At 34.9% G+C, this 57,671-nt stretch carries 56 protein-coding genes, 1 tRNA gene and 1 pseudogene (2 of these 58 only partly in view); 34 read left to right on the top strand and 24 right to left on the bottom strand.

Annotated elements, in window-relative coordinates:
- Positions 1-1,032, top strand: partial view of an aminomethyl-transferring glycine dehydrogenase gene (gene gcvP / locus ACKTTZ_RS23330; protein WP_034697059.1) — the 3' portion only. It extends 1,827 nt beyond the left edge of the window; 1,032 of the gene's 2,859 nt are visible here — the last part of the coding sequence; its start codon lies off the left edge, out of view; its stop codon occupies positions 1,030-1,032.
- Between the two features lie 95 nt (positions 1,033-1,127).
- Here gcvP and ACKTTZ_RS23325 read toward each other — a convergent pair whose 3' ends face one another.
- The 7 genes and pseudogenes from ACKTTZ_RS23325 to ACKTTZ_RS23295 form a co-directional block, all read right to left on the bottom strand.
- Positions 1,128-1,367, bottom strand: a complete 240-nt coding sequence (locus ACKTTZ_RS23325; protein WP_034697060.1) for a hexameric tyrosine-coordinated heme protein — start codon at positions 1,365-1,367, stop codon at positions 1,128-1,130.
- 81 nt (positions 1,368-1,448) lie between these two features.
- Positions 1,449-2,087, bottom strand: a complete 639-nt coding sequence (locus ACKTTZ_RS23320) for a Crp/Fnr family transcriptional regulator (protein WP_051934423.1) — start codon at positions 2,085-2,087, stop codon at positions 1,449-1,451.
- Positions 2,088-2,220: 133 nt separating this feature from the next.
- Complete coding sequence (locus tag ACKTTZ_RS23315; protein WP_034697061.1) at positions 2,221-2,478, bottom strand: hypothetical protein; 258 nt, start codon at positions 2,476-2,478, stop codon at positions 2,221-2,223.
- A 199-nt stretch (positions 2,479-2,677) separates the two neighbouring features.
- A complete protein-coding gene (locus ACKTTZ_RS23310) occupies positions 2,678-3,289 on the bottom strand; it encodes an REP-associated tyrosine transposase (RefSeq protein ID WP_034697062.1) in 612 nt (203 codons plus the stop codon).
- Between the two features lie 585 nt (positions 3,290-3,874).
- The gene (locus tag ACKTTZ_RS23305; protein ID WP_407846746.1) at positions 3,875-4,297 is read right to left on the bottom strand and encodes a hypothetical protein; all 423 of its coding nucleotides are present in this window, start codon (positions 4,295-4,297) and stop codon (positions 3,875-3,877) included.
- A 6-nt stretch (positions 4,298-4,303) separates the two neighbouring features.
- A pseudogene (locus ACKTTZ_RS23300) lies at positions 4,304-4,996 on the bottom strand (YggS family pyridoxal phosphate-dependent enzyme); the annotation flags it as partial.
- A 19-nt stretch (positions 4,997-5,015) separates the two neighbouring features.
- Complete coding sequence (locus ACKTTZ_RS23295; RefSeq protein WP_407846745.1) at positions 5,016-5,735, bottom strand: AAA family ATPase; 720 nt, start codon at positions 5,733-5,735, stop codon at positions 5,016-5,018.
- Positions 5,736-6,940: 1,205 nt separating this feature from the next.
- Between ACKTTZ_RS23295 and ACKTTZ_RS23290 the strand changes: the two genes are divergently transcribed.
- Positions 6,941-7,276 (top strand): multidrug efflux SMR transporter, encoded by a 336-nt coding sequence (locus ACKTTZ_RS23290; protein WP_034697067.1) that lies wholly within the window; start codon positions 6,941-6,943, stop codon positions 7,274-7,276.
- On the opposite strand, the gene ACKTTZ_RS23285 is transcribed toward ACKTTZ_RS23290, so the two are convergent.
- From ACKTTZ_RS23285 to ACKTTZ_RS23275, 3 genes are all read right to left on the bottom strand, one after another.
- The gene (locus tag ACKTTZ_RS23285) at positions 7,273-7,929 is read right to left on the bottom strand and encodes a glycosyltransferase (RefSeq protein ID WP_034697068.1); all 657 of its coding nucleotides are present in this window, start codon (positions 7,927-7,929) and stop codon (positions 7,273-7,275) included. The genes ACKTTZ_RS23290 and ACKTTZ_RS23285 overlap by 4 nt on opposite strands.
- Positions 7,930-8,182: 253 nt before the next feature.
- On the bottom strand, positions 8,183-9,154 hold the full coding sequence (locus tag ACKTTZ_RS23280) for a hypothetical protein (protein ID WP_253316790.1): 972 nt from the start codon (positions 9,152-9,154) through the stop codon (positions 8,183-8,185).
- A 7-nt stretch (positions 9,155-9,161) separates the two neighbouring features.
- Positions 9,162-9,590 carry a hypothetical protein gene (locus ACKTTZ_RS23275; protein WP_034697072.1) on the bottom strand — a complete coding sequence of 143 codons (429 nt, stop codon included), beginning with the start codon at positions 9,588-9,590 and terminating at the stop codon, positions 9,162-9,164.
- A gap of 191 nt (positions 9,591-9,781) precedes the next feature.
- Between ACKTTZ_RS23275 and ACKTTZ_RS23270 the strand changes: the two genes are divergently transcribed.
- Both ACKTTZ_RS23270 and ACKTTZ_RS23265 read left to right on the top strand, forming a co-directional pair.
- On the top strand, positions 9,782-10,858 hold the full coding sequence (locus ACKTTZ_RS23270; protein ID WP_051934426.1) for a sensor histidine kinase: 1,077 nt from the start codon (positions 9,782-9,784) through the stop codon (positions 10,856-10,858).
- Positions 10,858-11,580 (top strand): LytTR family DNA-binding domain-containing protein, encoded by a 723-nt coding sequence (locus tag ACKTTZ_RS23265; protein ID WP_034697073.1) that lies wholly within the window; start codon positions 10,858-10,860, stop codon positions 11,578-11,580. The genes ACKTTZ_RS23270 and ACKTTZ_RS23265 overlap by 1 nt, the downstream gene beginning before the upstream one ends.
- 169 nt (positions 11,581-11,749) lie before the next feature.
- On the opposite strand, the gene ACKTTZ_RS23260 is transcribed toward ACKTTZ_RS23265, so the two are convergent.
- Positions 11,750-12,379, bottom strand: a complete 630-nt coding sequence (locus ACKTTZ_RS23260; RefSeq protein ID WP_407846744.1) for a class I SAM-dependent methyltransferase — start codon at positions 12,377-12,379, stop codon at positions 11,750-11,752.
- Positions 12,380-12,577: 198 nt separating this feature from the next.
- Between ACKTTZ_RS23260 and ACKTTZ_RS23255 the strand changes: the two genes are divergently transcribed.
- Positions 12,578-13,933: a deoxyguanosinetriphosphate triphosphohydrolase gene (locus tag ACKTTZ_RS23255; protein ID WP_034697114.1), complete on the top strand. Its 1,356-nt coding sequence runs from the start codon at positions 12,578-12,580 to the stop codon at positions 13,931-13,933.
- 7 nt (positions 13,934-13,940) lie between these two features.
- Here ACKTTZ_RS23255 and ACKTTZ_RS23250 read toward each other — a convergent pair whose 3' ends face one another.
- The 6 genes from ACKTTZ_RS23250 to ACKTTZ_RS23225 form a co-directional block, all read right to left on the bottom strand.
- Positions 13,941-15,014, bottom strand: a complete 1,074-nt coding sequence (locus tag ACKTTZ_RS23250) for a nitronate monooxygenase family protein (protein ID WP_253316788.1) — start codon at positions 15,012-15,014, stop codon at positions 13,941-13,943.
- A 30-nt stretch (positions 15,015-15,044) separates the two neighbouring features.
- Entirely contained in the window at positions 15,045-15,497 is a 453-nt protein-coding gene (locus ACKTTZ_RS23245; RefSeq protein WP_034697077.1) for a nuclear transport factor 2 family protein, read from the bottom strand.
- A complete protein-coding gene (locus ACKTTZ_RS23240; RefSeq protein ID WP_034697078.1) occupies positions 15,494-16,228 on the bottom strand; it encodes an SDR family oxidoreductase in 735 nt (244 codons plus the stop codon). Before ACKTTZ_RS23240 ends, ACKTTZ_RS23245 begins: the two co-directional genes overlap by 4 nt.
- Complete coding sequence (locus tag ACKTTZ_RS23235; RefSeq protein WP_034697079.1) at positions 16,228-16,455, bottom strand: 4-oxalocrotonate tautomerase family protein; 228 nt, start codon at positions 16,453-16,455, stop codon at positions 16,228-16,230. Before ACKTTZ_RS23235 ends, ACKTTZ_RS23240 begins: the two co-directional genes overlap by 1 nt.
- A gap of 27 nt (positions 16,456-16,482) precedes the next feature.
- Entirely contained in the window at positions 16,483-17,016 is a 534-nt protein-coding gene (locus ACKTTZ_RS23230; protein ID WP_253316786.1) for a YceI family protein, read from the bottom strand.
- Positions 17,017-17,124: 108 nt separating this feature from the next.
- Positions 17,125-17,697, bottom strand: a complete 573-nt coding sequence (locus tag ACKTTZ_RS23225; RefSeq protein ID WP_253316785.1) for a Crp/Fnr family transcriptional regulator — start codon at positions 17,695-17,697, stop codon at positions 17,125-17,127.
- A 196-nt stretch (positions 17,698-17,893) separates the two neighbouring features.
- Between ACKTTZ_RS23225 and ACKTTZ_RS23220 the strand changes: the two genes are divergently transcribed.
- Complete coding sequence (locus tag ACKTTZ_RS23220; protein ID WP_034697083.1) at positions 17,894-18,832, top strand: SPFH domain-containing protein; 939 nt, start codon at positions 17,894-17,896, stop codon at positions 18,830-18,832.
- A 112-nt stretch (positions 18,833-18,944) separates the two neighbouring features.
- Here ACKTTZ_RS23220 and ACKTTZ_RS23215 read toward each other — a convergent pair whose 3' ends face one another.
- Both ACKTTZ_RS23215 and ACKTTZ_RS23210 read right to left on the bottom strand, forming a co-directional pair.
- Positions 18,945-20,147 (bottom strand): IS256 family transposase, encoded by a 1,203-nt coding sequence (locus ACKTTZ_RS23215; protein ID WP_253318248.1) that lies wholly within the window; start codon positions 20,145-20,147, stop codon positions 18,945-18,947.
- Positions 20,148-20,332: 185 nt separating this feature from the next.
- On the bottom strand, positions 20,333-20,947 hold the full coding sequence (locus ACKTTZ_RS23210; RefSeq protein WP_253316784.1) for a DUF4377 domain-containing protein: 615 nt from the start codon (positions 20,945-20,947) through the stop codon (positions 20,333-20,335).
- 147 nt (positions 20,948-21,094) lie between these two features.
- Here ACKTTZ_RS23210 and ACKTTZ_RS23205 point away from each other — a divergent pair, with 147 nt between their 5' ends.
- From ACKTTZ_RS23205 to ACKTTZ_RS23195, 3 genes are all read left to right on the top strand, one after another.
- Entirely contained in the window at positions 21,095-23,116 is a 2,022-nt protein-coding gene (locus ACKTTZ_RS23205; protein ID WP_407846743.1) for a hypothetical protein, read from the top strand.
- A gap of 129 nt (positions 23,117-23,245) precedes the next feature.
- Positions 23,246-23,704, top strand: coding sequence for a lipocalin family protein (locus ACKTTZ_RS23200; protein WP_407846742.1), 459 nt, complete (start codon positions 23,246-23,248; stop codon positions 23,702-23,704).
- Positions 23,705-23,729: 25 nt separating this feature from the next.
- Complete coding sequence (locus ACKTTZ_RS23195; protein WP_407846741.1) at positions 23,730-24,194, top strand: hypothetical protein; 465 nt, start codon at positions 23,730-23,732, stop codon at positions 24,192-24,194.
- Positions 24,195-24,559: 365 nt separating this feature from the next.
- On the opposite strand, the gene ACKTTZ_RS23190 is transcribed toward ACKTTZ_RS23195, so the two are convergent.
- The 3 genes from ACKTTZ_RS23190 to ACKTTZ_RS23180 all read right to left on the bottom strand — a co-directional run bounded on the left by ACKTTZ_RS23190 (position 24,560) and on the right by ACKTTZ_RS23180 (position 29,083).
- The gene (locus ACKTTZ_RS23190) at positions 24,560-24,898 is read right to left on the bottom strand and encodes an Mpo1-like protein (RefSeq protein ID WP_407846740.1); all 339 of its coding nucleotides are present in this window, start codon (positions 24,896-24,898) and stop codon (positions 24,560-24,562) included.
- Positions 24,899-25,055: 157 nt separating this feature from the next.
- Positions 25,056-26,738: an APC family permease gene (locus ACKTTZ_RS23185; protein ID WP_034697088.1), complete on the bottom strand. Its 1,683-nt coding sequence runs from the start codon at positions 26,736-26,738 to the stop codon at positions 25,056-25,058.
- Between the two features lie 104 nt (positions 26,739-26,842).
- The gene (locus tag ACKTTZ_RS23180; protein ID WP_407846739.1) at positions 26,843-29,083 is read right to left on the bottom strand and encodes a CocE/NonD family hydrolase; all 2,241 of its coding nucleotides are present in this window, start codon (positions 29,081-29,083) and stop codon (positions 26,843-26,845) included.
- 257 nt (positions 29,084-29,340) lie between these two features.
- On the opposite strand from ACKTTZ_RS23180, the gene ACKTTZ_RS23175 reads away from it, so the two are divergent.
- The 16 genes from ACKTTZ_RS23175 (at position 29,341) to ACKTTZ_RS23100 (ending at position 45,716) form a co-directional block, all read left to right on the top strand.
- Positions 29,341-32,304: a tetratricopeptide repeat protein gene (locus ACKTTZ_RS23175; protein WP_253316779.1), complete on the top strand. Its 2,964-nt coding sequence runs from the start codon at positions 29,341-29,343 to the stop codon at positions 32,302-32,304.
- A 3-nt stretch (positions 32,305-32,307) separates the two neighbouring features.
- A complete protein-coding gene (locus ACKTTZ_RS23170) occupies positions 32,308-32,799 on the top strand; it encodes a hypothetical protein (RefSeq protein WP_407846738.1) in 492 nt (163 codons plus the stop codon).
- A 35-nt stretch (positions 32,800-32,834) separates the two neighbouring features.
- Positions 32,835-34,598 (top strand): TonB-dependent receptor, encoded by a 1,764-nt coding sequence (locus ACKTTZ_RS23165; RefSeq protein WP_407846737.1) that lies wholly within the window; start codon positions 32,835-32,837, stop codon positions 34,596-34,598.
- Positions 34,599-34,671: 73 nt separating this feature from the next.
- Positions 34,672-34,743: transfer RNA gene (locus ACKTTZ_RS23160), tRNA-Arg, on the top strand.
- Positions 34,744-35,306: 563 nt separating this feature from the next.
- Positions 35,307-35,687 (top strand): hypothetical protein, encoded by a 381-nt coding sequence (locus tag ACKTTZ_RS23155; RefSeq protein WP_407846736.1) that lies wholly within the window; start codon positions 35,307-35,309, stop codon positions 35,685-35,687.
- Positions 35,688-36,077: 390 nt separating this feature from the next.
- Positions 36,078-37,355, top strand: a complete 1,278-nt coding sequence (locus ACKTTZ_RS23150; RefSeq protein WP_253316775.1) for a hypothetical protein — start codon at positions 36,078-36,080, stop codon at positions 37,353-37,355.
- Positions 37,356-37,480: 125 nt separating this feature from the next.
- Entirely contained in the window at positions 37,481-37,918 is a 438-nt protein-coding gene (locus ACKTTZ_RS23145; protein ID WP_034697095.1) for a transposase, read from the top strand.
- 13 nt (positions 37,919-37,931) lie between these two features.
- On the top strand, positions 37,932-38,258 hold the full coding sequence (locus tag ACKTTZ_RS23140) for a hypothetical protein (RefSeq protein WP_034697096.1): 327 nt from the start codon (positions 37,932-37,934) through the stop codon (positions 38,256-38,258).
- 210 nt (positions 38,259-38,468) lie between these two features.
- A complete protein-coding gene (locus ACKTTZ_RS23135) occupies positions 38,469-39,413 on the top strand; it encodes a helix-turn-helix transcriptional regulator (RefSeq protein ID WP_407846735.1) in 945 nt (314 codons plus the stop codon).
- A gap of 390 nt (positions 39,414-39,803) precedes the next feature.
- The gene (locus tag ACKTTZ_RS23130) at positions 39,804-40,823 is read left to right on the top strand and encodes a T9SS type A sorting domain-containing protein (protein WP_253316774.1); all 1,020 of its coding nucleotides are present in this window, start codon (positions 39,804-39,806) and stop codon (positions 40,821-40,823) included.
- A gap of 48 nt (positions 40,824-40,871) precedes the next feature.
- Positions 40,872-41,507, top strand: a complete 636-nt coding sequence (locus ACKTTZ_RS23125; protein WP_034697098.1) for a peroxiredoxin — start codon at positions 40,872-40,874, stop codon at positions 41,505-41,507.
- A gap of 55 nt (positions 41,508-41,562) precedes the next feature.
- Complete coding sequence (locus ACKTTZ_RS23120) at positions 41,563-42,282, top strand: carbonic anhydrase family protein (RefSeq protein ID WP_034697100.1); 720 nt, start codon at positions 41,563-41,565, stop codon at positions 42,280-42,282.
- 974 nt (positions 42,283-43,256) lie between these two features.
- Positions 43,257-43,571 carry a hypothetical protein gene (locus tag ACKTTZ_RS23115; protein ID WP_407846734.1) on the top strand — a complete coding sequence of 105 codons (315 nt, stop codon included), beginning with the start codon at positions 43,257-43,259 and terminating at the stop codon, positions 43,569-43,571.
- A 77-nt stretch (positions 43,572-43,648) separates the two neighbouring features.
- Positions 43,649-44,485, top strand: a complete 837-nt coding sequence (locus tag ACKTTZ_RS23110; protein ID WP_253316772.1) for a DUF692 domain-containing protein — start codon at positions 43,649-43,651, stop codon at positions 44,483-44,485.
- Positions 44,475-45,218 carry a DUF2063 domain-containing protein gene (locus tag ACKTTZ_RS23105; RefSeq protein WP_407846733.1) on the top strand — a complete coding sequence of 248 codons (744 nt, stop codon included), beginning with the start codon at positions 44,475-44,477 and terminating at the stop codon, positions 45,216-45,218. Before ACKTTZ_RS23110 ends, ACKTTZ_RS23105 begins: the two co-directional genes overlap by 11 nt.
- A 60-nt stretch (positions 45,219-45,278) precedes the next feature.
- The gene (locus ACKTTZ_RS23100) at positions 45,279-45,716 is read left to right on the top strand and encodes a DoxX family protein (protein ID WP_407846732.1); all 438 of its coding nucleotides are present in this window, start codon (positions 45,279-45,281) and stop codon (positions 45,714-45,716) included.
- A 62-nt stretch (positions 45,717-45,778) separates the two neighbouring features.
- On the opposite strand, the gene ACKTTZ_RS23095 is transcribed toward ACKTTZ_RS23100, so the two are convergent.
- Positions 45,779-45,913 (bottom strand): winged helix-turn-helix domain-containing protein, encoded by a 135-nt coding sequence (locus ACKTTZ_RS23095; protein ID WP_407849200.1) that lies wholly within the window; start codon positions 45,911-45,913, stop codon positions 45,779-45,781.
- Positions 45,914-46,168: 255 nt separating this feature from the next.
- On the opposite strand from ACKTTZ_RS23095, the gene ACKTTZ_RS23090 reads away from it, so the two are divergent.
- Positions 46,169-46,987, top strand: a complete 819-nt coding sequence (locus tag ACKTTZ_RS23090) for a redoxin domain-containing protein (RefSeq protein ID WP_407846731.1) — start codon at positions 46,169-46,171, stop codon at positions 46,985-46,987.
- 770 nt (positions 46,988-47,757) lie between these two features.
- Here the strand turns inward: ACKTTZ_RS23090 and ACKTTZ_RS23085 are convergent.
- Positions 47,758-50,736, bottom strand: a complete 2,979-nt coding sequence (locus ACKTTZ_RS23085; RefSeq protein ID WP_407846730.1) for a reprolysin-like metallopeptidase — start codon at positions 50,734-50,736, stop codon at positions 47,758-47,760.
- Between the two features lie 345 nt (positions 50,737-51,081).
- Here ACKTTZ_RS23085 and ACKTTZ_RS23080 point away from each other — a divergent pair, with 345 nt between their 5' ends.
- The 8 genes from ACKTTZ_RS23080 to ACKTTZ_RS23045 all read left to right on the top strand — a co-directional run.
- Entirely contained in the window at positions 51,082-52,653 is a 1,572-nt protein-coding gene (locus ACKTTZ_RS23080; protein ID WP_407846729.1) for an RICIN domain-containing protein, read from the top strand.
- A gap of 496 nt (positions 52,654-53,149) precedes the next feature.
- On the top strand, positions 53,150-54,511 hold the full coding sequence (locus ACKTTZ_RS23075; protein ID WP_407846728.1) for a T9SS type A sorting domain-containing protein: 1,362 nt from the start codon (positions 53,150-53,152) through the stop codon (positions 54,509-54,511).
- Between the two features lie 602 nt (positions 54,512-55,113).
- Positions 55,114-55,623: a hypothetical protein gene (locus ACKTTZ_RS23070; protein WP_407846727.1), complete on the top strand. Its 510-nt coding sequence runs from the start codon at positions 55,114-55,116 to the stop codon at positions 55,621-55,623.
- Complete coding sequence (locus ACKTTZ_RS23065; RefSeq protein ID WP_407846726.1) at positions 55,595-56,104, top strand: hypothetical protein; 510 nt, start codon at positions 55,595-55,597, stop codon at positions 56,102-56,104. Before ACKTTZ_RS23070 ends, ACKTTZ_RS23065 begins: the two co-directional genes overlap by 29 nt.
- Positions 56,105-56,281: 177 nt before the next feature.
- Positions 56,282-56,590: a hypothetical protein gene (locus ACKTTZ_RS23060; RefSeq protein WP_407846725.1), complete on the top strand. Its 309-nt coding sequence runs from the start codon at positions 56,282-56,284 to the stop codon at positions 56,588-56,590.
- A gap of 215 nt (positions 56,591-56,805) precedes the next feature.
- A complete protein-coding gene (locus ACKTTZ_RS23055) occupies positions 56,806-57,105 on the top strand; it encodes a hypothetical protein (RefSeq protein ID WP_407846724.1) in 300 nt (99 codons plus the stop codon).
- A 222-nt stretch (positions 57,106-57,327) separates the two neighbouring features.
- Positions 57,328-57,564 carry a hypothetical protein gene (locus ACKTTZ_RS23050; RefSeq protein ID WP_156106618.1) on the top strand — a complete coding sequence of 79 codons (237 nt, stop codon included), beginning with the start codon at positions 57,328-57,330 and terminating at the stop codon, positions 57,562-57,564.
- 42 nt (positions 57,565-57,606) lie between these two features.
- On the top strand, positions 57,607-57,671 hold the start of the coding sequence (locus ACKTTZ_RS23045) for a hypothetical protein (RefSeq protein WP_309521386.1). Its footprint extends 622 nt past the window's final position; only the first 65 of its 687 coding nucleotides appear in the window; it begins with the start codon at positions 57,607-57,609; its stop codon lies off the right edge, out of view.

The following is a 57,671-nucleotide window of genomic DNA, read 5'->3' as shown; positions in this document are numbered from 1 at the left end:
GGAATGAAAATCGTAGTGGTGAAAAACCTTGAAAATGGTGAAATCGACTTCGAAGATCTTAAAGCTAAAACAGAACTTCATTCAGAGAACTTGTCTGCTGTAATGATCACTTATCCTTCTACTTACGGATTCTTTGATGCTAACATTAAAGAAATTACCAACCTTATCCATGAGCATGGAGGACAAGTATATATGGATGGTGCGAACATGAACGCTCAGGTAGGATTTACAAGTCCTGGAAACATCGGGGCTGACGTTTGTCACCTTAATCTTCACAAAACTTTCGCAATTCCTCACGGAGGTGGAGGTCCTGGAGTAGGTCCAATCTGTGTTGCTAAACACTTAGTACCTTTCCTTCCTTCTAACGCGAACATCAGAATCGGGTCTAAAGAAGCTATCGAAGGTATTTCTGCTGCACCGTACGGTTCAGGATTGATCCTTAACATTTCTTATTCTTATATTAAAATGTTAGGAACAGAAGGTCTTAAAAAGGCTACAGGACATGCAATCATGAATGCGAACTACCTGAAAGAAATTTTAGCAGAGCATTTCCCTATTTTATATTCAAACGAAAACGGAAGAGTAGCTCACGAATGTATCGTAGATTTCCGTCAGTTCAAATCTTTAGGAATTGAAGTAGCAGATGTGGCGAAGAGATTAATGGATTATGGTTTCCATGCTCCTACCGTTTCTTTCCCGGTTGCAGGTACATTAATGATTGAGCCTACAGAATCTGAAAGCAAGTCTGAAATTGATCGTTTTGCAGAAGCGTTGATCTCTATCAAAAAAGAAATCGATGAAATTGCAAACGGTGAAGCAGATGCTACCAACAACGTATTGAAAAACGCTCCTCACACAGAACAATTGGTAATCTCTGATTCTTGGGATAAACCATACAGTAGAGAAAAGGCTGCTTATCCATTAGAGTGGGTAAGAGACCACAAATTCTTCGCTTCTGTATCAAGAGTAGACGAAGCATACGGAGACAGAAACTTGGTATGTACTTGTGAGCCAATTGAAGCTTATATGTAATCTCAGTTTTTTAACGATAAAAAATCCCTTTCAGTAATGAGAGGGATTTTTGTTTTTTTTGTATGTCATTGCGAATAAAGCGAAGTAATCTCAAATTATCTCCAGTAATTATTGGCTGCAGCAATAGTCGCAAATTCTGTAGCGACAGTTTGTCCGATGGCAATCAACATGGATGCATCCTCTGCATACACCGGACGTAATTTTTCACGAACCGCAGCATCAGGTTGTGTTACTTTAATAATTAATCTTGCCATTTTTACGGCTAATTGTCGTCCTTCTTCAGGTGTTTTGGTTAATAAAGAATTGTTTGGGACTAGTTGAATCTGTTCACTCATTGTATTGTTTTTAATGTTCTGCTTAAATGTTGTTTTTATTGTACACTACAAATATATAAGTCAGTATTTCCGAAATGAGTATCAAAAGTCACCGATCAGCAATTTTATTTTTCTATGATCCTGTGTTAATTTTTTATCCAGTTCAATCTTTTTCATCAGCCTGGATATTACTTCCCTTGTCGTTCCCAGATCATCTGCAATGCTTTGATGTGATATAGCAAGTTCGTGAGTGCCGGAAATCTTTGCTTTTGTTTGTAAATACTCCCAAAGCCTGTCTTCAAGTTTGTAGCAGATAATCTGCTTCGTAGTATGAAGCAGGTCATTATAATGTTTTTGAAATTCAGCAATAATCAAATTATTAAAGGATGGGTAGCGGATAAGCCATTCTTTCGCTTTATCAATAGGAATCAGCAGAATAGTTGATTGACCTTCCGGAATCGCTGAAAAATCAATAGGATGTTGATTGAACAGATGTACAAAACTAAAAATACAGGACGATCCTGGCTGAATAAAATACAACAGAAACTGTATTCCATCTTCTTCACTATAGGCTTTTACATTCCCTTCTAAAACAATAGGAAGATAACGAATCAGCTGTCCCTGTTTTACAATAAAATCCTGGGTGGAAAATGTCTTGATGATTCCGAATTTTTCAATTTCTGCGATCAGTTCTTTTCCAAAATCAGGAAGGCATTTTTCAAGAATGTTTGTATGGTCCATAAATTGGGAAGCATTTTATGACGTTGAATATAACAAATCCCTCTCAATATGGAGAAGTATTTATATTTTTTATTGTCATTGCGAGCAAAGTGAAGCAATCTCAAAACCCGATGAAATATTTATTTTCCTTTGATTATTTCGGGAAATTATAAGAAAGCCACGTCATAAAACCAATCACGCTTACCAGTGATATCAGTGAACCATAGAAAAGACCAAAACCAAGATTTTTAAGTGATGATATTTTTTCTGACTTTGAAAAGTAAATAAGGGCTCCCAACAGAAGACAGGCAATGAAGATTCCGATGATAAGTTCAAAGCTGTCCAGCAGCTGTAATGATACAATTATAATAAACTGTATCACAATGGTGAGGATAAGGAGAATGTATTTCATGAAATTTTATGGATTAATTATGCAAATGATATCAGATCGGATTTCTGTTTTATTATTCAAAAAGTTTATATTTCTCTGCATAATCTTCTTTTGCCTTAAAATGCCCTGACTCAGCTACGCAAAGTCTCCTGACTTTGAGTACACTAGCTACGCAAAGTCTCCTGACCTAGCTACGCAAAGTCTCCTGACTTTGAGTACATTATTCATCATCATAATTGCTATATTTCGAAAATTCAGAACTTCTATTTACATTAATCACCGGATTTTCTGCAATTTCAATTGAATTGATTATTCCTGTACCATTAGAATAATTAGTTGCCGAAGAATAAATGTATTGATTTGCTTTTGATACAATTCCGGCACGAACTGGGTTCAGGTGTATATAGTTTAATTTATCCCACAAGAACTTTAAGCTGAAAATTTCCTCAGCATGATTTCCATATTGCCAAACCTGAAAATTTTTATTTCTTGAATGAGTTTCAGTAGCTTTAGCCAATCGTTCTAAAATCCATTCTTTTCTGCTTTCCGGTTCTGTTTGTATTTTTTCTAATATTTGTTTCGCTGTAAATTTTTTAAAATCTCTGATTAGATCTGAAAGTTTTCCATCTCTTGACTGTACAATAAAATGTAAATGGTTACTCATGATGACATAACCATAAAGAATCATTCCTTTATTTTTTATACAGAATTCAAAGCATTCTATAATGGTATCTCGATATATTTTTCGGGTAAAAATATCTATCCATTCAATAATAGTACAGGTTAAAAAGTGAGGTCTATCCTGATCTCTGATAACATATCCTTCTTTCATCTTTGGTTTTTATCAAAGATAATAATTAATGGATCTGTAAATTAGATATTTTATGGAGATTTTTGTAGGCCTCAAAGTCAGGAGACTTTGCGGAGCGTGTGTCAGGAGACTTTGCGGAGCGTGTGACTTTGCGGAGCGTGTTTTTTTCATTGGGGTTATTAGTTACGAAAGAGAAATTTTTTGAAATTTATTATATTTTGATGAAATGCCAATCATTTAATTAAAATTTTTAAACAAAATCACCTCCCAAAAATTGAGAGGTGTCTTAGTATTTAAATTCCGGCTGTTATCTTCTTTTAAAGCTATAAGCAAGCAAAATAGCTACGCCCATAGTAACGCAGGTTATAATTGAAATGGTTTCAATGGAAATTCCACTTTTCATCTGTGTGTTTTCTTTTTCACATGAAAAAAAGAATAATAATGTCATGAACAGACATACCGATAGTAATTTTTTATCCATAAATGTATTTGTTTGGTTATGAAATATTTATAGCAAAAAGTGTACCGGATTTGTAGACTTAAAAATGTAGTGTTTCAGGGATTTTGATTACTTTTAGTTACCAACAAATAAATAGGAGAGTGGGATTATGAAAGGTAATTCAGCTTATGGACAATTTCTTCAATTAAACCTTGACTTCCAAAATAAGAGAATAAATGATTGATCAAAAGTCCGAAAACAGGAAGTAATTTTCCAAAGAAACCTTCAAAATAAATCATTGTAATGATAAGAAATAAAAGGGCAACCAGATGCAATTTCCATAATTTTACTTTATAAGTCAATATCTTGGTTTTTTCATTATAAGTAAATGCTCCTTCATCAATTAAAGATAAGTAATCGTTATTGCTTCTTGCCTTGGGAAAACCTTCATTGAAAGAAACAAATCCAGGCCCGTAAAGAATATTTTGAACCTTTTTCTCTCTTAACAGATCACGTACTGTATAGATGACCTCATCAGAGGTTTTATCTTTTATGATTTCTCTCTCAAAAGTATAAGTAAATGGGAACATATAGTTTTAAGCTTCGTTATTTTTTTTTCCTTCATCCCAATAATAGCTGTCCGGATAGATTCTCGTTCCAAAAACAGCAGTCCCCACCCGTACAATCGTGGCACCTTCTTCAATGGCAGTTTCCAGATCTCCGCTCATTCCCATAGAAAGTTCTTTCATTTCTACGTTGGGAATATTTTCGGTGATGATGTCTTTTTGAAGTTTTTTCAGGATTTTAAAGCATACTCTTACTTTCCCGGTTTCAGCACTGAATAAACCGATCGTCATCAGTCCTTTTATTTTCAAAGTAGAGTAGTGTGAAATCTTTCGGGTAAGTTCAATGGCTTCGTCGGGATCCACACCAAATTTACTCTCTTCATTGGACGTATTCACCTGAATCAAAACATCCATCGTTCTGTTTTCAGCTAAAAGCTTTTGATGAAGTTTCTCGGCAAGTTCCAGACGATCCAGAGACTGAATACAGGTAACACCGTACTTTAGAATATCTTTGATTTTATTGGTCTGAAGATGGCCTATAAAATGATTTTCATGGGGAATATCCTTTAGCTCCTCATATTTCTCTTTCAGTTCCTGGACTTTATTTTCCGCGATTAACGTCTGCCCATTTTCCAAAGCAATTTTAATACGCTCTGCAGAAACCGTTTTTGTTGCCAGTAATAACCTGACTTCATTTCTGTTTCTTCCGGATTGCTCACAAGATTGTGGAGGATATCGGCTTTCATGATGAGATGATTTCTTTGGCTTCCAGTTTTTTAATTAAAGCAGCTTTAACAGCTGTTAATGCGTAATCTTTAGCTTCAGCAAAGGAAATTGAATATTTCCTTTCAATAGTTCTCATATCTTCAGGAAACTGAGTTAATAATTGATCATAGAATGTATCTAGAATCTCAGCTGAAGGCATTTCATAATTAATTTTTAATTGGAAACGTCTTAAAAGAGCAGTGTCAATAATCTCAGGATGATTGGTGGCACAGATCAAAAGAGCATTTTCAGGGTAATAATCAATCAGCTGAATCAAAGTATTAACCAGCCTTCTCATTTCGCCTACATCTTTGTCATCGCTGCCTCTCGCTTTCCCGATCTGATCCAGTTCATCAAGGAATAATACTGATCTTTCTCTGGCAGCTTTATCAAAAATCATTTTAATGTTCTGTGACGTTTCTCCGATACGGGATGAAACAATATTACTGAGATTTAAAATAATAATATTTTTTCCAAGGGCATTGGCAATTGCTTTTGCTGTCATTGTCTTTCCACATCCGGAGCTTCCTTCAAGTAAGATTTTATGGTTAACCGGCAGGCCATACTCCTGGAGTTCTTTAACGTAAGTGTGCTCTTTAATAAGCTGTACAAGCTGTTCTCTGTTGTTGGTACTGAGAAATACTTCGTTAAGGTTTACCTGTTCTTTATCTTGAATAATGAGGTTGTACAGATTCATGATGACAATTAAAAAAGAATTATTGAATAAACAAAGATAAAGCTTTATTGAATGTCCAAAAGAATCCTGAATCATAATAAACGTCTGGTCCAGTGAAAATGAAGGATGAATTATAAGTTATGAATGATAAATGAGAATGGCCGTTAACGAACAAAGCGTCATATTCTGTAAAATATTCCTAAACATCTGCGAAAATCAGCGAAATCTGTGGGAAATAAATAATGACGTGTTTACAAAAAGCTTCCAATAAAAAAAGAAAAGCCAGACTTGCGACTGGCTTTTCTCATTTGGATATTAAAATTTGTTATGAAACTAAGATCTTTCTGCTTATGTTTTTGGGCCCTTTTACCCGATGGTAAAAGAGCAATCCGATCTCTCAGACTAAAAACATAAAACAATATAATTAGTATAGATATTCTATAGGCTTATTTATTTTGAGATTAGTTTCTTTCTCTTCTTACTGTTGCGAAATATGAAGTGATTACGACTAAACCTGTTACGATACCGATATAAGTTACCATTTTGTATTATTTTTAATTATTTGACTTTTTTTTATCAATCTTTCAATTGCAATATTACTACTTTCAAATCATGTGCCAAAGTAAAACACTATGATGTATATCAGTGTATTACGGTGGTTGGTGTTCATGTATTAGTGAATTTTTGTTTACAATAAATTAATGTATTATTTGAAAATTATTAATACTTTTATTATTCTATCTGTAAAATTATGTGAATGTGTTAATCGTTTATTGACTTCTATATTGGAGTTGATAAAACAAATAATAAATAATGCGTAGCATAATATTGTTTCAAAGTATATTTTTCAGCCACTTATTTTTCACTTCAAATAGACTTTTATGTTAATAAAATTTATTCTTGGCGCTAATTTTTATGCTGGAATTTTTGTCAGCTGTCACATTTCATGTCATAGAGAAACATTGATTTTGTGTCAGAACTGCAAATAAGATCATCTGGTGACCGATTTCTTTCGGAGTCAGGAATGTTACTCAAAGAAAATAAATGAGCTTGATAAGATGATTCTTATTGGTGAATGAGTTCCTGTAAAAACTTTTATAAATTCAAAAGAGCTGACCTTTCATGGATAATATATACATTTCTTGTCCCGAGAATAGGGAGAGTGAGAGAATTCTCTTTTTGAATTCCCCGGAGGCTTTTACTACTTTTGTAGAAAGAATGAATTTATGGGACGCAGTTATATTTTTCTTGCTCTGGCAATTGTATTTGAGATTATTGCCACAACTTTCCTGAAAAAGTCTGAAGAATTTTCTAAACTATGGCCATCGGTAGTGACGGTTATCGGATATGCCTGTGCGTTTTATTTTCTGAGTCTTACCCTTCGTCATATTCCTGTGGGAATTACCTACGCCATCTGGTCCGGAGTAGGTATTATTTTTATAACGATGATCGGGGTGATAGCATTCAAACAGGTTCCTGACCTGCCTGCCATTATTGGGATTGCTCTGATTGTGATTGGTGTGATTATTATTAATGTATTCTCCAAAATGGGTACTCATTAAAAAATAATCTCCTGCTGCTTTTCCATCTGTTTCCAGTGTTGAGATCTTGTTTTGTATAAAAAGAACTTTCCCAGTTTATATTTGAACTTTAAATATCCTCGGAACTCAATGCCGTTGAATAATGTAAAAGGAATTGCTGGATTTTCCTTTAATGATTCTCTTATTCCTTTGCTGAATACAGTAGGACCGGTTGTGGCATGTATATTATGCGGATAGCGGTGAGTATCTATATTATCAATCATCAGTTCTAATGTTTTCTTGAGAAAAGGATGGTTTTTATTGAAAATAAGGGCCCATTGAACATATAGGTTTTCGTGTCTTTCTACACTGATCACAGCTTCATCATCTTCCTGAATAAGTTTTTCAAACGGTTTTATAGTACTGCTGTCTATATCCAGGTATATTCCACCTTTTTTATATAAAATAGCATACCTGAAGAAATCTGCTTTTGCTGCTCCAATGGTAAGTTTACGATAACTTTTAATATATTCAGGAGGAAATTCTTCGGTGATAAACTTCTCTATATCCTGATCATCATAGAAAAAATAGCGGTATCCCGGATTTTTCCTTTTCATATTCCAGATGTGATATTTTGTAATCAAAGGAAGTTTTTTAGTTATGAAAGTTTGAAATATTTGTTTAGGTACTGCCATTTTCTATTTTTTAGAGCTTCTTCTTATATAAAACCAAATCATTTTTCATCAGGAATGTGTAGCAGTAATAAGGTTTTTCATGAAATAGAGAAATATCTACCTTTGAAATAGCTTATGCTTAGCTGAAGTTTTGATTCTATTTTAGACGAATGGTTAAATAGTGTGGAGAAAAATTTTAATTTTTTTTTAATCTTCCGATAGAAGAACTTTAGGAATAAGGTCCGATATTGTAAAAATTGATTGTCTCTAGAATTTATTTTGTTCGCTGTCTTTCAAAAGGGTTATAAGAAATTCCAATATTGAAATAGAGTGAAGGTTTGTAAGTTGCTTTCCATATATAATCATTAAAAGAATCCTGCTTATTAAATGCTCTCGAATTGATATTGGCTCTGATTCCTGTTTTGAAAGTGCCTATGAAATTTCCGCCAAGATTGTGTTCATAGATAGCTCCTGAATTAAGTGCAACCTGCCTGAATTCATAAGTGTTGTCATTATGATAGGTATAAAATGAGGTGTTATCCATTTCCGTTCCCAGAGAAATTCTGCCGCTGGAAAAAATATCTTTTCTTAACAATACTTTTTTTGGAAGAAGGACGTCCATTACCCATCCATTATTGAATTTGTTTTCATAAGTGAAAATAGGGAGCACGGGAATTTGGGAACTCGGGTCAATAATACCAGCCAATCCGAGACTCATTTTTGTTTTTGGAGTTGTCTTTAAAATCAATGAAGCAGTTACCAATCCTCTGATCCGTTCAAAATGCTGGTCACTTCCATCTGTAGAAATACTGGCGGAATATATTGCTGTCTTTTTAAATAACCTTGAAAAGTAGCTCAGATTAATAGCTTCCGAATGATAATGAAAGTTTTCCTCACTCTGAGTTCCGGGGATGACAGGATTTTCGTTCCTGATAGAGGTGTAGCGGTAGCCAAGGGCGGTGCTCAAAAGCCAGCTTCTGTTTTTGATAAAATAAATATTGGCATCCGCCTTCATTTGCTGAAAGCTCTTTACCTTATTATCCGGCAGATCCTGGCCTTGAAGCTGTGAAGAAAAAGAAGATGGGGTTACCAAAGTATATTCAATATTGAAGTTTCGTGACTGAGGTATTTTATCTGCAAAGAAAGCACGGACCTTCAAAGGAATACTGTCCTTTTTCTGAGCATAAATAATGTTTTTAAAAGGAAGTATTGCCAAAGGGACAAGTACTCTTCTCAATGTTTTCATGGGTAGTTTATTTTAATGGCTGAATAATAGATTGGAAAAAACTGAAGGTAAAAATCCTTTCATAGAAGATATCCAGACTGTTTTCAATAATGGCATCCGTATAACATGCAGTATCCTGAACAAAGGTTTCCTCTACAAAAACAAACCAGAGTTCTGAGAGTCCGTATCTTCTTCTAAACTCTTCAGAGGCATTGCTGTCAGGAACGGCAGAATGTTTAAGGTCACAAAACAGAATTCCTTTTTTCTCTCCTTCATGTTCTACAATATTAATAGAATGGTGCAGATAACTAAGAATCTTCATTTCCGGATCGAAACATTCTACAAAATGATGCAGATCAATAAGCTGTATTACTTTTTCTTCCTGTTGAGATTCTGTCATAAAAAAGCATTCTAGTGATATTTCCTGAGTGAGTTCGTGAAAAACTGTTAATTCCATATGTGTTATTTTACGGTACAAAGGAATAGAGAAAAGAAGTGTGTCAATTTGTTTTTATACAAAATGGCTGGTATTTTATACAAAATCCCCGAGCATGATAGTTGGTATAATAAAATACAGGTTTTGTATAATAAAATAGTTGTAATTTACGTTATTGACTATTTTTGTTAATCATAAAATGAGCCTATCGTATGAAATACAGTCCGTGGAAATTTGAAGAAACCTTTGTAATGGATTTTCTGGTGGAAGCGAAATATGGGTTCCTAAGACATCTGCTGTTTCTGATTTTCTTTTTCATTTTGATCTACAGTGCAAGGTTCTGGCATTGGTATTCAGGGATGTATCAGTACTATGTTTTATTCTTTGTATATACGATTCTGATCACGATGGTATACATTAATATATATGTATTGGTTCCCAGATTTTTCTTTAAAACAAAATATGTCACTTATCTGGCATTGCTTGTTCTGATGGGAGTTGTAGGGCTCAATTTTATCGGATATGGCTTTAAAATGTTCTTTGAAGAATTCAGGGTAAAAAATATTCTCAGAGAAAATGAGAAAGGGGGAATTTATGAAGGTGTTCTGATGTGCATACCGATTATTATGACAACAACTACGATTAAGCTTCTGCAGAAATGGATCAGTGATAATAAAAGGATCAATGAATTGAGCAACCTTACCCTGAATATGGAACTGAATGAACTGAGAAATCAGATCAATCCGCATTTTCTGTTCAATATGCTGAATAATGTGAAAGCGCTCATCAGGACTGATCCGGCAAAAGCTTCCGTTGTGATTGTAAAGCTGTCCGAATTTCTCAGATACCAGCTCTATGAAAACAGTGAAGAAAAAACACTACTGACTTCAGAGATTGATTTTCTGTCCAATTTTTTAAATCTTGAAAAAATTAGACGTGACAATTTCACTTTTGATATTCAGGTGAATCTTGACAGAAGAGTTGTGAACAGTACTTTTATCCCTCCCAATCTGTTTACCACTTTCGTGGAAAATGCGGTGAAGCACAGTGTAGATCTCAGTGGAGGAGAATCTTATGTAGAAATAGAAATCAATATTGAGAATAAACAGCTTTATTTCAGGTGTATTAATTCAAGAAGTACAGGCTATACCGTTTCAGACAAAAAAAATAGTGGACTTGGACTTGCCAATATCACCAGAAGACTGGAGCTTCTTTACGGTGATACCTTTGATCTGAAGATAGAATCCGGTGATAAAGAATATGTTGTAAATTTAAAAATTCCCGTGTGATGAATTGTATTATTGTTGATGATGAACCGCTGGCAAGATCCGAAATGAGATCGCTGATCGCTGAAATTTCCAGTATGGATGTTCTGGGCGAATTTTCCAATGCTCCGTCTGCTCTGGAATTTCTTAAGGATAATGATGTAGATCTTATTTTCCTCGATATAGAAATGCCCATGGTAACAGGCCTCGAATTTGCAGAAATGCTTCCAAAAAAATCCCTGATAATCTTTACCACTGCCTATTCCCAGTATGCACTGAAAAGTTACGAACTGGAAGCCGTTGATTATCTTTTGAAACCCATTGATCCCCAAAGGTTAGAAAAAGCAATTGATAAAGCGGTACTTTACACTGAGCTTTTGTCTAAGGATACCGTGAAAAATACGGTAGAATCCAATACTGCAGATTTTTTATTCATCAAAGCAGAGCGAAGGTTCTATAAAATCAGTTTTTCAGACATTAAGTTTATTGAAGGACTCAAAGATTATGTGGTTATCCATACTAAGCAGCAAAAGCTCATCACGGCAATGAATTTAAAAACTATTCATCAGAAGATTTCCGGGGAAACCTTTATCAGAGTCAGCAAATCCTACGTGGTGAATATGAATTTTATAGATTCATTTGATAATCATAATATATACATCGAAGATTCCGAAATTCCTCTTGGAGAAGTATACAGAGCTGAGTTCTTTACAAAATTTGCCGGAGGACTTCTTAACTCAGACTGATGGATGAGTAATGGGTAATGAGCAATGAGTAATAATAAATATGACTCAAATGATCAAAAAATCTGTGAAAATCTGTGTAATCAGTGGGAGGAGATATACTCAATAGAAAAGGGCTTCAGCCTGTTTAAATAAATCAAATCTTTCAACGGCTTTAGCCCAAACTTAAAAATTACATCAATTTTTGCCCCACAAAACGAATTACAGAACCCGTCCCGTTGTGGAATAATCCCTCGCTGAGCTCAATTTCCGTTTCTTCTAATTCAATAATGTTATAATCCGGAAAATCGGCTTTGATTTCTTCAATAGAGAATAAAGATTCAATATCCTTTGGACCACCTACTTTTTCGTTCTTTGCAATATATTCAAGATGATTTTTACTGAAAGCTTCGAAAATGATAAAACCACCTTTACGCAGATATTGATTTAACATCTGATGAATAGAAGATTTGATAGCGCCTGGAAAATGTGCGTAGATAAGCGCAATAGCATCAAACTGCTCTTTCTGATAATTTAAAGTGGAAAGTTCTCCCACCTGATAATCAATTGTCGTTTGTTGGTGCTCGGCCAACTGTAACGCTTTACTTTTTCCATTGGCACTGATATCGAAAGCAGAAACCTGCCATCCTTTTGTAGCCGCAAAAACGGCATTTCTCCCTTCGCCTTCTGCAGGGAAAAGTATTTTACCGGGAGTTAATTGTGATAATTGTTCTCTTAGATAATTGTTGGGTTCCGTTCCATACGCAAACTCTTCGCTGCTATACCTTTCGTCCCATCTGCTGAGCCATGTGTTGTCTGTCATAGTTTTAATTTAAAATTTGAAAGAAGAATTATAGGGATTCTTCAACTGTAATGGTTGTATCAAATGTAAAATATTTATTCAAGCTTTCCGATCCCTAAAAAACGTTTACTATAATAGATTTTTTGAATGGAAGATCTCGCTAATAAAAATCTAAATACTATTCCATACAATTAAAATTTGGAGTAATTTTGAAAAATGATGAATTTAAACCAGATTTTCACCAATCAACGTACAGGAAACAATCCACAGACCAAAGCTTCACGAACTGATTTTCAAAGGGATTTCGATAGGATTATCTTCTCTTCTGCCTTCAGAAGACTGCAGAATAAAACGCAGGTTTTTCCTCTTCCCGGAAGTGTTTTTGTACACAACAGGCTTACGCATTCTCTAGAAGTTTCATCCGTAGGAAGAAGTTTAGGAAGTATTATCGGTGAATTTATTGCTGAAGATTTTAAAAATGAACTGACTGAAGATTCAAAGAATTTCTATCTCTATAATTTAGGAAATGTCATTGCGGCAGCATGTTTGTGCCATGATGTGGGAAATCCTGCATTCGGACATTCCGGGGAAGATGCTATTGCAAGCTATTTTGAAAGGAATGAAAAAGACCTGAAATCAAAGTTCAATGAAAAGGAATGGGCAGATCTGGTTAATTTTGAAGGAAATGCGAATGCCATCAGAGTGCTGGCACAGCAGCAGCAAGGGAAAGACGCAGGAGGTATTCAGCTGACATTCTCCACACTGGCAAGTATTGCAAAATATCCTTGTGAAGCGGTTGCAAAGAAAAAAGGAATTATTCACAGAAAGAAATTCGGATTTTTCCAGAATGAGAAAGATATATTCCTGGAAATTGCCAAAGGAACCCAGCTTATTTCTGAAAGTGAGGAACCTCATATTTTCAAAAGACACCCTTTTGTATGGCTGGTAGAAGCAGCTGACGATATCTGCTACAATATCATTGATATGGAAGATGCCCACAGATTGGGAATTGTTTCCACAGCAGACTGTAAAAACTTATTTTTTGAACTGGTAAGATCAGAAACAGATGATGTTCAGAGAATTGAGACAAAGCTTAGTTCTATCTCAAATGAAAATGAACAGATTTCTTATTTAAGAGCAAAAGTAATCAATGCATTAATCAACAAATCGATTGAGATGTATAAGCATAACTTTGAAACGATTCTTGAAGGAAATCTTAGCAATGGTTTACTTGATATCTATAAAAAAGAAAATAAAGCATTGCAGGATATTGAAAGTTTCTCAGTAGAAAAAATCTACAATCACAAAGCTGTTGTTGAGATTGAAAATGCCGGGTATAATGTAATGTATGAATTGCTGGATCATTTTATTCCTTCCATTCTAAAGCCTGATGACCAAAGAAAATCCTATGATGTAAAAGCTTTGAAATTAATTCCAAAGCAATTTATTTACAATGACGGAACGGATTATCAGAAGGTTCTTGGAGTCATTGATTTTGTTTCCGGGATGACGGATAATTACGCTACCGATTTATATAGAAAAATTAAAGGAATAGACATCGGAATGACCGTGTAAATTCTATTTATTGTAATAATTCAGAAGCCTCTTCTATTAATGACTGCATTAAAGTGGAGGCTTTTTTATGCTTTAAAAGTGGTGCAATCTGACCAGACCAGAAGAACACCAGATCATTCTTTTGCTGTTCCAAAGCTGCTTTTCTTAACGCACCCATAAAATGCGTCTGCAAAGGAAAAGGAAGTGTCTTGTCCGTTGCGGCCAATAGATCTCTTGTTATTTTTGTAGTAATTCCACGTCCTAATCTTCCGGTATAGGCTCTGGAAAGCGTAGTGGATTTAGCCGCGTCAGAAAATAAAAACTCTTTGTGTATCGGTAATGCTCCGGATTCTTCAGTTGCCAGAAAAGCAGTTCCGATTTGTACAGCATCAGCTCCCAGTTTGAAAGCACCAGCAATTCCACGGCCGTTGGCAATTCCTCCGGCAGCCACTACAGGGATTTTTACACGGTCTTTAATTAATTGAATCAAAGCAAAAGTTCCCGTTGTAGAAAGTTCTGCCTGATCCAGAAACGAAGGTCTGTGTCCTCCGCTTTCAAAACCGGAAGCAACTATAACATCCACGCCTGTTTTTTCCAGAGCAATTGCCTCATCAAGCGTCGTTGCATTTCCCAACACAACAGTTCCCTGACGATGAAGATCTTCGATGAGGTTTTCACCAAGCAGTCCAAACATAAAGCTGAAAACTTTAGGTTTAATATCCAAAACAACATCCAGCTGATTTTGAAATCTTGATTCAAAAGAGAGTGGCGGTGCAGGAATATCCGTTTGCAAAAGATCAAAATAAGGTTGGAAAGTCTCAACCGCCTTTTGATATTGCTCTTTTGTATGTTCTTCGTCAATGATATCGTGATCACTTACCCAGAGATTAAGATTGTAAGGTTTGCCCGTTTTGGATTGTATCGCTTTGTGAACATCATAGATTTCCTGCGGTGATAACGTATACGCTCCAAAACCTCCCAATCCGCCAAAATTGCTCACCGTAGTTGTCAGTTCAACAGTAGAAAGACCTCCGCCAAAAGGTCCTTGCAGGATAGGATATTCAATTCCTAATAATTCCGTAATTCTATTTTTATTCCACATGATGGTATTGGTTTTTATTAAAAATCTGAATTAAGGTTGTACATGGGTCAATGTCTTGTTGATAATCAGCCATTTTCCATCTATATGATTGAAAGTTATGAAATTATAATAATTAAAATCATACATTCTGACGTTTAATTTTGCGACAGCAATTGAATTAATGATGTCAATGGAAATAATTTCACTTTTAAAACCCTTTCCTGATTTCTCTGGGCTTACACGGTTTCCAACACCTTCAATATACTGTTCTGCTGTTTTGAAATACGGAACTCCGTTAACGTCTCCGAAAAGCAAAGCGCCTTTATAAAAAGCTTTGGTAAGAAGTTCCGTATTTCCTTCATAAATTCCTTTGAAATAATAATTCTCTATGACATTTCTTATTTCAGTCTCTGAGGTCTGATTGGTTTTCATATCCTTTAGATTTTGTGCAAGGCCGCTCAACGGAAAGCTGAGCAGCCATGCTATAATTAATGATAGTTTCATGATAAATGATGTCCAGCACCCATTCCTCCGTCTACATTGATGATGGCTCCGGAAATTAATTTGTTTTTGGCAATCGCATGAATCATCTGAGCAACTTCTTCCGGCTCTCCGATACGATTGATCAGATGAATTCCTGAATTGTTGTCAAGATCTGCACCATGCATCGGAGTTCTGATCAATCCCGGCGCAACGGTATTGACTCTGATATTATCTTTTCCAAACTCTGCAGCCAGTTGTAAAGTTAGTGCATGAATTGCTCCTTTGCTGGAAATCGGTGCAGTAGAAGGAGATTCTGCAATTGCGTGATACACCAATGGCGTTCCTACATTGATTACCACACCGTCTTTTTGTTTGATCATCTGAGGAATAACAGCCTGTGTAGTAAAGAATGTTCCTTTTAAATTGGTGGTTAAAAAACGGTCCAGATAGTCTTCGGTAACGTCCAGAAATGGTTTGTTTTCATAGATTCCTGCATTATTGATAAGAACATCAACAGATCCGAATCTTTCTAAAGCTGTTTGAACCAGCGTTTCTCCGGTTGCTTTATCTGAAACATTTCCGGCAACCATCGCCAGATTTTCTCCGGCTCCCAATTCATGGTACACTTCTTCTAATTTGGTGGCAGTTTGTGAATTAATGATGACATTATCGCCTCTGTCTAAGAAATAACGGGCGGTTTCCAATCCTATTCCTGAAGAAGCTCCTGTTATAATTATGGTTTGTTTTTTCATTATTGATTTATTTTTTTTTCTGTTGAAAATCCCTGTTCTTTTAACACTGAAACCTGTTCTCCGGCATATCCCCAGTTATCATCTTCAATTTCATTGATGACAATATGCGTTAAATGAGGATCTTTATTCAAAACTGAAGTTACAGCTTCACTTATTTTTCTGATTAATTGTTGTTTCGTTTCGCGGGTAAGATCTTCGCGAAGCACCTCTACTTTGATGAATGGCATGATGGTAAATTTTTAAAATTATTTGAATTAATAAGCTTCCGCAACAAGATGGATGTTGAGGTCAAAATTGTTGTAGATCAATGTGTCACCAAGATTGGTAAAGAAATTAGACGATCTGAATTTGATATTGAACTTCGTCCTGTCAATTACAATCTTGCTTTTAAGAACAGCTGTATTATCTGTTTTTGTAATCTCCAGGCTGGTATCGATAGGATGTGTAATTCCTTTTATGGTAAGGTCTCCTTTTACATAATAAAGATTTTCAGCACCCGGTTCTGCATGTGTAATTTCGAAATATGCTTCAGGAAACTGTTCAGAATTAAAGAAATCATCAGAAGCCAGATGATTGGCAAACTGTGTGTTGGTTTCAGCATCCTCAATGTCAAGGATTTTGATGGCTCGGGTATCAATGATAAACTTTCCGGAAACCGGTTTTCCTTCTCCGAATGTAAAGTTGCCTTCTTTTACATCAATTGTTCCGTTGTGAGCGCCGGTTACTTTTCTCCCGATCCATTCTATAGTACTATTTTCTTTATTGACTTTAAAATTTTTTGTGTCCATTTTTATTGGGTTTAAATATTGACACAAAGTTCAGCCGATCGAAAGAAAAAGTTACGTGATGTACCTCACAAAATAGAGGAGGAGCTCAATCGTTTTTAAAGAGGTTGATTATTGATGCAGTCTGCTCAATGTTTCTCTGGTTACTCCCAGATAAGAAGCAATCAGATGCTTTGGAACCAGGTTGTACAACTGAGGGTACATGGATAGAAGTTCTTCATACCGGAATTTGGCGTCATTATTCATGAAAGAAAGCAAACGTTTTTGTGTAGCTACGTATCCTTTATTGGTTCTCCATCGGAAGAAATGTTCAACCTCATGAATTTCATTACAAATTTTTTCCCGGTCTTCATTGGAAATAGAAAGGATTGTGGCATTGGTGATGCAGTCTACATTGATGGTGGCTCTTGTTTTACTGTAAAGCGCATCAAAATCGGTCACCCACCACGTAGGCATCGCAAACTGGAGGATAAACATTTTCATGCTGTCATTAAGATAAAAGGCTTTCAAACAGCCTTCCAGAACAAAATATTCATGATTCACAAAATCACCTTCCGAGATGAGATTTTGCCCTTTCTTTAAACTAATCAGATTAAAATGCCCAAAAACATAATCCAGCTGCTCTTCCGTGAGAGAAGTAAATTTTGAAATGTGATCCTTTAATATTTCTTTAGAATTAACCATGATGTGTAATGAATATTCAAAAGTAAGTCTTTTTCAGAATAATTTTAATCTTTAAAAAAATATACTGGCTTATGCTTGACTCCCTGTGAATTATATTCTAAATCTTACATTTATTTTTCCTATATTTAAACAGACACCCACAAATTGTTTTTAACAAAACAGGATTTGTAACGACATATTAATAAAAATTAAAACTATGGGTATATATTTAGCGCCCGTTATTTTCTTCGGGCTTATCATTTTATTCGCTTCGTTTTTTGTGGTTAAGCAGGAAACAGCGGCGATTATTGAACGTTTCGGGAAATTCAGGGCTGTAAAACATTCCGGTCTTCATCTTAAATTGCCAATCATAGATCAGATTGCAAAAAGACTGAATTTGAGAATTCAGCAGCTGGATGTAATGATTGACACAAAAACATTGGACAACGTTTTCATCAAAATGAAAATTTCCGTTCAGTATCAGGTTATCAGAAGTCAGGTGGGAGATGCTTATTATCGTTTGGAAAATCCTGAGAATCAAATTACTTCATTTGTTTTTGATGTCGTAAGAGCAGAAGTTCCAAAGCTGAAACTGGATGATGTTTTTGTAAGAAAAGACGATGTGGCAATTGCTGTGAAAGGTGAACTTCAGGAAGCGATGAACAGTTATGGATATGATATTATCAAAGCTTTGGTAACGGATATTGATCCGGATGAACAGGTGAAACATGCGATGAACAGAATCAATGCTGCAGAAAGAGAAAAAACAGCTGCAGAATATGAGTCTGAAGCACAAAGAATCCGTATTGTAGCCGTTGCAAAAGCAGAAGCTGAATCTAAAAAGTTACAAGGTCAGGGGATTGCCGATCAAAGAAGAGAAATTGCAAAAGGACTTGAAGAGTCTGTAAGAATGCTGAATAATGTGGATATCAACTCTCATGAAGCCTCTGCACTTATCGTGGTGACACAGCATTATGATACTTTACATTCGGTGGGAGCAAGTAACAGAAGTAATCTTGTCCTTCTTCCGAATTCACCTACCGCAGCAAGCGGAATGCTGAACGATCTTGTTGTTGCTATGACAACAGCAAACACGGTAGGAGAAGCTACTAAAGGAAAATATCCTGATCCTCCACAAAAAGAAACCGGATTTTAAGATAGAAAGGAAAATGAAGATATAATGGTTAACTTTTCCGGATTGACCAAAAGTAACTTCTGACTGACACTATCCCGTAAAGTGTGTAAGTTAAAAAGTCAGGGCTTAGATTTTATAATCTGAGCCTTTTCTCAAAAATAAGCATAAATTGGTTGAGGACAATACCCCAATTCTGTATAGGCATTGTCCATTTTTTAGTAGCTTCTTTTAATGCCAAATAAACTGATTTCATTACAGCATCATCAGTAGGAAAAGACATTTTATTTTTGGTGTATTTTCTGATTTTGCCGTTGAGATTTTCAATTAAATTTGTGGTGTAAATGATTTTTCGTATCTCGAGAGGAAATTCAAAAAATACAGTGAGTTCATCCCAATTGTTTCGCCAGGATTGTATAGCATAAGAATATTTGCTTTCCCATTTATCTGCAAAATCATTGAGAGCTGCTTGAGCCGCTTGTTTTGTTGGAGCGGTGTAAATATGCTTCATATCGGCAGAAAATTCTTTTCTGTCCCTCCAGACCACATATTTGCAGGCATTTCTTATTTGATGGACAACGCAAATTTGGGTTTGAGATTCAGGAAAGACGGAACGGATTGTTTGGGTAAATCCGTTTAAGTTATCGGTAGCAGTGATGAGAATATCCTCCACACCACGGGCTTTTAAATCCGTGAGAACACTCATCCAGAAGGCTGAACTTTCATTTTTTCCAAGCCACATTCCCAAGACCTCCTTTCTCCCGTCACGGTTTAATCCAACAGCCAGATAAACGGTTTTATTAATGACTTTGGAATTTTCCCTTACCTTGAAAACAATCCCATCCATCCAGACAATGAGATACAAATCTTCAAGCGGGCGGTTCTGCCAGCTAACAACTTCACTGGCAACCGCATTGGTGATTCGTGAGATGGTAGAGGTAGAAACATCAAAATCATACATTTCTTTAATTTGTTCTTCAATATCACTTACACTCATTCCCTTAGCATAAAATGATATGATAATATTCTCCAAACCATCGATAATATTATGTCTCTTTGGAACCAATGCTGGTTCAAAACTACCTCCTCTATCTCTGGGAACTTTAATTTCAGATTCGCCAAATGAGGATTTTATCTTTTTAGTCCCGTGACCGTTACGGTAATTTCCAGTGGCAGATTTCTGATGTTTATCATTATCCAAATGAGAGTCCAATTCTGCATCAAGCATATGCTCTATAGCTCGCTTGTGCATTTCTTTGAAGAAAGAAGTTAAGTCTTCTCCATTTTTAAAGGACTTGTAAAAATCCTTGTTGTTTAATAATTCTTCTTTGTCGATCATAACTATGTAATGGTTAAAAATAATAAAAAGTTATTTCCGTAAAATTTTTTGAGCTATAAGGGCTCAAAATTTTCCAGAATAACTTTTTAACTTACACAGTTAGTGAGATACTACCTTCTGACTTCATTCTTCCAGCTTCCAACATAAAAAAAGTTCCTGAAATTTTCAGGAACTTTTTTTATTAATTATTTCTTCGTTTTAGAAACCTGTTCTACCAATGTATATTTGATTGAAGAAGCATCTGCCGGAGGATTTTCAATTTTTTCTGTTTTTACTTTTAAAACATATTCGTAACCCGGCTCATAAGTAAAGCCTTCAATGTGGCTGTAGAAATTTGTCCAGTCTGCAGAAGCACTTTCTTTTACCTGCATGCATTGCATACGGCCAGCTCCAGCAGAACACTCTACGGTTTGTGGTCCTACGATAATTGTTTTTTCATTGGCTGCCAGTTCTTTCTTTTTTGTCTTAGAAACCTGCTTTACCAAGGTGTATTTTATGGAAGATGCATCAGCTGGCGGATTGGCAATTTTTTCCGTTTTTACCTTTAAAACATATTCATACCCCGGTTCATAAGTAAATCCTTCGATATTGCTGTAGAAATTCGTCCAGTTTCCGGAACCATTTTCTTTTACCTGCAGACATTTCATAGGTGCTACTCCTGTACAATCTGCTGTTTGTGGTCCTACGATGAAAGTTTTTTCATCTCCTGCGGATGCATTGGCTGTGGTTGTACATTGCGTCATTGCGAATAATGCTAATGCGGGAGCTGCCCCTTTTAGAATTGTTGCTATACTTTTCATAAACTTGATTTTCCCCTTACCTCGCAATTACCATGCCGAAGTTCGCTTTCCTGAATTGTAGTACTTCTGCTATTGCTTTTTACTTTTTTAATCATTTAATTTGAATTTCTTAAACACTAACCACAAAACATAATTCTTATAATAAATATGGAAAATCAAATGCAAGTTGAAAATTACAGGATTCAAAAACCTGAAATGTGGGCAGGAAATATCGGGGATGAGGAAATAAAAAGCCGAATCAAAGACTCCGAATTTGCCAAAAGACAAATTGATGAAGGTCGTGATTACTGCTACTTTTTGGATAAAAAATACTACACAAGCAACACTGAAAACAGTGAGTATGTTTGCATGGCCTATACTCTGAACGAACCGGGAAACCTGGAAAGGGCTTCTGCTTCTGATGTGATTGTAGAGGAGAATGAAGTTTACCAGATTCACAGAATCAGTGTGTTGAGAGACGGAGTACTGATTGATAAAATTCCGGATACGAAAATTAAGGTTCTTGACAGTGAGAACCAAAGCAGTGGTGGAGTCTTGAGCAGTAATAAAAAAATCAATATTACTATTAAAGATCTCAGACTGTATGATGTGTTGATTTTAGAAGATTCAAGAATCAAAGAATTTACAGACCGCGATTTTCTGAGAAAGGAATTCTCAAAATATGTCTGGGTAAGTCCTGATAATTATTGGGCTTATGGTAGCTTTAAATTCACGTTTATCAATGAGCGTGAACAAACTATTGCTTACAAAAAAACATTTTTCAGAGATGAACAGAGCAATGTTCTTGAACCGGAAATCAATCATCTGAAAAAAGGAGAACGGTTCGTCATTGAAGAAGAAAATTACATCAATCCTGTAGATTCAGGACGTGAAATTTTCCCTTATATAGATTTTGCTACCGAAAGTAACTGGAAAGACCTTTCTAACTATATTGTACCGATCTATGAGGAGATTTTCAATAAATCTTCTTTACAGGATTTTGCTCCGAACCTGATTGAAAAACTGGATGCCATTCCTGATCAGGACGAAAAACTGCAGTTTGCCATAGAATATGTTCAGAACCATATCTATTACATCTTCAATGCAGATGAAATGAATGGACATAAACCACAGGAACCGTCAGTAACTTATGAAAATAAACAGGGAGATTGTAAGGCAAAATCCGTTTTGTTAAAAGTAATCCTTGATTATATTGGAGTGGATGCATCTGTAGTGCTGGTGAATTTTAATACAGATTATTATATTAAATACTACCTTCCTTCATTATTAAACTTTAATCACGTGGTGGTAAAAGTAAATTATAAAGGCGGAGAATATTTCATTGATGCTACTATCCGTGATGAATTCGGATTGATTGAAAACAGAGGATTCATCTATTTTATGCATTATCTGGAAGTGAAAAGAGATCAGGAACTTCAGGTGAGAAAATCGTATAAATTCCCTTATTTCTGCATTAATGAAAGAGTTGATTTAACTGCTCAGGGCAATACCGGAAAACTTACTTTGTCAACCACTTACAAAGGAAACAGAGCTAATGCTATGAGAAGGTATTTTAAAAGTACCAATAAAAGAGAAATCATAGACAGCTGGAACAGTTTCCTTTTCTATGCACTCAATTATTCAGGTGACCGTAATGGTACAGATGTCCGAAATGTATTCAAAGATGCTGCTATTGACGTAGTAAGTGATGATAAGAAACTGAATGAAGTAAAGATCCAGTATACCGCTGCCATTGAGAATCCTTATTTTGTAGATCCACAGAAAAACCGTTTTCTGATGTATTTTGACCGAAATGTGGTCAAGGCAAGTGCAAGAGATTTCATCCATAAAGATTTACCGTTCTGGCATAATTTCGATAGTGAGAAATATGAAATTAACCTGCATACAGATCAGAAAATTGATACTGAAGAAAAATATACGGTTCAGGAAAGTACAATAACGAATCCGTATTTTGATTATAAAAGCCGTAAAAAAGTGAACAAGAACGGGGCAAGTGTGAATATTGAATATAATCCTCAGATCAATCTTGAAATTCCGCAAAGTGAGTTTGAACAATTCAGAACAGATCATCATACTGTTGCCGACAGTAATTTCGGACTGGGAATAGACATCATTGAACCAGGACTGATGAATATGCTTAAATTCAGCTTTAAAAAGAAATTTAAATAGAGCATTAAATTCAAAGTTCAAAGTTTAATGTTTAAAGTTTAATGTTTCGGCGGGCGGCGAAGCCGCCCGCCGAAACATTTTATTCTAATAATATTCATTGATAATCAATTTAAAAGTACAATTTTATATATGAACAGGATAATGGTTGTGGGATTTTGTGTTGCAGTTTCCTCATTTGTTAAAGCGCAGAGTTTAACCAAAGAAAATGTTACAGGATTCTGGAAACTGAAGGAAGCCGGGTTTTATGAAGGGAAAAAGAAAGTGGTAAAAGAATTTGATAACTGCCGTTTGATGAGAAATTATGCGATAAGGGAAGATGGTTTTGCCATTTACAACTATGTAGAAGGAAAAACAGGAGATTGCAGTCCTTCCGAACCAAGACTTTCTTTTTGGAGGATTATAGAAAACAGAATCCAGTTTTATGTGGATGACCAAAACATTCTGGAAGAAGTAGAAGTGACTTTGAATAATGATAAAACGATAACATTTTCAAGTTATATCCCTAAAAAGAAAAAAGTGAATGGTGATGCTCTTGCTGAAAAAATAGTAAACACCGTTCACTATGATATCCTTGAGAAACAATATTGATTATAAATAGTAAATTTTTTGATGTATGAATTATGTAACGCTAATCTATCTTCTGAATATTGTACTCTATGCCATGTATTTCTTTGGAAGAACCGGAAGTGAGGTGGAGACGTCCGGCATTGATTATATGGTTTCCGGAATTTTATCCCTCTTTCTGATCTTTGCAGGATACCTGAATGCCAAAAAAGGAATGATTTACAGAACTGTGCTGTGGGTGTTTTTTGTGAATGTACTGTTATTTGCTTGTTCCGGTTTGTTTGACCAGTTTGGAAGTCATTTCAATATCCTTTCTACCAGCAACAGTGATAGTTTTCTTTTTTCACTGGCTCTTCTTGCTTATAATGGATATCTTTTTCCGTTAACGATTATTCTTGATGGTTCAGGGCTGGCTTTGATCGTTCCGGTTGTATTGTCGTTTATTCTGCCTTCATTGGGATATCTGATAGGGAAGAAGTTACATCCTAGCAAACAAAACCTCTCAGACCTTTAGTCATTCGAACCGAAGTTGAAGCAATCTCAATAGATAAGTAAGGGTAGGAAAACGCAAAGACGCTAAAGATTTTACAAACTTTACGTTTTTTAAGACGCAGAGATTTTATCTTCGATAAAATTGTACTTCTCTAAAAATGACATGGACATTTCACCAGTATTTTTGTCATTCAGAGCAAAGCAAGGAATCTAAATTTTAATATCCTCCACAGCTCTTGAAAACTAGGCAGACATTATTAAAAAGAATCTGCGAAATCTCCACAATCTGCGAGAAAAATAATATCGTCATTTGCAGAAATCTCATATTGTGCGAAGTCGAAATGCTCTTACTCCTTCAAAACTAAAAAAAAGAAAAGAAACACAAGGCTATTCGTGTTTCTGAGGCTGATTATTAGAGGTGAAGAATTTCTGTTTACCGATTAAAAGTTCAAAAAACAGTCTGAAATCTGAAATGAGAGACCACAAAGGATATTTAAAAGTAGCCGGTTTATTCTTCTCAATCACCGCATGACTGAACCAGGCAAATCCATAGCCTACGATCGGAATGTACCATAGAAATCTTTCTTTTCCGGAACTGATGACATACCATATAACGAAAAACACGAGAAATGTTCCGATAAAATGGAAAATGCGTGTGCCTGTTTTACTATGTTCAGTAAGATAGAACTGGTAAAACTCTCTGTATGTTTTGATTCTTTCGGCCATGGTAATCTAGTTTGTTGATTCTATTGAAGTTAAAGCAATAATGCTGCCGATTTTTAAGAGAGGTTGAAAAAGAAAAAGGCAAAACAGCGAATCAGTCTCTCCATCGGGATTAACCTCTTTGCTATTTTGCCTTTCCGCAATGGTATTGATTGCTTATTTAGCTGTCTTTTAATTCTTTTCCAAGCTTACTGTTTTTGTATCCGTAGCAGAAATAAATAACCATACCGATCAGGAACCACATTCCGAACCAGAACCAGTTCTCATGGCTCATTCCTGTAAGAAGGTATAGACATGAACTTAATCCAATCAGTGGAATTAATGATAAATTCTTGATAAAAGCTACAACGCATAGGATCAGGTTGATGATAATAAAGAAGAAAATAGAAGCTCTGAATTCTCCTTCATTAGGATCTGACCAGTTCATCAGATTGTCAAAAAACTCCGGCTGCCATTTGTAGAAAGCCAGCAAACCACCAATGAAAATAACAGGGAAAATGATTTTTCCGTTCACGTAAGGAAGGTGGAATCTTCCTTTTATTTTCTCTTTAGCCGGAAGCATAAGCACTCCTGCACACACCAGTACAAAGGCGAAAATAGTTCCGATACTTGTAAAATCAAGGATGAAAGTTTTATCTGTAAACAGGATAGGAATACCTACTACAATTCCTGTAACAATAGTGGCGTATGATGGTGTTTTATACTTAGGATGTACTTTTTGGAATCTCTGAGGCATCAGTCCGTCACGGCTCATAGCATACCAGATTCTCGGCTGTCCCATCTGGAAAACCAATAATACAGTAGTAATGGCAACAATCGCAACGAAGGAAACCACAAGCTCCATCCAGGCTACATTAGCATTTGTTTTTTCAAATATGAAAGAAAGAGGATCTCCAACACCGTCAAATTTCTTATAATCTACCATTCCTGTCAATACAAGCGTTAATGCAATATAGATCACAGTACACAATACAAGAGAGATAATCATTCCTTTTGGTAAGGTCTTCTGCGGATCTTTAGTCTCTTCAGAAAGAACACTTAAAGCATCAAATCCGATATAAGCAAAGAATACTCCTGATACGGCACTCATTACTCCTGCAAAACCATTTGGCATGAAGGATGGTGTTCCCGTTGTAGGGCTTACTGGAGTCCAGTTTTCAGTATTGATATAAGAGAAACCAACCAGAATAACTAATAGAATTACTCCCAGTTTTAAGATAACCAAAGAGTTGTTGAAGTTTTTACTTTCTTTTACTCCTACATAGCAAAGCCATGTAATCAAACCGTTAATAACCAATGCCGGAATATCTACAATGAATTTCAAACTTCCGATTAATGGAGCTGTTTTCCAGGCATTTAATAATTCCTTGTTTTCAGAACCATATTGAACAGCTTTTCTCGCTTCAGTATAACTGCAGGTCAGATAATCAGGGATATGCATTCCGAGACGGCCTAGGAAACTGGTGAAATAATCCGACCAGGAAAAGGCTACGTAAATATTCCCGAAAGAATATTCCATGATCAGAGCCCAGCCAATTACCCAGGCAATAAGTTCTCCGAAACTGGCGTAGGCATATGTGTAAGCAGAACCTGCGGTAGGAATTCTGCTGGCAAATTCAGCGTAGCATAAAGCGGTAAACCCGCAGGCAAACCCGCAAATCAAATATAGTAGAATAACACCGGGACCACCTCTGAAAACGGCTTCTCCTAAACTGCTGAAACTTCCAGCTCCTATAATGGCCGCAATACCAAAAAATACAATGTCCCATACACCTAAGACTCTTAAAAGTCCTGTTGAAGTATCTGTATCTGAATAGATTTTTCTTCTAAAAAGTTGACTCATTCAATAACTATATTTGATTTGAAAAAAAGCAAATGTAATGATTTTTTATTTTGATGTTAACAGTTGTTAAGAACATTTGGGTAAAAATGCTCAAACAAAAGGCTTTAGTCTTTATAAACAGGGATTTCCACGTAGCTGTCGTTGTACCATTTTATCTCTAAAGGTTCCCCGGAATCCTTAATCGTTTCATCACTTACATCTTTACCGGAACCATAATTGATCTGCCAGTTGGGACTTTTATTCACTCCGACCAATAACAGGAGTTTACTTCCTTTTTCTATCTTTTTACTCATGAAATAGGAATTGTTAATCGGAATCTGTTCCGTTTTATTGGGTTCAAGAAGCTGTCTTTGTTCATTGTTTTTCGCATAGCTGGCTCTCACAATATGAGTGGATAGAAGAGAGGATTTTCCATCCGGTTGAATCTGATACAGGTAAGTATCCGTGTCAAAATCTTTTTTATTGATGGAAACATTGAAGACTCCGGAAAGATTTCCACTCATGATGATATCCTTGTCAAGAACTTCACTTTCAAAAGCGACAGAATTTGTCATTTTTATGCTGTCTTTTTTACTGACTTTGTAATAAGTGTCTTTCTGATCTCTGTTTTTAAGATCAACAATTTGTGTTGTGAAGGTCTTGTTTTCAGGTTTATTAAATACAGAAGATGTATTTTTTTTGTCCTGAAGGTAAAATTTCAAAGAAGAATTATGCATTTTATCAAGATCAGCCACATGCTTCCATGTATTTGTATTCATTACCTGAAAATTGATTCTGTCTTTTAAAATTTCCGGTTTTTGACCTCCTTTAAGAATATAGTCAAACCATGAGAAAGCAAGGTCGTCAATACTGATTCTTGCTGCAGGATCAATAGGATTTCCATTCACGTAAGTAAAACCGAAACTTTGGGCTCCTCCATGATTATAAGGGCCTATGACCAGATAATGATCTGCATTTTTATTGTACAGATGATGTTGTTTAAAATAATACAGCGCGCCAATCTGATCATCATCATAATATCCCGTTGTCGTCAGGATAGGAATATTGATTTTAGAAAAATCCTCTTTGTAAGGAACCATTTTCTGCCAATACTGATCATATCCCGGATGATCCAGCCATCGCTGGAATATTTTGCTTGGTTTACCGCTTATTGTATCTAAAGACCTGAACGCTTTTCCGCTTTTGTACCATTTTGTATAGATAGAATCCCATTTTACAGCATTGGCGAAATCAGCCTCGTCCGTAAGTTTGTTATTGGTCACATACTGTATCCACTGAAGCATGTAGCTCATGAAGATATTATTCTGAGCCGGATAATCGACCCCGATACCAACGGCAACCTGAGGAACGATCGTCTTTAATGCGGGATGCAGTTTTTTTACCGCTCCCCATTGGCTGAAACCTAAGTAACTTCCGCCAATCATTCCTACTTTTCCATTGCACCAGGGTTGTTTGCTTACCCAGTCTATGACATCATAAAGATCTTCAGATTCATGTTCAAAAGGATTATTAACATTATTACTGTTTCTCTTACCTCTCGTATTGACAACAGCTCCTACATAATTATAAATAGCGGCTCGCTTTCCAAAGAACTCATCAAAAGGACCTGCGTAGATATTATTGGTAAGAATAACGGGAAGCGGAGTAGTGTCTCCTTTTTTTCTGACAATGGTAATTGTTAAAGTATTTCCGTTTTTTAATTTAAGATCTCTGGTTTCAATAATGAATTTTTCTCTGTCTTTTGAAGCCAGGAGCTGCATCACCTGAGGTTTTATACCGGAATAGGTTTTATAACTTAAATAGCTTTTGCATAGAGCAAGGGCTGTCCTGTAATCAATACTGTCTTTGTCTTTTTGTTTGTCCAGTACTTTCTTCAATTGCTTTTTAGATTCTCGTACATCCCCGTCAAGAGCAATTCCTAGTCTGGGAATCGTTTTTTCCAAAAGGCTTTCATATTTTTTATTAAATACTTTTTGAAGGACATTGGAAAATGAGGTGTTGTTTTCTTTTTGCTCCATTTTCGCAAGTGTATACAGTTCAAATCCGATATATCTGTAGTCTCCCATATTGTTATCGGCAAAGAGCTTCCGGTTTTCGGAAAGGGAAATCAGCGAATTTTTATAATCCTGAGCCACGATCTGCAGACGGAAAAGATTGTCCATAAGATCAACGGTGTTTTCCGGTTTGTATTTCGCTGATTGAAGATGAGGAATCACTTGTTGTGCAAGTCCTGGAATCTGTTTTTCCAATATAACAGAGTCATTTACAGCTGTTTTTGGAAAATAAAACTTTTGTGCCTGCAGGAGGTTGACAAAAATTAATGCTAAAAGAATCTTAAATTTCATGAGATGGTGTGTTTATGGTATGTTTTTAGCTGCTGTTGAAAAAGTATCAAATTAAAATGTGTTTTTGATAACTGTTTATTAAAATTGTTTACATTTTATCAAACGAAAGTAGTAAATTTTATCATTGTATGGTGAGAAAATTTAGATTGTTATGAAATAAGAATTAACAGCCATTAACACTGTTAAAACTTGCTTAAACAATAAGTTTTTAATATTTTCGTTAACTTATTTAGACTAATTTTCTTATATCAAGAAGAATGAAATCAAAAAAAATACTTTTAGCGGCTGCTGTAATTTATTTCGGAATCTCCGATGCTCAACAGTCTCAATATTTTACCCAGAAAGAAAATTACAGGTTCAATCTAGCCGAAAATCTTTATCAGACTAAAATATACAATGCTTCTCAATACGAATACGCAAGACAATACTTCTACAATCAGAATTTGTCCCGTTCGAAAAAAGAAGCTGCGCAGTTTTTTGATAATGTAATTGGTGTGATTCTTCAGAAAAATCATGCTGAAGATGGGTTAACGGCTTTTATGAAAGAATATCCTAATTCTGCTTATTTTGCGCAGGCTAATCTTCCGTTGGCAGATTACTATTTAGCAAAAAAAGATTTCGACAAAGCACTGGAAACTTTGAAAAAAGTGAATCAGTATCAGCTTTCGAAGGAGGAAAATACCCAGTATATTCTTAAGCTTGGATATGCCAAATTCATGACGGGCGATTCTAAAGGAGCAACTGATGCCCTTGAAGAGGCTTATAAAACAGCAGATCAGTCTCAAAAAGGAGATATTGCTTATATGCTTGGGCATTTGTATTATAGCAACAGACAAAGTGATAAAGCTTTCCAGTATTTTGATTCGATAAAGGATCAGGATAAGTTCTCCAAGTTGGTACGTCCTTATTATGTGCAGATGTATTATAATGATAAGAACTACGATCAGGCGATCACGGAAGGAAATGCTCTGTTAAACGAAAATATTTCAGATTCTTATAAAGCAGAAGTTCATAAGATCATTGGGGAGAGTTATTTCATGAAGAATGATTATACTTCTGCCTACCCACATTTAAAAGATTATCTGAGTGTACAGCAAAATCCATCAGAAAACGATTTGTATGAGATGGGATTTGTGGCTGCACAGCTTAAAAAATATGATGAAGCGGTTTCTTATTACAACCAGCTTTTGAACAGCAATTCTGCTTTGGCTCAAAATGCTTACTATCAGTTAGGAAATGCTTATCTGGCTGTAGATAAAAAACAGGAAGCTCTTTCTGCATTCCGTTCTTCTTATCAGATGGATTATGATGCGAAAGTGAAAAAGCTGGCCCATGAGCAGTACGCTAAATTAAGTTATGATATCGGTAACCCGTTTGAAAGTCCTTCTGCGGTCATCCAAAGTTATATCAACGAAAATCAGAATGGAGCCAATGCCACAGAAATGAGGTCATTATTGGTGAAATCTTATCTGTATTCCGGAAACTATAAAGAAACGCTGAATGCGATTGACAGATTGCAGAGCTCGACTCCTGAGATCAACAAAGTAGATCAGGAGGTTTCTTATTTATTGGGGACTGAAGAATTCAATAAAGGAAATTATGATGAAGCGGAGAAATATTTCTTAAGAAGTCTTGGTTTCAATATCAATAAAGAATTCAACAGCAGAGCTTTATACTGGCTGGCACAGGTGTATTACCAGAAAGGAAATTATCCTTCTGCCATTGTACGTTATGAAAAGCTTCTTACTGAAAACTTCCCTGAAAAACAGCAGCTGCCTTATGATTTAGGATATGCTTATTTTAAATCCAAGAAATTTGATCAGGCTGCTACGTATTTCAAACAATATCTTGCCAATCCGAAACCGGAATTTAAAAATGATGCAGAACTTCGTCTTGCAGATATTCATTATGCAAACAATGATCTGAACGAAGCGATTGCCATTTATGATAAAAATGAAGATGCTACGGATTATACTTTGTACCAAAAAGCAATGGCTTTAGGATTCAAAGGAGATACACAGGCAAAGATAACCAACCTTAAAAACCTTTTATCAAAATATCCGGATTCCGAATATTATGATGATGCTCAATACGAAATTGGAACAGCCTATGCTGCTCAGGATGATTTTGCCAACTCTAATGATTATTTCGGAAAAGTAATCAAAGGTTCTTCTGACAAGGATCTGATTGCAAACGCATCTATCTACAGAGCACAGAATTATATCGACCAGAATCAGAATGATAAAGCGCTTTCTGAACTGAAATCTCTGGGTGAGCAGTATAAAAATACAGCGTATGCTCAGAAAGTTGTTCAGGCTGCTAAACCTATCTTCACGAAAAACGGTGATGTTTCAGGATATGAAACTTTCGCGAGAAATATTGGGGTGAATGTAGATGCTGCTGAAATTGATGAAATCAACTTATCTACAGGAAAGCAGTTGTTCGCGAAGAAAGATTATAAGAATGCAATTTCTTACTACGAAAAGTATCTGACACAGAATCCGACAGGTGAAGGATTGTACCAGGCTAAGTACGAATTAGGAGAAAGTTATTATCAGACTAATAATTCAACTAAAGCTTTACTTGTGCTTCAGGAAGTTGCTGGAATTCAGAATGATTACCAGGATGATGCACAAACTCGTTTAGTTCAAATCTTTATTGCACAGGGGAATACTGCAGAAGCTAAAAAGTACCTTGAAGGCATTAAAAACTCTTCCAATATCAGCATTAAAAACTATGCGAATGTAGAGTTGATGAAACTATATGCGGAAGAAAATAATTTCTCTGAAGCGGAAAAATTAGCCAATGCTGTCATTGCTAATTCTAAAAACTCAGCAGCCGTTATTGAAACTGCGAAAGTAATCAAGGCAAGAAGTCTGATGAACTCAGGAAAAGATAAAGAGGCACAAGCTGCTTATGTTTCCCTTGAAAAATCGTCTAATACTTCGGTAGCTGCAGAAGCTTTATATGCTAAAGCGTATTATCAGAACAAAGGGAAAGCTTTCAAGTCATCTAATGAAACAATCTTTAAGCTTGCCAACAACTATGCTTCGGAAGAGTTCTGGGGAGCAAAAGCGTTGGTATTGATGGCGAAAAACTATATCGGTCTGAAAGACAACTATCAGGCAAGTTATACCTGTGATCAGATCATTGCGAACTACAAGGATTTCCCTGAGATCGTGGCAGAAGCTAAAGAAGTTAAAAAGCAGATTAAGAAATAAGAAATGAAGGTGTTTAAAATTGCCATATATTCTTTTTTAATTTCTACTTCTCTCTGGAGCTGCATTCCTTCATACAGTGCATATCCAAAGGAGTATAACCATGCAAAAGCTGATTTCAAAAAGCAAAAAGCTTTTGTGGTGAATAAGGATCTTGGGGAAGAATTTAAAATTTTAAAACATTCTGATATTTATGAAATTGTAGAAGACAGTACTAATGCAGCTAAGATCACGCTGCATCCGATGTTAACCCATACTCCTCCTTGCGGAAACCCAATGATTGGAAGTATGCTCACCGTTGGATTATTGCCTTCAGGATTTCCGTATGATATTTCTTATAGTTATGATGTAGCTGAGAACAGTACAACGAAAAATTATCAATACAAATTACAAGTTTATCAAAGCCTTTGGCTGTTTAATATATTCAGACTGGGGAGAACTTTTACAAAACAGTCAGGGAAAGCTTTATTAGGCAACTACATTGCTTCCAATAAATAAAAGCCCGTTATATATTTTTTTCAAATAAAGAAAATATGAACAAGAAAATTCAATTATTATCCATATTATTTTTAGGGTTCTCGTCGGTGGCGTTTTCCCAGATCAAGGAGGAAAAACTGGTTCTTAACAAAAAGAGAGAGCCGGAAGTGAAGAAGATTGAGAAGAAGAAAACTTCTGTGGAAACCATCAAAAATTATCCGCCGGAAGAGAAATCGCAGACTCCTGTGAAGTATAACATCACGGATGTTCCTGCTGTTTCAGACTTCAAAACTTCAACCATTCAGGGGGAAGATGTGGCTCCAAAATTTGACGGAACGGCTCAGAATAACTATTTCCAGTTTGGAATGGGTAATTACGGGAAAGTTCTGGTAGACGGAAACGTTTCAAAAACTCTTGAAAATAAGCTTGAAGTAGGAGCAGATGTTCATGTTCTTTCCACGAATGGTCTTAAAAAAGAGTACGACTGGAAATCCGGGCAGACTTCGGCTAATATCGGGGCTTTCTTAAACTCTTATGGTGAAAAGGGGAAATTTAACCTTAATGCTGAATATGGTTTAGACAGCTATAATTATTATGGAATCTACGCTATGCAGCCTACCGGTGAACTTGATCTGAAACAAAAAGTAAATCAGTTTAAAGTAAACGGATACTATGATTTTTATTCCAATGAAATCTTAAATGATGTAAGGGTAAAATCATCATTCCTGAAAGATCATTTTGATGCTTCAGAAAACCAGGTTTCCATCCTTGCCAATTTCTCTAAACATGCGGTTGAATTAGGAAAATCAGGAATCAACCTGAATGCAGATCTTGGAGTAGGTTTAGATGCGGTGAAGACAGATTTTGCGATCAGAGATAAAAATTCTTCCAATTTCTTCAATACCAGCCTGACTCCGAAAGTGACGTTCAGAAAAGGAGATTCTTACTTGACATTAGGATCTTCATTCTCTTTCCTGAATGCTAAAAACTCCAATGATCAATTAGAACAGCAAAAAAACAATAAAACATATTGGTTCCCGCAGGCGGAGTTCCAGTTTGCTGCGGCAAAAGAATTTAAATTCTACGGAGGGGTAGACGGAGGTCTGAAGCTGAATACTTATGGAGATATGCTGCAGACGAATCCATTCATCCTTTCTGACCAGTTTTTAAAGCCAACAGAGACGAAATATCATTTTTATGTAGGATTGAGAGGAGATATCGATGAAACGTTGAAATACGACTTCTCTGCAGGTTATGGAAAGATGAGAGATATTATGTTCTTTAAAGCCAATGGCCTTTTTGATAATACATCTGTTAACCGTTCCGCATATAATTTTGCTAATACATTCTCTGCTGTTTATGATGACGGAAATGTAAGCGATATTAAAGGTAGTGTACAGTATTTCCCATTGGCTAATCTGATTATTGATGGTGAGCTAAGGTTTACGAAGTATGATCTTAAGAACTACGACAACATTTATAACGTTCCTTTATTCAATGCGAGCATCGGGGCAAAATATACAATGCTTGACAAGAAGTTATTGCTAGGATTCAAAGGGATCTTTGCAAGTGACAGAACGACAAACTCTTATGCGATTGAAGGAGTAGGTGCTCCGAATGTAATCTTCCAATCTACGGAGAATACGAATGATAAAGTGGGTGGTTATGCTGATTTAAATCTTTCTGCAGAGTATAAAATTCACAAAAATTTCAGTATTTTCGCACTCGGAAATAATCTTCTGAGCTCAAAATACCAGACGTACAAAGGATATAAAGTCCTGGGTGCACAGATTCTGGGAGGTGTGAAAATTACTTTCTAAAAGGTAGAATATAGGATAGAATTAAAAGGCTCAACACCTATTATCTAATTCCTATCATCTGCTACCTGGAATAGGCTGCATAGTTTAATGGATAGAACTTCGGATTTCGGCTCCGACAGTGAGGGTTCGAATCCTTCTGCGGTCACAAATCGCCTTATTAATAGGGCGATTTTTTTATTTCACCCCCAAAAATAGCCCCAATTCATAATAATGGCTCATGCCTTATTGATAATTATAATCTTTATTTTTTATTGTCATTCTTCTGTCGTTATCTGTAATTCCTTTCTCTTTCATAGATTTACTATCTCAACAACACCTAGGAACATCAAACAATATTGAGAAATATTACAAACAAAATTTACACAACTATAATTTATATCTACAGAAATGTTTTGTTATTGTTAATGTATCATTATAAATTGCACCATACAACAGACTCATTTTTTATTTGAGTTTTCATGGTTATTAGTTTTTTTTATCCTCGGAGAGATCTGGGGATTTTTTTATGGATTATTTTTCAATATAGAATTAGACGTTTCTATAATATATTGTCAGGTCAATGTAGAAATCAACAAGAGAACTTCTGTTGTTGATATCATCTTTAAGAGTGTATCATAGGTTCAGAATGAAAATATATTTTATCACTATAATTATATCAAAATCAATATTTTAAAATAATTATGTCCATTTTGATGGTATCTATGTCGTATGCTGCAGCGTATTGATAAGGTATCTGTAGCGTATATTATTTCTTTATTTCAGCTTAAAATAAGATCAATTTTACCACTCAATTCCGATGAGGTGAAAATGTATTTTAAGAACAGCAGTTATAAGTTGAAAAAGGCATCAGGTATGCTTCTTTTGCTATGTTCTTTTTGTAATATGTATGCTCAATTATACATTGGAAAAGACTGCGATCTCAATATCAAAGACAGTATTCTTTTTTTGAAAGAAAGAAAAGACAGTCTGGTTTCATTATATATTAAAGACTTCACTACAGTATATCATCCGGAACAAATTTCCAATATCAAAGTGGTTGAGCTTTCTTCTTTATCAAAATCACAACAGACCTTTTTGCTAAAACAGTAAAGAAAGCTGACAGCAAAAAAGCAGCAAAAAAAGCACTGAAATCGACTTCTGAACAGAAAATTTATATAACAGAAAATAACAGCTCCAATATCATTTTTTATGATAAATCAGAAGATATTGCTATTATCATAACTAACACTTTTAAAGAAAAAAAAGGGGTATTACAGACTAAATATAAGATGTTTGCCCTATACAAAAATCAGGTTTTTCCAGAACAGGCTCTCAAAAGAGTGGTATACAAAAGGGCTTTTCTAACGGGAATACAAATTCGGCCTCCTCCTTTTTTTAAATCTATTTTATACTAAAATAACAGAAACACAAATTCAAAATATAGTAACTCAGGAAAAGAGTTACAAGACTCTTTTCCTTTTTCCAAAAATATCAAACAAAATGAAAAATAAATTTTATACAATCCTTGCCTTGGCAATTGGCTCATCAACTTTCGCTCAAGTAGGCGTCAATACGCAAAATCCACAAGGGGTTTTCAATATTGATGGTGGTAAAAACAATGCAGTCACAGGAACTCCTACAGCAGCACAACTAGCAAATGATTTTATCGTAACCTCATCAGGGGCTACAGGTATTGGTGCAGTTCCCGACGCATCTGCTATTTTGGAGCTTAATGTAAGCCAGCTTGCATCAGGGAGTCAAAAAGGATTTTTAGGTCCAAGAGTAGCTTTAACAGCGTATGACGATGCGGCTACAATTAATAGTCCTGCAGTTGGTTTATTGGTATACAACTTAGGAACAGCTGCCCTTACCTTTAAAGGATATGTCTATTGGGACGGAGCTCAATGGAAACCCTTGGATGGACGCTCATTACAGCAGGGTACAATAGGTACTTTGAATTGCACAAATGCTACTCTTGAGCCGCTTACCTATACCAGTGGTGTTCCTTTTGCAGGTACAATGTCAGTTCCCTATAAAGGAGGAAATGGAGGAATATACGCTGCACAAACTATAGGACCTGTAAATGGACTTACTGCAACTCTTCAACAGGGTAATTTTGCACAAGGCTCTGGTACTTTAAACTATACTATTTCCGGGACACCAACGGTTTCCAGTCCAAATACAACAACATTTCCTCTTTCAATCGGAGGACAAAGCTGTAGTGCAACAGTTGGTCTTGGAAAAGTACTTGCTCCCGGAGAATACCAGTTCTTTACCTATACATTACCAGCGACGTATGTAGGATTATTGAGTACATATATTGGCGGTACTTACGATGCTATTTTAGGACAAAAGATAAGATTGGATCTTAGTTTTACCAGTAGTTCCAATGTAGGTTCCGGAGGAGTTACCTACGTTCCTCGTTTGGTAAATGTTTTTGCTTCTAATATTAAAGTTTGGTATTCTGCCTTATCGAGTGTAAATAATTATCGCCGTGCTAATGTTTTACTCGCTCCGGGCGGTTACCTGCAAACAGATGACGGACTTTATCTTAACTGGGGAGACAATATGAATAGTACTTCAACAGCGATTACTGCAACCTCTGGTGATAGGACTGGATCTGATAATTCTCAGGAGATAGAAACAGTAGATTTACTTGTAGACGGAATTTGGTACAGAATAATAGTGTTTGTTTCTGTAGATAATTTAAATGATACTGATCCCAGTAATAACATCCGACGTGTCTTCATGACTGCGCAAAGAATGTCTGCCTATTGATTTGATATGAAAGTATAAAAATAGAACAGATTAAAGCACCTTAAGTTCATTGTATCCGGCAGATGAATTTCCGTCTGCCGGTTTATAAAATACCCTCAATTAAACGATTGTAAAAACACAGACTAATGAATTTTAAAGAGATTCCAATAGGACCATTGATTGAAAAAGAAGTTGCAGACTGCGGTATAGAACTATCCCGTATCTGTAGTTTTATGAAATGTACAGAGCAGGAAATAAGAATAATGTACAAGGCTACAAGCATAGAAATAGAAAATCTGTTGAAATGGAGTAAACTATTAGAATATGATTTTTTCAGGCTGTATTCACAACATCTGATATTATATGCTCCTGCAATAGCAGGTAAAAACACGGAACATAAACAGAATAAAAAAACGGGTTTACCCCAGTTCCGTAAAAATATTTACACAAAGGAAATCATCGATTTTATTCTGAGACAAATAGAGTCGGGAGAAATGTCAAAAACAGAAGTAATAGAACATTATAAAATTCCGAAAACAACGCTGTATAAATGGATATGGAAGTATAAAGGCGAAGAAAATTAAATATAAACATCTTATGGAAAAATTAATCCCCGATTATAAAAGAATTTATAATGACATCATAGTAAAAGAGTTTCCGGAAAAAAGAGATTCCTGCCAACGGTTATTACAGAAAGAAAACTTATCTGTTGTGGATATTATGGAACTTAACGAAAAAATTTTTGGAACTCCGGACAAAGAAACTTTTGCTGCCAGTCAGAGACATCGTTCATTCAGAAAAAAAGATATACTTAGTATACTTGATTATCAGAAAAAAAATAAACTCAACAATATCCAACTTGCCTTCCATTTTAAACTAAGTCGTAATACAGTAACCAAATGGAGAAAAAAATTTTTAATCTAGAAATGTGTCATAACAATAGATGAGCCTAAAATATGTTAGCTTTTTAGCTATGAGAGATACCAAAGATAATAGTAGGAGGCCTGAAAAGAAGCTCGTTTTCTGTATGCCTAAAAACTTATTGTTTTTTGTTTGTGTTGTTTTTAGAAATAATTAGAAAGTATTAGTTTTTATATGAATAATTATTATCTTTTAAGCAATTGTTTATTAGTAATGTCACGTAAAATATTTAATTATATAAAAAACCTGCATATTGATCCTGACACGGATATGCTTAAGCGTATCGATGCTCAGCGATTAAATTTGTTTGCATTTTCTATCGGAGTTGTTTTGCTTTTGAACGGATTGAGAGACTTACTTTTTGGATTTAGTAGCTTTTTTTGGGGATTGTTTGTGCTGGGAGGAATTTTCCTTTTTCTTTTCTTTTTTACAAGGGCCCGTCAAAATATTTTGGTATGCCTTATCGTTATGGAGATTTCTATGCTGCTGGTTTTCTATTTTTCATCCACATCAGGTTTTGGAAACGGCTTGTCATTGTACTATTTTTTGATTCTTAATACATCATTATTTATTTTTAATACAAAGGAAACTTCGAGGTATATTATCATTGTTTTTGCTACTGCATTTATTCTTTTTCTAATAAGCCATTATTATGATTTTAGGATATTCAGGGTTGCGGGAGTGGAAAATTTAGAATTTTCAAAAAATCAGAGATTCTTTGCTTTTATCAATGTGTTTATATGGTTTGGGATTCTTGGCTATTTTATCCTGTCAAAGCATTTTATGATTTTAAAACTATACAAAGAGGTTCTTCGTGGTGAAAAAATAATGGCGAGTATGCGTGAAAAGCTCAACAGAAAAGATGATATGGATCTGGAAAATCTAGTGAAATTTGCCATGAATGATGATATTGCTTTTATACCCAAAATGAAATCTTCATTTCCCAATTTATATGACAATCTTACTGAGATAAATCCGGAGATTACAGCAGAGGAGTTTAAACTTTGTGCTCTTCTCAAGCTTGGTTTCACCACAAAAGATATAGCAGAATACAACTGTATTTCGGTGCGTACCGTTCAGACGAGAAAAAGCAGACTTAGAAAATCATTCAGAATATCTTCTGATACAGATCTATATAAATGGATAGATACTTTATAATGGGGACTAAAGATTTGCTCTTCCTCCTGTGTGTTTCCTTGTTTTTATAATTAAACACTAATGTAAATGTAGTGTGCCTGTTTAAAAGGCTTCATGATATTACGATCATAAATAGAAAATTTTGGTGGTAATTTTTTTCTAATTTATTTAAAAGTATTTTTCCTAAAAAATAAAAGAATACTATTATCATATTAAAAAAAGTAGGCGCTGAAAATTTTCAGCGCTTTTTTTATATCTAAGATTTTAAAGCTTTCTTATAGTATTTGTTTATTTCTGCAATTAATATTTACAGTATTATAGTGTAATGTCTACGAGCTAAATTATTCAATGCATCAGTTTTTAAATAGTTTTGACACCTAATTCAAAGAAAGTAATACTATTTAAATAAGAATGATGACAAAAGAAATTATTGGAATTCTCTTAGGTGGTTTTAGCCTATTTCCAGCACAAACAACTACAGCAATTACTAAAGCATTTAACGATCCAATCATAGGAGATGTAGTGAATAACTATACAGCCAATGGAGTGCCAGATCATTCTGCAATTGGAAATAATGCAACTTTCAATAATGCAAATTTAACACAAGGGCCCTTAAGTATTACCTCATACGCAGCAGTAACACCTGCAGAACTTATAACTTATCCTGGATCAACTATAAAAATGAATAGTTTGGGAAATACTGTATTTTATAAGTCAACGGCTTCAAAACTTGAAATAACTGGAATAGTAACTTCACAGGCGACATTAAATTTTAATTCTGATAGCGGAACCTTTATAACATATCCTGTTGCTTATCAATCTACAATCACAGATGCTGCAACAGATACCGCTGCCGGAACATTCTCTTCATCCTTAGCATCCGGACTTTTTAAAGGAACAATTACAACTTCTGGTGATGCTTACGGAACATTAATGATAGGATCACAAGTGTATAATAATGTTTTGAGAGTCAGATCAGTGCAAAGTTTCATTTTATATTCTTCTTTTGATACTTCTTATTTAGCACCCCTTGGAGTCATTACAAATATTACCTATTCTTATTATGATGGTAGCCATAAGTTTCCTTTATTAAACTCTACCAGTGGAGTTGTTCAGATTCCCCTGTTTAATATTAACCAGTCAGTTGACTATACGCAGGTGCTAGGTGAAGTTTATTTATCTACTGCCAATTTTACGCCAAAGGAAGATTTTAAAATCTATCCTAATCCAGCACATGATGTTATTCATTTGGCTGGAAAAACAAGAACACAATCTTCTGTGAACATTTATACAGCTGAGGGAAAATTAGTGAAAAGGTTTAATAATACTCCTGATAAAATTGATATATCAGCGCTTCCAAGAGCCTGCTATTTTATTGAAGTTTCCAATAAAGATGGGAAATCAGAAAAGTTAAAGTTGATCAAAGAATAAGACTTTATAATAGTATAAAATAATAACAGTTTTAAAAATAAAGCAATTATGACAATTAAATTAGGTGATATTGCCCCAAATTTTCAGGCTGATTCGTCTGTTGGTAAAATAGATTTCTATAATTACCTTGGGGATTCATGGGGGATTTTGTTTTCTCACCCTGCAGATTATACTCCTGTATGTACTACAGAGCTGGGAATGACAGCTAAGTTGCAATCGGAATTTACTAAACGAAATACCAAAATGATTGCACTAAGTGTTGATAGAGTAGAGGAACATCAGAATTGGATAAAAGACATTAATGAAACGCAAATGACTTGTGTTCAGTTTCCCATCATTGCTGACAATAATCTTACTGTTTCAAAGCTTTATGATTTTATTCATCCCAAAGCATCCACAACAGCAACAGTTCGTTCTTTGTTGATACTTGATCCCAATAAGATTATTCGTTTAATTATTACTTACCCAGCATCTACAGGACGGAATTTTGATGAAATAATGCGTGTTTTAGATTCTTTACAGTTAGTGGATAGATATACGATTGCAACTCCTGTTAATTGGAAAGATGGTGATGATGTAATTATTCCTCCCACCATTTCTACAGAGGATGCCCGAAAATTATATCCAAAAGGAGTTAGAGAAATTAAGCCTTATTTAAGATATACGCCACATCCTGATAAATAATAGACTATTGCTGAGGTAGCTGGATGTAAAGATCAATTAAAAAACACATCTGATTATGAATAGAAAAAAAATACTTTTATTAAGTCTGCTATGTGGATTGGCAGTTTCATGTAAGAAATCAGAAAATAAAGAGGTTCAATCAAAGATTTCTTCTCATGTAATGACAAAAGAGCAACAGAATAAGTTAACCGGTGAAGAGGTTCTGAAAGATTTCATTGAAGGAAATAAAAGATTCCAAGATGGAACTGTAACGATGAGAGATCATACGAGGCAAACAAGGATGCTTGTGACAGGTCAGTATCCGAAAGCAGTAGTTATAAGTTGCTTAGATAGCCGTGTGCCCGTGGAAGATATTTTTGATCAGGGGTTAGGAGATGTTTTTGTGGGAAGAGTAGCTGGAAATTTTGTGGATGAAGATTTATTGGGAAGTATCGAGTTTGCCTGTAAAGTAGCAGGAGCCAAACTTGTCCTTGTAATGGGGCATCAACATTGTGGAGCTATAAAAGGCGCAATTGACGATGTTAAGTTGGGTAATATGACAGCGATGCTTTCAAAAATAAAACCAGCAGTGAATATAAGTCAAAACTATACGGGAAAGAAAAGCTCAAAAAATGATGATTTTGTAAAATTCGTTTCTGAAAATAATGTCAGAATAGCACTCAGAGATATAAGAACAAGAAGTCCAATCCTTAAGGAAATGGAAGATAAAGGACAGATAAAAATTGTGGGAGCGTTTTATAGGATTACTGATGGAACATTGGAGTTTATAAAATAATTCAGTCTGCTAATTTGTTAAATTAGATTGTAAGTGGTTTTTTCTTTCTTATCTATTTGAAGAGATTATGAATGAGGTATTTTGTCCTAAAATAGTTTGACATAAAATTAGGCAATATTTAATCCGGAGAATCATTTAGTTTCTTCGGATTTTTTATTTTTTTAATTAAACTTTTATGACAATTTAATATTTACAAAGTGAACCTTTATTAGCTACAATTAAGTAGTATTATTTTGTTGGCCCAACGATTTATATCTACAGAATATTTTTTTTGAAGATAATTGAATATCATACTTTTACAAAATAAGAATTCATCTTTATAATTTTTATACCAAGATAAAAACAAGATAATTGTTGGTATATTGAAAATACGGATTAATTCTCACTTTGTATCTAAAAAAGCACTAGTAGTACTCACAGCATGTATGCAATAGAGCTTTAGATATAAAACCCAATAAATACAAATACATGATGAAAAATAAGTTAATTATTTCTATTAATGTGCAGGCAAATGGAGATGAAAAAATATAAAGCATCAATGGATGCCAACACCCACTTTTCTTTATTTTGAAGAAGAAAAATCATAAATCTTATTTCCCCTTTCTTTATCGGCCTCAGATACCTCCCTCTATTCGTGTTTTAAGAACATATCTGAGGCAAGGGGATAAGAGAGTGGGATGAGATGAAAAAAATAAAATAGTATTTGGTTTTAGGGAGAACTGGCTATGTAAACTCAGTATTGAATCAACATAGCCAGCTTCATCAATATACTGAGATATCATCCCAATTTTTGTTCGTAATAATAGGATAATCAAATAAACGATACAGAAGAAATCAATCTTGATACTGAAAATCAAAAGTTCTAAAGATGGTTATGTCTTTTCAAGTGCTGTTCAGTTTTTTGATTTTTTTTATGTTTTCGGGTATTAATATATAAGAAGCAATAATGCTACATGATTTTTAAAATTTAAATAATGAAAAAACCAGCAATTTTATTAGGAGCTCTGACTTTGGGAGCATTTACATTAGGAACCAACACTGCTTTTGCTAGTGTGAAATCAATGGAAACACATTCTACAGAGGCGGCCTGTGGAGGTAAAACAGAAAAAAGTGCTGAAGCGAAATGTGGAGGTAAAAAAACTTCTGAAGGAAAATGTGGAGGTAAAAAAACAGAAGCCAAAACTAAAGAAGGGAAATGTGGAGAAGGAAAGTGTGGTGAAGGGAAATGTGGAGGTAAAAAAACTAAGAATGAAACCAAAAAAACTAAAAAAACAACATCATCTAAATAATTTTTTGGAATCGGCAGACTTGTACAATAGGTCTGTCGATTTTTTTAAGTAGATAGACTTAAGTAAAATATAAAATTATGGTAGGAATTGGATATAGAAAAGAATTCTCGAAAGCATTTTTGAATACGGATGTTTTGCGACCTGATTTTGTAGAAGTAGCACCTGAAAACTGGTTAGGAGTCGGAGGATATTGGAAACAGGAATTAAAGCAGGTCCTGGAAAAATACCCGCTTTATTGTCATGGACTATCTCTTTCTATAGGCAGTCCGGAAGGAGTAGATAAGGATTTTGTGAAAAAGGTAAAGCAGTTTTTGGAAGACACTCAGGCTGTACTTTATTCCGAACATCTTACCTTCTCTAAAGTGGATAATGCCCATTTGTACGATTTATTGCCCATCCCTTTTACCCAAGAAGCAATAGAGCGGGTTTCTGAAAACATTCTTCAGGTTCAGGATATTTTGAAAAGGCCATTGATTTTGGAAAATGGAAGCTATTATACTGTTTTAGAAGCTGAAATGTCAGAAGAAGATTTCATCAATGAAATTGTAAACAGAACTGGCTGCGAATTGTTACTGGATGTAAATAATGTATATGTTAATGCATTCAATCATACGTATGATGCGAAGAAATTTATCCAGAAAATGCCCTTAGATAAGGTGAAATATATCCATATGGCGGGCCACTATCAAGTGAATGAATATTTAATTATAGATACTCACGGAGGAGATATCATTGATCCTGTGTATGACTTATTTGGATGGGCTATAGGGCAAATAAATAAAGACGTGCCTGTTCTTTTGGAAAGAGATTTTAATATTCCGGAACTGGAAAATTTACAACATGAAATTGATACGCTGAGAGTGATCAAAAATGACATCCTAAAACCTCAATATACTGCTGTAAATGCACAATAAAACATTTTCCCTTCAAACGGATCTTGCCTTGTATTGCAGGACCGGCTTAGATGAACCACAAACCAGTATTCAGGCGCATACATTTCATTACAGAAGGCTGGTATATAATGTGGTAAAAGATACATTGAAAAGAGCATTTCCTATGACAAGGAAATTAATCGGTAAAAGAAGATGGAAAAAAATGGTATCATATTTTTTTGAACACCACAAATGTCAAACTCCTCAGGTGTGGAAACTTCCACAGGAGTTTTCAGATTATTATCAGCAGCACAATTTCCCTTTTAAGAAAAAATTTCCTTTCCTTGTTACGCTTCTACAGTATGAATGGCTGGAGATTGAAGTTTTTATGATGGAGGATTTGCCCATTGATGAATTCAGCATAGAAAAAAAAATGCAGGAAGATGAAATTATTCCCAATCCGGAAATTAAGATTTTATCTACAGAATATCCTATTCATTTAAAAAATGTGAAAGAAATTACAGAAGAAGACAGAGGCCAGTATTTTGTATCTGTACATCGGGACTTTTATACCAAACAAATACATTTCAACGATCTCTCTTATCCTTTTGTGGAAATTATTTTAAAAGCTAACGAAGGCTGTTTTAGCAGAAAAGATTTCATAGAATTGCTTGCCAAGTACGATAACGACGGAGAAAAAGTGATGAAATTATATCATGATTTTGAACAGTTTGCATTACAGAATACACTTTTTTTAGGATATCGGAATAAGTAGCATTTAATTTAATAAAGAAGTGTTGTCATCTTCTTTTCTAAACATTATTATATCAAATCAATGAAAAAAATACAAGAAATAATTAACAGGTCTTATAAAATACAAGATTTTGTTTTATTGGCTTTACGACTGGTGCTGGCATACGGTTTTTTTAATCCGGCAATGATGAAGGTAAAAGATATTGGTAGTATTGCAGACTGGTTTGAGAGTATCAACATTCCCTTACCTTTATTAAATGCCTATTTGGCAACCGGAACAGAACTTTTGGGAGTGATTTTGCTGACCTTAGGTCTGCTTACCAGATGGATTTCAATTCCCCTGATTATTACGATGATTGTTGCCATTGTTACTGTACATTGGGAGAATGGTTTTGAAGCTGGTGATAATGGTTTTGAAATTCCTTTATATTATATTCTGATGCTCCTTACGCTTTTATCTTTTGGTGCTGGAAAATACAGCTTAGATCAATTTTTAAAATTAAACAGGATTAAAAATTAAATTTATTTTCTTCAGATTTCTTAAAAGTTCAATTGAAAAATTTGTAGAGCTAAAAAATAAAGTTAGCTGATAAGTCTATATCCTCTGCCTCTTACATTGATGATCTGAATAGATGGATCATGCGATAGTTTTTTTCTGATTCTGGAAATGAAAACATCTAAACTGCGACCATTAAAAAAGTCATCTTTACCCCATATTTGTTGTAGTATACATGATTTATCAACAATTTCACTTTAAAACCATAAGACTTATATACAAGGCAATATTGTTTCGGAAAAATAATTTCGTATATCAAAAATAACATCTATAGGGATACTATTTACTGCGTTAACACACGCTAACTCTAGTTATCACTAGGTTAAAACTTGCGTATTTACCTTTGAACTATCAAATAATAGATTTACAAATTAAGCAACATGACATTTTTTTAAATTAATAAAAAAACAAATATTATGACAAAAAGAAATTGGATCATTACAATTGTACTCATTCTAATTGTAAGCACTAATACTATTACCGCACAAATGGGTGAGGTAAAAAAAGAAAATGCTGCCGTAAAAAATACAGACCCATTAAAAGGCTTGAAAAAGGCTTCCTTTAAAGATATTAAGTCTAATGGACCAATCATGATCAATCCTAAAACCACACCTACTTATTCTGAAGACCATGTGTTGCTTAATGAACAAGATTTTGGGGAGAAAATGAGCTCTGGTGATTATGAGCTTGATCCTTATGCTGATGATCGTATGGAATTAAAAGCTTTTGTATTAAGAAAAGCAACTGAAGAAGAAAAAGAAATGTTTAAACAAAGAAAAAAGAAAAGAGAAGAGGCCAGGATAGCTAGCGAGGCATTAATAGGTAAAGAAGCAATGCCGTTTTCGGTTACTGATATTTTGGGTAAGAAATATTCTCTGGCTGATCTTAAAGGGAAAGTGATAGTGATGAACTTTTGGTTTGTTGAATGCAAGCCATGTCTGATGGAAATCCCTGAACTCAATGAATTGGTTGAAAAATATAAAAATAAAGAGGTTGTTTTTCTTGGTTTTTCAACAAATCCAAAATCAAAAATTGATGAGTTCTTAAAAACAAAGACATTTAAATACAATATCATTGCGGATAGTAAGAATAAAGCAGATTTATATCATGTTTATTCTTTTCCAACGCATATCATTATTGATAAAGAGTCAAAAATTGCCCATTACGCAAGTGGATTCGGGCCAACAACCATAGAGGATTTGGATAAAATGATTGAAAAATTATTAAACAAATAATATTTGTTAGATTACCATAGGAATGCTAGTTCTCTGTTGAGCTGGCATTCCCTTGTTGATGAGATAGAGATGGATGTTGGGGTTGAATTGTAGGGAGATTCATCTATATTAAAATACATGGTAAAAGGAGCTCCATTTTCTGAAACCTGTATGGCATCAAAAATAAAAATGTTATTAAACCCAGGTAATCTTTAGTAGATCATCCTAAAAGCCTCAATCAAAAACTCATTAAATATTTTCGAAATAAAAACCAAAGCATTGCTTTGGGACTTTTATTGATGAAGTATACAGATCAGTTTTAATAGGCCTTTGGGTTCTTTTTTATCTGAGACATATAACCATACTTAATAAGATGAGTTTCATGTATAGATTTTTTGAAGATTGTGTTAGACTATTTTTGAACCCAAAGTGACTATCTGATGTGAAAAAAAATATCTATAAAATTATTCTTTTATTAATACAAAAGTGATTTTTTACAGCTGTAAATTTAGTTGAATAGTTATGATTGTAAAGTGAAAAATCAGTAGTTATAAAACTACACATGTGGCGTTTTTTATTGTGGCTCTGCGAGATGCTTATTGGCTTTGCAGTCTGTTCTTCATCGCCAGTGAAAATGATGGTAATTTCTTATATTATAAGTAAAAGTATTATAAAATTACAGATCAGTTTTTTTTACTTATTAATATAAAAGGATAAGCTTGTGCTTATCCTTTTTCCATGTGTATGTATGAATTTGTATAATAAAAAATGATTTATACTTAATGTTGATCCTAATTTTTAACAAATCTCTTAGAAGATTCTCCAATCTGAATCATATAAGCACCCTTGATAAGGTTGCTTACGTTCACGGACCCTCTTTGTAGTTTTCCTGAATCGATTAGTTTTCCACCCATATCGAAGATTTTGTAATCTTCAGAAGTTGTATTGGAAATATAAAGTATATCTCTTGCAGGGTTTGGATAAAGCTTTACATCGGTGATCAGATCTTTCGTACTATGAAGATCTCCTTTTCCGGAAGAAACAATATTGAGGGTATAATCTTCTACCTGTCCGAAATTGACTGCCTCACATGAAGAAGTAGGAATTGAATTGTACTTCATCATTACTCTCATTCTTGTGGATCCCACTGTAGCAGTAGCCGGGATGGTAATAGATCCTGTAACCGGACTTGTTTTAGACCCTGCTTTTGTCCATGCCAGTTCTCCGCTGTCTGTAAAGTCTCCGTCTCCGTTGTAATCAATATAAACCGCGTAAGCTTCGCTGTATTTTGTAGAAGTCCAAACCGGAGTAATGGAAATGGTATAAGCACTTCCTCTTGTAACATTGGTAGAAACTGAAGTGAAGTTTTCATATCCTGCAGTTCCTGTAGACGTATTATTGATAGATCCAAATGTTACATTTCCGATTCTTTCATCTGCTGTATTTGAGGCCGAAGAAGAACAATAAGTAACAGTTCCTCCAGAAAGAGTTGTCACACTCACTGTATTACTTGACACCGAAGCATTTCCAGCTGCATCTTTTGCTTTCACAGAGAAAGAATACGTAGTTGCTGGTGAAAGTCCTGTTACAGTATATGTAGTAGACGCTGTAGAACCAATTAATGAAGCACCCTGATATACATCATATCCTGTCACTCCAACATTATCTGTAGCTCCAGACCATGAAAGGTTAGTGGTTGTAGCTGTAGTTCCTGAAGCAGCAAGGGTAGGAGCTGTAGGAGCAACTGTGTCAGGAGTTCCTGAACCTGCATTGACAGAGATGTTGTTATTGTTGACATCAAAGAAAATGTGGTTTGATCCTTTTACCATAATTCTTCCCGTTGTTGTCGTAGCATTAGGAATTGTTACCGCTTGTGAACCGTCATTAGGTGTTGCTGCCAATAGAGTAGTCCATGTATTTCCGCTGTCTGTAGACCAAAGAATATCTACATTGGCCGCATTTACTCCGTTAGCGGTAGTTCCTGCCACGTTCCATGTTACGGTTTGAGAACTTCCTCCGGCATAAGTTGTTGCGGAGTTTTGCGAAGTTATCAGGAATGGTCCTGCAGTTGAGTTTACTGTGATTACCGCATCGTCAGAATTATTTCCGGAACCTCCCGCTTTGTTATCACGAACGGTAAATCTGAAGTTTAATGTTCTGGCTACTGAAGAAAGTGCTTCTACTGTGATTTCAGAACCAGCTGTAGTAGTTGCCCCCGTTAAAACCGAAGCCATTCTTGGGAAATATCTTACAGGTGCAGTGGTAGGAGTCCATGATCTGAAGTTAGGTCCTGAAGCTTTTGTAGCGCTTGCTGCAGAGCTTGCTCCCGTCTGAGAAGAAGAAGCACTGTCCATTTGTTCCCAGATGTAGGTTAAAGAATCTCCGTCAGCATCCGTTCCTGTACCTGTCAGTACGAATGGTGTTCCTTTTGGAATGGTATAATCTAACCCTGCGCTAGCTGTAGGAATGGAATTTCCTGTATTGGTATTAACGGAGCAGGTTTTAGCTTTAATATTATTGGTAATCTGTTGGATACTTACCGCATGGAAAAATGCATCAGAATGTGGTTGGATATCCTGGCTGGTGATTCCTGCATATCCCATGATGGTTGATCCTGATCCTGGTTCCACGTTTACACCTGATCCTTCATTTCCATGAGAAAAAGTGTGGTTTCCACCGAACTGATGTCCCATTTCATGAGCCACAAAGTCGATGTCGAAATTATCTCCTGAAGGAATATTATCTATAGGAGAAGTATAGCCGCTTCCTTTATTTTTATCAGTATTAGATGAAGTATCATTTACACAGACGCAGCCGATACAGCCTGCGTTTCCACCTCCTCCTGAATCTCCAAATAAATGCCCAATGTCATATCCGGCATTTCCAATAACATTGGTTAACGTGTTTTGTAACTGTATTCCCCATCCATTTGTATTTCCTTGGTTGGCAGAAGAAGTACCTACTGATGGTATTGAGTAGGGATCAGTAGAAGCATCTGTATAAATCACCGCATCATTGTTGGCAATCAGAACCATTCTAGCTGAAAAGTCTTTTTCAAAAACACCGTTTACACGGGTCATTGTGGTGTTCATTGCTGCTAAAGCCTGAGCTTTTGTGCCTCCAAAATAAGTAGTGTATTCTCCGGTGCAGGATAATGCCAGTCTGAATGTTCTCAGTTTAGCATCGTCAGCATTAGGTCTTGCTGCAAGAGCAGAATTGGAAACTCCTTTCTGTGCAGCATCTACTACAGTACATTCAAATTTACTAAGATCATCTTTTTTGTCAGATTTTCTGTACACTACATACGAAGAAAGATCTTTGGTGTAAGGCTCGATGAAAACGGCCGATTTATCACCATAAATTTCCATTGATGACAGTCCAAGTGGAGAAACACTGAAATAAACTGTGGAATTAGGATCATCCAGACCTTGTCCTACATAGGATTTGATATCCGGATATTTTGCTGCCAACTCAGGGGCAAAATTGGAATTCTCCCTCACTTTAAAATTTTCCATTCTGCCTTCAGAATTCGGAAAAGAGATGATGAGTTCTGATTTTTCGCCTGCAGCCAGTCTTTTGGGAGCTTTTGCCAGAATGTTTTTCAATCCGTTGATATCCAGGTTGTATACCTTGGGATTGCTGATGCTGGTTTTGTTTTCAAAGATCTCTGATGAAGTTCTTTTTGAACCTTCAGACCAAAGACGGTCAGTCTGAGCGAAAGAAATACCCGTTATAAGGAGCATTCCGATCATTGATAGTTTTTTTTTCATAGGATAGCTATTATATCTTTGGCTAAATCTATATAGAAATTGCTGTTTGCAAATAGAAAACAGGGTAGATATTTAACTACGGTTGTGTAGTTTTTCGCTTGTTGGCCTTGGGGTTAGTTGATGTAATTAAGAGTGATGTATTTATTGTATTGTTGGAAATAGTTGATTATCTATATTGTCGTTTTTCTAATACAGGACCTCTCATCTGAAACTACATAGTTGTCTGTTTATTCCTACAGTATTTACTTTTGATAAATTATTAAATCCCATAGTTTTGAAATATTATTACTTACCGCATGCCAAACAATATTAATACAACTAAAAACAATTTAGAATTTTAATCACATGAAAAAAATAATTATTAGCGTAATGCTTTGTGGTATGGGCCTTCAGTTCGTGGACGCGCAACAGGTAAATGTAAATTGTCCGGAAGGAGCAGCATTACAAAAACAAAAAAATGCTGTTGTAAAATTCTCATGGAATGCCGTGGGAAGTTTGATCAATAATGGTGATGGTAAAATTTACTTATTAACTTCCCGTACTGCAATGAATGACTATATTATGGGACAGAATATTGAAGCAGATTTGACATTTGGGGCAGAAAATACAACATGTACAGGAGGTGTTATCAATCCTCCCGTTAAAGCTTTGGTTGTTATAAAACCAGTTGCGAGAAGTTATCAGGATCCTTATAATTATGCTGTTGCGGAAGTTATCACTGATTTATCCACTATTCCAGGCTTGGATTTATCAAAAATTTATCTCAATGGATGGGATCGCCAGGATACAGCTCCTCAATCAGGGGCATACATAGGTTTTCCAAATTATAATGATACAAAGAAAATTGGAACATTTAATAAGGCACAAGCTCCAGTAATTTATGATAACAGTAAAAAGCTGATTGTGACACTTATACCAACAGTTAGTGGATACCAAGGAGCTAGTAATACTTCCGGTTCACCGATATTTGATGAGAACAAAAGAACAAAGGCTGTAGTATATACTTCACAAGGTCAGACTCTGAACCCTTCTTATACACAAAAAGAGGCTGTTAGCACTACATTAGCAGGTGCTTGGCAGCATGGAGAAAGTATTAATGAGTACTTAGTAGGCAAAACATTGCAGTCCGCACTGGACCCTAATAATACCAGCTTAGAATATACCAATGGTATTGAACTTACTGAAATGCGTAGAATTGTTAATGGTCCTAAATATTTAATCAATAAAAAATCTGGTTATGTATTTACCATTAACACCAATGGTGATTTGATTCAACAATCAACAACCTCTGGAGGATCTAACACATTCACTATAAGCACAGATATGTATGGCTATTATAAATTTAAAAGACAGTCCAATAATGTTGTAATTGGAAGTATAGGGACTAATGCCGGGAGTAAAATTACTGCCGGGCAGAATATAGCTTATCCAAATGATACTAATCAAAGGTTTCGAATATTGCCAACAGGTTCATGGGATGGAACTTACTATATTCAGGATGTAAGATCTGGCTTAAATCTTACAATAGAAGGCTCATCCAATGACTATGGCGCCAAAATCGTTTTAGGAACTAAGTCTGGAGCAGCTTACGAAGAGTGGTTTTTAGGAGATGCACCTGGATATGCTTCAAGAAATTCTGTTTCTCAAAATGCAGATAGCTCAAAATCAATTAGCTCCATTTCAGTATATCCTGCTCCTGCAGTAGATTACCTGAATGTAAAAGTATCATCCGATAAAAAAGTAAAAGCAGTATCTGTTGTTAATACGATGGGTAGGGAAGTGTTCAGGACTGAGCAGATTTCTTTAGAAGGACAAAGTGTAAAAATTGATGTACAAAAGCTTATGACCGGTAACTATATGGTGAATGTTATGTTTACCGATGGAAGCCAATCATCTGCTAAATTCCTTAAAAAATAGGATTCATTTTAAAATCAACTTCATATTTATTAACTGTATGTGGATGGCTGTTTTGGCCATCCATTTTTTTTGTAGAGAAATATTTATTAGCAGTAGTTATACATCGGTGATAATGTCATTTTTTTAATTTAATAAATTGAGGAAAAACTATAGACTGTCTGTTTTTTTCTACACAATAAATTTTTCAGCCACTATTAAATCCTTTAGTTTTGAAATATTATTACTTACCGCATGCAAGACAGTATTAATACAATTAAAAATAATTTAGAATTTTAATTAGATGAGAAAAATAATTATTAGTGCGCTTTTATGCGGTTTAAGTTTTTCATTAACAAATGCACAGAAAGTTAATGTAAATTGTTCTGAAGGAGCAAATTGGGAAAAACAAAAAAGATCAGTTGTCGCTCTTGGAACATATGGAACAGCTAGTTTAATCAATAATGGAGATGGTAAAATCTATTTGGTTACAGCGACTCATGCAATGCATAGCGAGCCCATGCTGCAAAATAGTCAGGTAACATTGACTTTCGGATATGAAAACCAAACTTGTACAGGAAGTGCTATGGTACCTACAATAGAAGCTCAAGTAACCATAAAACCTGTAGCTAAAACTTACCACCATCCTTTTGACATTGCTGTGGCAGAAGTAGTCACAGATTTGTCCACTATTCCAGGGCTGGATTTATCACAAGTATATATAAATGGGTATGACCGTCAGGCTATAGCTCCTACATCAGGAGTATATATGGGTTTTCCACTGGGGGAAAGTAAAAAAATTGGAACATACAATAATCCGCAATGGGTATGGTATTATCCAGATAAAACATTTAAAGCAAGATTAGTAAGAACAGCCAATGGGTTTCAGGGTGCAGATGTAGGAGCATCTGGTTCACCAATATTTGACCAGAATAAAAGAACCGTAGCTGTTCTATCTGGTTTGTACGGAAATGACGTACCTTATGGTGCGGGTGCTGATGAGTTTTTTGGATCAACAATGGCTGTAGGTTGGGAGAATGGCGAAAATAATCCTAATGGACCAGAACTAGGCAGAAAAATACAAGAGGCTTTTGATCCTCAGAATACAGGTATACTCTATAGTAATGGAATTGAGCTTACAGAAATGCGTAGACTTGTCAATGGACCTAAATATATAGTGAGCAAAAAGACAGGATATACGTTGGGTGTTTTTGCAAATGCATTAATGACAGATACACAAAATCCAACAACTTCGACTTTACCCAATAAGTTTATATTAAAGGCTGAAGCCAATGGATTTTATAGTATTGGGATTACAGGCACTGCCACTACATTGACTTGCAATGGTCAACAGTATGGGGATTTTGTTCGAACTAGTGACTATGTTAGTTATGCAGTTGGGGTACAAAGATTCCGTATTTTACCCACAGGAAAAGGAGACAACTCGTATTATATTCAGGATCTGCAAGGAGGGCTTAATTTAGCACTTCAAGGATCCTTTAATTCGAGTGGAGTTCCAATTATCTTAGGGACTAAATCAGGCAATGACCTGGAAGAATGGTATTTAACGGATGTTGCTCCATCATCAGCAGCAAGAACTTCCGGAGTTCAGAGTAGAGAGATGAAAGATAGTTCTTCTTCTATCTCAGTATATCCTGCTCCTGCTGTGGACTACCTGAATGTAAAAATATCATCTGATAAAAAAGTGAAAGCAGTATCCGTTGTTAATACGATGGGTAGGGAAGTATTCCGCACTGAGCAGATTTCTTTAGAAGGACAAAGTGTAAAAATTAATGTGCAAAAGCTTATGACCGGAAACTATATGGTGAATGTTGTGTTTACCGATGGCAGCCAATCATCTGCTAAATTCCTTAAAAAATAGGATTTATTTTAAAATCAACTTCATATTTATTAACTGTATGTGGATGGCTGTTATGGCCATCCATTTTTTTTGTAGAGAAATATTTATTATTGGCAGCTATATGTTGATAGCAGTGTAATTTTTATTCATATTGTTAAAATGAATAAAAACTACATGCCTGACTGTTTATTCTTACAGCGTTGTTTTTTGATGGATTGTTAAATCCATTTAATTTTGAAAATTATTATGTTGTTAGGTAATAAAGTATTATGATGTTAAGTAATAAAGCAATTGTAATTAAATATTGTGCAATGAGATGGTCTTCCTGAAATATATTTATTGGGACATGTTCTCGGATTTTCCAATTGAGATTTTCTATTCAATTGGTCATATAAATAATTTCAGGGATTTACAATGGTAATTCAAAATACTGTAAGTTGAGTTCTGTCTTTTCACAAGACTTGTATTGCATAAGCGTATTTACTTTTCCAATTTTTTTAACAAATAAATTTAATTTATTGATTTTTAGTGTGTTGAAAAAAAATAAAAATTTTTTGTCAGGATTTCAAAATTCTATCGACTACAATAATGTAAATATCAGTATTAAGAAATAAGTACAAAAAATGAGAACGAAAACAAATGTATTTTTAGACTTTGATAATACCCAATTTGATGGTCATCTCCATAATGCGATCATGAAATATACAAATAAGTATCAAGACAATGATCTTCCTGGATTATCAAAAGATCAGTTAATGAAAGAGCTTATGGGTAAAGATCCTCTTACACTAAGTTCTAAGTATGCTGTACAGGTTGCATTGATAAATGCTAAAAATGCTGCCAAAGAAGAAGCAGAAAAAACTGGAAAGCCTGAAAAAACATTTAACTTTTTTGATGCAAAGGGTTTGAATGAATTTGTTAAAAAAAGTAAAAATCAAGGTGTTGATGTTGTTGTATTAACTGCCTCTCTTTTTCCTGGTGCAATTAAAGCAGTATATGAAACAAGAGGTTTAACTGAACTAAACGATATTCCAATGATTGCTGTTCCTATTAGTAAGGATAGGATCGTAATGGCTAAAAGTAAGGATGCAGAAATAAAAAAATATGAAAAAGCGCAAAAAATCAAGAATTGAAGGATTAAGTACTGTTCATAATATTTTTGTTGATGATAGTAAGGAAAATATTGAAGTATTTACCAAAAGTAGAAATCCGAATAATATCGGGATTTTAGCAACGAAAGGAATTGATTTGGAGAAGCTTACTGCTGAAGTTGAAAAAACGTTTATCCAACAAGTGGCGAAATCTGAACAAAGTAAGGGAAAGATAAACGTGTCACCTACAGAAGAAGGTCTATATGCAAATGCCGATCAGGGCATATATGCAAATGCTGGTGAAGGGATATATGCAAATGCTGATGAGGGTCTGTATGCAAATGCGGGTGAAGTCAGATCAGGTAAAAATAAAATTGACCTTTCAAGATTTGCAGAAACTCAGAATAAACCTGAAGTAGCACCAAAACTTCCTCCAAGATCACCAAAACTTCCTGCTAGAGCTCCTAAGGTTGAGTCTGAGGTAGCTCCTGCACTTCCTCCTAGAGGACCAAAACTGCGTTAAAAATATTGAATAATAAAGACACAAGAAAAAAAATACTATAGATAGGATACTTCTATATAATCTACCGCTTAATTATATACTCACAGGGGTTAATTGTGAGCTGAGAAAAATAGGTTGTCTCCCAAGTGATTTTTGTAATGATAAAGAACTTTTTCGAATAAAATAAACACAACTTGTATGGAATATAAAACCCCAAAAACTTTGGAAAGGACGCCTTTAATCTTTGGCTATCCTGTAATTACCGCTATGATAGTTGTTATATGTTTAATGCTATTCCTTTTTATTGTATTTAAGAAGGTATTATTATCATTAGTGTTTTTAGTAATTCCTGTTATTTATTTATACATAATAAAAAAGTATCCTAGAAAAGGAGAATTTAAAGAGTTTTTCTTTGATTTTAAAATGGGAGTACAATGTATCAGATTTGACGAGAAACTGGAAAATTTGATTAGTATAAATTCAAAAAACAGCAAGGGATTTAAGTAAAATAGTAACTGAGGTATTTACAAATCATTATTTGACCTGGATTAAGTCATTGTGCTTATATTCAGGGTGATATTTATTAAAATGTTTATGGATGGTATCATTCTACGGAATACTGATGACAAAAAAACAGGAATACTAGATTTTCAACAGATATTACTGATACAGATCAACATAAACAAATAAAATTAAAATTTAGTTTAAAAAAATATAATAGAATGAAAAATTTGAAATTTAACAGAAGGAATTTTATTGCATTATTATTGCCAATGGGGAGTTTATTATTCGCTCAGGCAGGAGGAGGAGCAGGATCAATTGATACGAAAATTGCCGGGTGGACACAGACTCTTAAAACTTCATTGAATGCAGGAGTTGCAGCTTTTGCAATTGTTGGCGCCTTTCTGATATTTGTTCAGTATATGCAAGGTAACGAACAAGCTCAAAAGAATTTTGTCCGTTTTGTAATAGGTTTAGCCATTTTTGGTTTGGTTGATGTCATTACTCATGTATTCATCTAATATAGAGTTCTTTACATAGTATTGTTAGATTTAAGCTATATGTACTAAGCAGTCTGTATAGCTTTTTTCTAAAATTAACACGATCTATCTCTGTGAGACTTATTGAATACTTTTTACAATGTAAAATTATTCAACATCATCTTGTCAATTACTTTTTCTTAAAATTTTGCTTGTGGCATGTATTCTCATACTATGCCCATTAAGAACACCTTTAATTTAACTATGGAATTTAAATCTTTTCTTACCTCTTCAAATATTGAAGAAGAAAGAGTGAAGTTTGCTTCAATGGAAGCAGAAAATAAAGCATTAGATAATGATATCAGGTGTGTAAAGTGTAAAAGTAACCAAAATGTTAAGCTTGCTAATAGTGCCTCATTATCAGAAAATGGGGATGACAGGCAATCTTTCTTATGCGAAAATTGTAGAAAAGCTTCTTTTAAAGTTAAAATATTCAGATAGAAGGCTTTTATCTGTATCATAATTTATCAATATAAAAAAACAATGGATTTAAAAAAATTACGTGAAATTCCTTCTACTTATTCTTTAGTTAAAAAAGCATTATTTCT

This window comes from Chryseobacterium sp. KCF3-3 (assembly GCF_045865955.1).
Taxonomy (GTDB): domain Bacteria; phylum Bacteroidota; class Bacteroidia; order Flavobacteriales; family Weeksellaceae; genus Chryseobacterium.
Note: the sequence above shows the minus strand (reverse complement) of the source record. Positions and strands in the feature narration are given on the sequence as shown.

Excerpts from the sequence above, each read along its gene's own strand:
- ACKTTZ_RS23295 (WP_407846745.1), bottom strand. The coding sequence starts at position 5,735 with ATGAATCTGTACAACCTCATTATTCAAGATAAAGAACAGGTAAACCTT.
- ACKTTZ_RS23145 (WP_034697095.1), top strand. The coding sequence starts at position 37,481 with ATGAATTTTAAAGAGATTCCAATAGGACCATTGATTGAAAAAGAAGTT.
- ACKTTZ_RS23285 (WP_034697068.1), bottom strand. The coding sequence starts at position 7,929 with ATGGCAGTACCTAAACAAATATTTCAAACTTTCATAACTAAAAAACTT.
- ACKTTZ_RS23130 (WP_253316774.1), top strand. The coding sequence starts at position 39,804 with ATGATGACAAAAGAAATTATTGGAATTCTCTTAGGTGGTTTTAGCCTA.
- ACKTTZ_RS23315 (WP_034697061.1), bottom strand. The coding sequence starts at position 2,478 with ATGAAATACATTCTCCTTATCCTCACCATTGTGATACAGTTTATTATA.
- ACKTTZ_RS23210 (WP_253316784.1), bottom strand. The coding sequence starts at position 20,947 with ATGAAAAGTATAGCAACAATTCTAAAAGGGGCAGCTCCCGCATTAGCA.
- ACKTTZ_RS23150 (WP_253316775.1), top strand. The coding sequence starts at position 36,078 with ATGAAAAATAAATTTTATACAATCCTTGCCTTGGCAATTGGCTCATCA.
- ACKTTZ_RS23305 (WP_407846746.1), bottom strand. The coding sequence starts at position 4,297 with ATGTTCCCATTTACTTATACTTTTGAGAGAGAAATCATAAAAGATAAA.
- ACKTTZ_RS23195 (WP_407846741.1), top strand. The coding sequence starts at position 23,730 with ATGAATTATGTAACGCTAATCTATCTTCTGAATATTGTACTCTATGCC.
- ACKTTZ_RS23325 (WP_034697060.1), bottom strand. The coding sequence starts at position 1,367 with ATGAGTGAACAGATTCAACTAGTCCCAAACAATTCTTTATTAACCAAA.
- ACKTTZ_RS23190 (WP_407846740.1), bottom strand. The coding sequence starts at position 24,898 with ATGGCCGAAAGAATCAAAACATACAGAGAGTTTTACCAGTTCTATCTT.
- ACKTTZ_RS23105 (WP_407846733.1), top strand. The coding sequence starts at position 44,475 with ATGCACAATAAAACATTTTCCCTTCAAACGGATCTTGCCTTGTATTGC.
- ACKTTZ_RS23265 (WP_034697073.1), top strand. The coding sequence starts at position 10,858 with ATGAATTGTATTATTGTTGATGATGAACCGCTGGCAAGATCCGAAATG.
- ACKTTZ_RS23245 (WP_034697077.1), bottom strand. The coding sequence starts at position 15,497 with ATGAAACTATCATTAATTATAGCATGGCTGCTCAGCTTTCCGTTGAGC.
- ACKTTZ_RS23310 (WP_034697062.1), bottom strand. The coding sequence starts at position 3,289 with ATGAAAGAAGGATATGTTATCAGAGATCAGGATAGACCTCACTTTTTA.
- ACKTTZ_RS23100 (WP_407846732.1), top strand. The coding sequence starts at position 45,279 with ATGAAAAAAATACAAGAAATAATTAACAGGTCTTATAAAATACAAGAT.
- ACKTTZ_RS23080 (WP_407846729.1), top strand. The coding sequence starts at position 51,082 with ATGAAAAAAATAATTATTAGCGTAATGCTTTGTGGTATGGGCCTTCAG.
- ACKTTZ_RS23290 (WP_034697067.1), top strand. The coding sequence starts at position 6,941 with ATGGGACGCAGTTATATTTTTCTTGCTCTGGCAATTGTATTTGAGATT.
- ACKTTZ_RS23270 (WP_051934426.1), top strand. The coding sequence starts at position 9,782 with ATGAAATACAGTCCGTGGAAATTTGAAGAAACCTTTGTAATGGATTTT.
- ACKTTZ_RS23125 (WP_034697098.1), top strand. The coding sequence starts at position 40,872 with ATGACAATTAAATTAGGTGATATTGCCCCAAATTTTCAGGCTGATTCG.
- ACKTTZ_RS23235 (WP_034697079.1), bottom strand. The coding sequence starts at position 16,455 with ATGCCATTCATCAAAGTAGAGGTGCTTCGCGAAGATCTTACCCGCGAA.
- ACKTTZ_RS23075 (WP_407846728.1), top strand. The coding sequence starts at position 53,150 with ATGCTGCAAAATAGTCAGGTAACATTGACTTTCGGATATGAAAACCAA.
- ACKTTZ_RS23180 (WP_407846739.1), bottom strand. The coding sequence starts at position 29,083 with ATGAAATTTAAGATTCTTTTAGCATTAATTTTTGTCAACCTCCTGCAG.
- ACKTTZ_RS23165 (WP_407846737.1), top strand. The coding sequence starts at position 32,835 with ATGAACAAGAAAATTCAATTATTATCCATATTATTTTTAGGGTTCTCG.
- ACKTTZ_RS23275 (WP_034697072.1), bottom strand. The coding sequence starts at position 9,590 with ATGGAATTAACAGTTTTTCACGAACTCACTCAGGAAATATCACTAGAA.
- ACKTTZ_RS23220 (WP_034697083.1), top strand. The coding sequence starts at position 17,894 with ATGGGTATATATTTAGCGCCCGTTATTTTCTTCGGGCTTATCATTTTA.
- ACKTTZ_RS23055 (WP_407846724.1), top strand. The coding sequence starts at position 56,806 with ATGAAAAATTTGAAATTTAACAGAAGGAATTTTATTGCATTATTATTG.
- ACKTTZ_RS23185 (WP_034697088.1), bottom strand. The coding sequence starts at position 26,738 with ATGAGTCAACTTTTTAGAAGAAAAATCTATTCAGATACAGATACTTCA.
- ACKTTZ_RS23135 (WP_407846735.1), top strand. The coding sequence starts at position 38,469 with ATGTCACGTAAAATATTTAATTATATAAAAAACCTGCATATTGATCCT.
- ACKTTZ_RS23230 (WP_253316786.1), bottom strand. The coding sequence starts at position 17,016 with ATGGACACAAAAAATTTTAAAGTCAATAAAGAAAATAGTACTATAGAA.
- ACKTTZ_RS23175 (WP_253316779.1), top strand. The coding sequence starts at position 29,341 with ATGAAATCAAAAAAAATACTTTTAGCGGCTGCTGTAATTTATTTCGGA.
- ACKTTZ_RS23155 (WP_407846736.1), top strand. The coding sequence starts at position 35,307 with ATGCTGCAGCGTATTGATAAGGTATCTGTAGCGTATATTATTTCTTTA.
- ACKTTZ_RS23260 (WP_407846744.1), bottom strand. The coding sequence starts at position 12,379 with ATGACAGACAACACATGGCTCAGCAGATGGGACGAAAGGTATAGCAGC.
- ACKTTZ_RS23065 (WP_407846726.1), top strand. The coding sequence starts at position 55,595 with ATGAAAAAGCGCAAAAAATCAAGAATTGAAGGATTAAGTACTGTTCAT.
- ACKTTZ_RS23090 (WP_407846731.1), top strand. The coding sequence starts at position 46,169 with ATGACAAAAAGAAATTGGATCATTACAATTGTACTCATTCTAATTGTA.
- ACKTTZ_RS23250 (WP_253316788.1), bottom strand. The coding sequence starts at position 15,014 with ATGTGGAATAAAAATAGAATTACGGAATTATTAGGAATTGAATATCCT.
- ACKTTZ_RS23120 (WP_034697100.1), top strand. The coding sequence starts at position 41,563 with ATGAATAGAAAAAAAATACTTTTATTAAGTCTGCTATGTGGATTGGCA.
- ACKTTZ_RS23320 (WP_051934423.1), bottom strand. The coding sequence starts at position 2,087 with ATGGACCATACAAACATTCTTGAAAAATGCCTTCCTGATTTTGGAAAA.
- ACKTTZ_RS23115 (WP_407846734.1), top strand. The coding sequence starts at position 43,257 with ATGAAAAAACCAGCAATTTTATTAGGAGCTCTGACTTTGGGAGCATTT.
- ACKTTZ_RS23255 (WP_034697114.1), top strand. The coding sequence starts at position 12,578 with ATGAATTTAAACCAGATTTTCACCAATCAACGTACAGGAAACAATCCA.
- ACKTTZ_RS23215 (WP_253318248.1), bottom strand. The coding sequence starts at position 20,147 with ATGATCGACAAAGAAGAATTATTAAACAACAAGGATTTTTACAAGTCC.
- ACKTTZ_RS23170 (WP_407846738.1), top strand. The coding sequence starts at position 32,308 with ATGAAGGTGTTTAAAATTGCCATATATTCTTTTTTAATTTCTACTTCT.
- ACKTTZ_RS23280 (WP_253316790.1), bottom strand. The coding sequence starts at position 9,154 with ATGAAAACATTGAGAAGAGTACTTGTCCCTTTGGCAATACTTCCTTTT.
- ACKTTZ_RS23060 (WP_407846725.1), top strand. The coding sequence starts at position 56,282 with ATGGAATATAAAACCCCAAAAACTTTGGAAAGGACGCCTTTAATCTTT.
- ACKTTZ_RS23205 (WP_407846743.1), top strand. The coding sequence starts at position 21,095 with ATGGAAAATCAAATGCAAGTTGAAAATTACAGGATTCAAAAACCTGAA.
- ACKTTZ_RS23085 (WP_407846730.1), bottom strand. The coding sequence starts at position 50,736 with ATGAAAAAAAAACTATCAATGATCGGAATGCTCCTTATAACGGGTATT.
- ACKTTZ_RS23200 (WP_407846742.1), top strand. The coding sequence starts at position 23,246 with ATGAACAGGATAATGGTTGTGGGATTTTGTGTTGCAGTTTCCTCATTT.
- ACKTTZ_RS23140 (WP_034697096.1), top strand. The coding sequence starts at position 37,932 with ATGGAAAAATTAATCCCCGATTATAAAAGAATTTATAATGACATCATA.
- ACKTTZ_RS23225 (WP_253316785.1), bottom strand. The coding sequence starts at position 17,697 with ATGGTTAATTCTAAAGAAATATTAAAGGATCACATTTCAAAATTTACT.
- ACKTTZ_RS23050 (WP_156106618.1), top strand. The coding sequence starts at position 57,328 with ATGGAATTTAAATCTTTTCTTACCTCTTCAAATATTGAAGAAGAAAGA.
- ACKTTZ_RS23070 (WP_407846727.1), top strand. The coding sequence starts at position 55,114 with ATGAGAACGAAAACAAATGTATTTTTAGACTTTGATAATACCCAATTT.
- ACKTTZ_RS23240 (WP_034697078.1), bottom strand. The coding sequence starts at position 16,228 with ATGAAAAAACAAACCATAATTATAACAGGAGCTTCTTCAGGAATAGGA.
- ACKTTZ_RS23110 (WP_253316772.1), top strand. The coding sequence starts at position 43,649 with ATGGTAGGAATTGGATATAGAAAAGAATTCTCGAAAGCATTTTTGAAT.